The sequence below is a fragment of the Paenibacillus dendritiformis genome (assembly GCF_015845845.1).
GTDB classification, from domain to species: domain Bacteria; phylum Bacillota; class Bacilli; order Paenibacillales; family Paenibacillaceae; genus Paenibacillus_B; species Paenibacillus_B dendritiformis_C.
In genome coordinates this window covers 1-41,171 of the sequence record NZ_LDIG01000112.1, presented here as the reverse complement: position 1 = coordinate 41,171, position 41,171 = coordinate 1, and the positions used below count along the sequence as shown (strand labels likewise).

The window sequence follows — 41,171 nt, the reverse complement described above, 5'->3', positions numbered from 1 at the left end:
GGCGAAACGATGCTGGATCTGCTGCCGGGTAGGAAACTGGAGGAATTGCGTGCCTATGCCCAGGCGCATCCCGACTTCCTTCGGCTGAATCCCAAAGCAGTGGTCATGGATTTGGCCCAGGCTTACCATACCTGGATCAGCGAGTGTTTCCCGAATGCGATTCGCATCGCAGATCGCTTTCATGTCCACGGTTATGTAATCGAAAGCGTGCAAGAAGTTCGAAAAACGGTTCAGCATACCTTATCGCCGCGAGCGCGAGCGTATTTGAAAGCGAACCATCGTTTGCTGAATCCTCCAGCGGAATCGCTGAGTGAAGAAAGCAGAAAACGACTGGAAACGCTACTGAATTATTCTTCGCTTCTGCGCAGCGTGTGGGAGTGGAAAGAAGCCTTCACAACTTGGTATGACCGCTCGCCCAGCTATGCTGTTGCCCGACTCGGATTTGAGCGTTGGTGCGAGCAAGGCGATCAGATCGACCATGCAACGGTACGCAGCACGCTGGGGACGATGCGAAATTGGAAAGAGGAAATCGTGAATTATCATCAATGTCGCTGGACAAACGCGACCGTAGAAGGCCGTCATAATCGCATTAAAGCGTTTCAACGTCGCCATTACTTTATGCGAAATCCCAATCGTTATAAAGCAGGTATTCTTATCGAATGCAACCGTCACCGGTTGATATGCTGATAGTCAAGCACTGATTTTGAGATTGAGCCTTTTTTTCTCAATATTTAATTTTTGATACACTTCATCAAGGATGAATTTCTTCATATTTTCTAACTCTGACTTTATTGGGCCACAGATTGCAATTTCATTGTTCAACTCTTTACCATATATCCTCTTAAATTGGGTATTTTTCAAGTATGAATCGAGTTTTTTGTCAATCAGTTCAAAACAATCCAGTATTGTATTAGCATCACATAAATTCAACGGGAATTCTGGATTGCTTAAATCACAAAGCATTACTTCAGGATATCGTGAAACATACGTAATTTCCTGTATGCGACACCCATTCTCTATAGCATGGTGAACGTCGATAAGATTCTTAGTTTTTATGCCTCTCACTGTGCGATTACAATGAGCTTCGCTTCTCAGATTTACCACTAGCGCATCTTCCATTATATCACCACCAATCAAAGCGGGTAGGAATAACCCTAGCTTGGCATCATCGAATTCTGGTGACAGCGCTTAATTATTTCGTCAGTAATAAATTCTGCAACCTCTGACTCATTCAGCTTCTCCGACTCTACGTGAATCCAATTCTCTCCACATGCCAATTGCTTATATTGCTGGCTTACCTTTCCTTGAAACGAAATGAATCTGTCGTATGCAGAACCTGTGTAGGCATCAAATTCGCCTAATTCTGGTTTTTTGAATGAGTTTCTTCTTGACCAACAGGTTTCCGGACTTGTATCTAACCAAAATATGACATCGCCTTGTTCCAATTCCCGAAAAATATGATTGAGCAGCATTTTATTAAATTGCTCCTTAAGCAAAAACCTGGCATAGATTTTATAATACCAACCGTCCATGAGAATTACCTTGCCTTGCTTCTTAAGCGGTCGTATAATATGTTTATTTTGCAGCGTGTGCCATAAGGAATGCATGAAAAGCCAAGCCTCATCAGGTATTTCTGTCAATGGATCTCTATTATCATAGTCCCAAAAAATTTTTTTAAATTGTTTCATGAAGTTATTAATATAGTTTGAACCAGTGTGAAAATCTCTTTTGCTGAGTTTTATTGCATCGATCCCTTCTGCGTGTAGTCTGTCTACTACAGTCCCAATCGCCGTCGATTTCCCACTTGCATCAATTCCCTCTATTGGAATGAACAAACCTTGCAACTGTATCACTTCCTTAATTAATCTCGCATCAGGCACTCATGCTTTCGTTCACAATACTTGACCGACTGCTCATGTTACAGTAAATTGGTGTAAAATGATGCCTTTGATAAATCTCCAGAAGTCTTTCATTAAATGTGAAGATTTCTTGAAGCGACGGGATGGGAAGATACTGCGCTTTAGTTCCTCGTTTCGGTTGGAATATACTATAATCAGGAACCACTCCTAATTCGGCTAAATTTCTAACACCTTCAATAAGCGATTCAACGGGTTGCAGTCCTAATACAAAGTTGCTTCTTATATTACCAAAACCAAAGACACTCACTGCTTCCATGTATTTTTCAATTAGCAATGAATATTTCATTTTTCCAGGACAAATCTTTGTATAAGCTTCTTCTCCAGCAACTTCCATATTATATTGTACCCACTTGACACCAGCCTCCTGAATCTGGACAAGCTGACTAACATTATGATGAGGCGAAATATTTACATATGTATCAAATTTACGAATTGGAATTATTGCATTGATATTGAAAATAATATCCGATGTAAAATCCCATACATGTTTGTCATGTTTCATATTTCCTGCCATAAAAACTAAGTGTTTGTGAGGCGTAATCTTTTCATGCTCCAAGATGAACTGCAAAGTTTTCTTGATTCCTTCAATATAAACTTCCCTGCTGCTGTCCCACCATTTTTCCGCATCTCCCATAAAATCAGGTAAATGATTCAGAGTTGGCCTGGCTGACTGCCATTGTTCCCTTTTGGGATGTAAATCGCAAAAAGTACAAGGTTTGTGTGTGTTCCAATTCCAACAACCATCAAAAGTTAAAATTGATATTCGATCCATTCCTACTATTTCAATAAAATCACTCATTTTATAGGAATGATCCCTAATAGAAATGGTATTATCCATATATTTCAATTTCTCAACTAGTCTTATCTGAATTGGGGGTTCGAAGCCGGTCTCCTTTTCTCTCAGGAGAAAAATACCATCATCATAAATCAATTGGATTGGGGAATCCGGATTGTATCGCAACTTAACCAAGCTTACTTCTTTATCGTGCGAAATAATCACTTCTGAGGGGATTAAGCTTTTATCTTCAGAGATATCAAAAACCCTTTTCTTAATTGCAACGGGTTGAGTAATGCAGTATTTCGTTTTGAAATTAGATAAATTGGGTATATTGTTAAAAAGACTTCGCTCTGAGAAATCAACCCCATATACGATAAAGATCGCTTTCCACTTTGCTAAAAGCGGGATATCATAAAATCCTTGAAATTTACTTTTCATCATATTCCTCCCAACATTTATTAAGCAATATTAAAAAGCAGCCCATTCGGCGCTTTTCGATTCCAAAAACAACGGGTTAGACCTCTTTTATAGCATCAATTCCATGAAGAAAACATATAAAACTATTTGTATCTTTAATGGCAAGCGTTTTTTCACATTTGTATGTATCAACGATCAAATCAATGATTGAATCAACGCTCGTGCTCCCATCAAGATTTTCCCAAATAAGTACAGCAGTTTCATTCATTTTGAATGCTTTTCCATTCCCAAAGAGAACATTTTGCTTCGCAATATTTCTTAATCTGAAGTTCATATTTTGTTTATACAAGGTAACGCTCATTTTACAATCCTCCTATATTATTTCCTGCCAGTCTTATAATTCTATTTATAAAAAATATATAGTCTTCCACTAGATTGTTTAACTCGTTTTCGTTTCGTGCATTGCAGAAGAAATATATTTTATTGAATTTATTAATGATGTCTGCAGCTTCTCTGTTTTTTTCAGCGATGAATTTAAGGTTAATGTAGGCCCATTTTTCTCTATCGAGAGAATGATTGTGACTAAATACATATGCGCAAAGCGCCTTGATAAGTGTATTTTTTGCGATAATTAAAGAAGCTGCATACTCTCCCTTTTCAAAGTTTCCAATTATATCATCATATGCATTATCAACTAGATTTACGTACCACCTTGTCATCAGTCTATAGTAATTCTTCAGATTTACTTTATTCTTGTAGCTATTGTATAGATCATGGTTGTAAATCGCTGTACTCGTAATAAACCGGTGTAAAAATGATGTTATACTATTAAAATCTCCCCCTCTAACATTAAGCTGGTGTAACGATCTTTTGTTCGTATCATTAAAATCTATGGATTCCAATTGGTCCAGCAATTCTTCAACAACGTACAAAGACCAATATTCGATATCACAATCAATCCCATCAATTCGAGCAAAACTAATCATGAAGTAATTATTGTCATATTCAATACTTTGTTCACCCTTTAGAGAATCAATACTTTCAGTAACAACAAATAAATCTAAATCTGATTTATTGTTCCCTATTCCTTGTATGAGAGATCCACTGGCAAAAACAAAATCGTTATTGGTATACTTAATATTTTTTAAAATCTCATCTTTTGGAAGACTCTTTGACATTGGAATTAATTCAAGCATAGTTATAGGTGCCTCCCTTTAAAATACATCTAAAGAAGCGGACTTTCTTGCTATCCTTTCGAACAACTTCAGCGAAATATAACCAATAATTAAATAGCAAAAACCAATAAAAAACTCGATAAGAAGCAATTCAACGATTTTTGAACTTATTTGTCCGTCTATGATAAGTTTTGAGGCCTCAATTCCTCTAGTAATAGGAAGAAAATATGGAACTTCTGACAGTAAAACAGGCAAACTGGATATAGGAATTATCGCGCCAGTGAAGATCATCAGTGTAAAAAATATTGTATTCATTATAAGATTAAGATCACGAGCCACCAGACCGATACTACCCAAAAACAAGCCCATTCCCATGGACGAAAACATCGTAACTAAAATAGACAGGATTAGCATCAAAAAATTTGTATTGCTGAAGTCCAATCCAAAGAAGATGAAGCCAATTGTTAATCCGATGAGTACGGTTATTGAGGCATCAAAAACATGTATAAATGCTCTTCCGATAAAAATCAAAAAGTTATTTGTCGTAGAAGCAATGACTAGCTTTAAAGTTCCAAAATGCCGTTCGCTAACCATGACCATTCCGACACCAAACAAAGAATTATAAACACTGAGCAGAAAAGCATTACCTATAACCCAAGGTGTGACATCACTTGCATTGTAAGCAAATCTAGCCAATAAAGTAAAAAATATGAGTTGCATGATTGGGTTTACGACTTTAACCGTTAAATAAACTTTCGGATCTAAAAAACCAAAAAGCGCTTTATACGAAAGAACCGATTGTCTAAAGAATCTTACTAAAATATTATCCATCTCAATAAACTCCCAGGTTTCCTTTTATTCTGGTATTTCTATCAATTGATTTGAACAGTATTTGGACGAGTACCAAATAAAATATGGTCAGTAATAATAACATTAGCAAGTCAATCGAAAATTGTTCATAATCATTTATGCCAACCATGCTTCCTCTAAGTGTCTTGACAGCCCATGTTGGAGAAAGAAATCCAGAAAGAAATTGTACAGCTTCCGGTAACAAGGAAACAGGAAATGTGATGCCACATAAAATATAAATGGGGTACTCCATGCAGTTCATCAACATCCTGGAGTTCCTTGATAAGGTAAATAAAAGCGCCAATAGCAATGATATAGCTGTGAACGAAATTATCGTTAATAGAAATGAAACGAGAAATAGCCCTACATTATTGATGGAGACTTTTACTTGAAAAATAACATTTATACAGATGTAACTAATAAGCATTGATGATAATCCTAACACTACATTTCCAAGAACCTTTCCAAGAAAAATAACTCGAAAATCGCTGGGGGTGACATAAAGAGATTCTAATGTGCCCATAAATCGTTCTCTCTCAATATCCCCGGACGAAGAAAATATTATGGAGCTCCAAAGATTTAAAATACCTGTTCCAACAATGATGTATTCTCCAATGTTGATGGTTTCAGAATTTCGGAACATCAAGTAAAGCAAAAGAGAATAAAGCATCGGTTGCAACAATACAATGAATTTAAAGGTAGGTCGGGCAAAAGATAGTTTCATATGCACTGTTAAACTAGAAAAGATGACGCGAATAATCTTAACCATTGCTTCAACCACCTACGTATTTAACATATACATCTTCTAGAGTAGTTTCTCTTGTGATCATATTTAATATTTTATCTTCTTCGAACAACTTAATGATTTCACCCATAACTTTATATGGTTCTCTACATTGAATTTCAATTATCTCTGCCTGTTCTGAAGCTTTAGTCGTTACATGCGAGACATTAGATATGTTTTTAAGAATCTCAATTTTTTCTTTTAAAAGAATTTCCACAGTAACCTCAATAACGGCCAACGATTCCATCGTTTTTTTCAAGTTCTGCGGAGTATCCAGAGTTATGAGACGTCCTTTGTTAATAATTGCAATGCGATCGCATAATTCGTCTGCTTCATACATGTAATGTGTGGTTATCACAACTGTTTTCCCTAATCCGGCTAAATTCCGGATAATTTCTCTTAACTCCCTTGCTCCTACTGGATCTAAGCCTATAGATGGTTCATCCAAAAATAAAATATCAGGGTCATTTACTAGCCCCCTTGCAATTTGCAGCCTTTGCTTCATCCCTTTAGAATATGTTTCAACTCTTTCATCCGCCCTGTCAGATAGATTAACGAGTTCAAGCAGCGCTGGTATTCTTTTATTTCTAGTCTTTTTATCGATTTTATAAAGATCCGAAAAATATTCCAGATTTTCTCTTCCGGTAATTCTCCAATAAAGATTACGCTCCCCGCCGTATACAAAATTGATATGCGGCCTTAAAAACTTCTCTTCACCAAACGAATGAAACCCTAATACCTTGGCTTCCCCGGATGTTGGGGCCAATAAAGTCGTTAAAATCTTGATTGTTGTTGTTTTTCCAGCACCATTAGGGCCTAAAAGACCGAATATTTCACCTTTTTTTACATGAAATGAGATTGAATCCACGGCCCTTATTATTTTTTTGGATCTTTTAAGGAAGAAACCATGGGTTGAAGAAAAATCTCTTACTAAGTTTTTCACTTCAATTACTTTGTCATCCATTTAGACTTACTCCTGGTTATAATTTTGGGGTTCCAAAGAAACAATGAACAATTTTCTTATATTTTGAATGATTTGAGGAGAGTTATATGTTAAATGAGCCACTATTGATGGAATTATCGATCCTGAGAAAATAAACAATAAAGCCGATATTAGCCCAAAAAGGAGTTGTACAGCGATGTCGAAATTACTAAAACCATCGGCCCATTTTGTGCCAAGATGGGCGAGCATAAACAATAAAGAACTAAGTATGATATTTAAAATAATGATTGGGAGGAAACTCGTCTCAAACAAAGAAAGAAAAAAATACCTAAAAAACAGCTCTTCTGCTATTGCTCCTCCTACCACAGTATAAATACCCATTATGTAATAAAACTTCCCTTGACTACATGTCATAACTAAATAGTCATAAGATAACGCTATCCGCCAATTACTTATATTGGGGGCAACAAACAAAAAACCTATAATTAACCCGAGTAAAGTCCAAATTATAGTGCTGAGTGAAAATGTAAATTTTATATTTCCAATTACGGGTATTAAATAAGGGATAATATAGAGAGACCTTCTAACAATGGTACTGATGTGATGATATTTTTCGGAATAGAGCCTTTTTGCATTTCCCACACACAGCAAAGATACAATCCAATAAATCAAAAAATATAAATAACTTATATCCAGAAAGTAGCCTAATATTGCAAGAAATAATGAACTAGACCATAATGCATTTTCATTTTTACTCATGCTTTGACTCATATTTACACCTTTCCTGCAGCATAAAAAGATAGTGTGACGGAATTTAACCATCACACATATCTCCCTCTTTCTCATTCTTAATAAGGAAGTGACTCAACAGCTAAAGCAGCAGGCAACTTGATTTCAACAGCCTTTGGAGCTACATACTTCATATTAACACCTCCTCAATACATGTTCTTGAAGGCAATTTGAGTCTTTTCCAGTCCTTTTGTATAAATATCATGCCTTCACAACTTTACATTTCTCATATACTAACAATAAAATTGGACTGGACTTTTGTTTTTTTCAATTTTAGGATACAAATGCCAAGAAAAGTAGTTCTGTATTCGGCCATCCTAACATGAAATGTTCTCTGAGAAGTAAAATTCAGATGGGGTTATAAACGTGGAAGTGCTTGTTTGGCCGACCTGAGGAGTAGAAGTAAAACGTTCTTTATCGCTTCAACAAATATGAAATGTACTCAGTTCGAGGAACTTGTCAAAGCGAATGAAGATTCCGGCAATTGCTTTTTTTGCTACTAAGGTTAGAAACTCAAATTAAGTTGGTATTTTTTTCTATTTAATGTTGGTTGATGTATGTAAACTGTTTGACTTCATTATATGGAGATACATATGTAAAAGTCAACCATATATATGGATTTACTTTTTTGTTCAAACACATTTCTTGATCATTGGTGAATATTTATAAGAAGTTCGCAAAAAAATCCCCCGCAGCATCGCGCTGCGAGGGCAAAAAGCAAATTCATATCGAATAGAACCGTAACAGAAAGAATACAGAACGCTCCTGGAGCAGGAGTACTGCATGATTAAAACATGAAAACGTCACTCTTACTTCGCTACTGTATGGATCGGATGTCCAAGCACGACTTCCGCTGCTTCCATCACGATTTCGCCAAGCGTTGGGTGAGCATGGATCGTCAGCGCCAGGTCTTCCAGCGTTGCCGCCATTTCTACCGCCAAGCCCATTTCCGCGATCAGGTTGGACGCTTCCGCGCCGACGATTTGGGAACCGAGCACGACGCCGGTTTCCGCGTCAGCCACAATCTTGACGAAGCCTTCCGCGTTGCCGCCGAGGGACAGCGCGCGTCCGTTGGCCGCATAAGGGAACTTGCCGGCTTTGACGTTGTGGCCTTTTTCCTTCGCTTCCGCTTCAGACAAGCCTACGCTTGCGCACTCCGGATCGGTGAAGCATACGGCCGGGATGCACTTGTAGTCGACAACGCTAGGCATGCCCGCGATGGCTTCCGCCGCAACCTTGCCTTCGTAAGAAGCTTTATGCGCCAGAGCTGGACCGGCAACGATATCGCCAATGGCGAAGATGTGAGGAATGCTGGTGCGTCCTTGGTGATCGACTTCCACCAGGCCGCGGTCGGTCATTTTGACGCCGATCATATCGAGGCCAAGCTCGCCATCGGTGTTCGGACGGCGGCCAACCGTTACGAGCAGGTATTCTGCAGTAACTTCTTTGGTTTCGCCTTTGACCGTGAATTTGACGGTAACGTCTTTATCGGTTTGCGTAGCGCTCTCCGCTTTCGCGCCCGTGAAGATTTCCACGTTGGATTTCTTCATGTTTTTCGCGACAAGCTGCGTCATATCTTTATCGAAGCCTGGCAGCACCATGTCCGCGCCCTCGATAATCGTGACTTTCGTGCCGAACTTGGAGTACATTTGGCCGAGCTCCGCGCCGATGTAACCGCCGCCGATGACGATCATCGACTTCGGAATTTCTTGCAGCTCCAGAGCTTCCGTCGAGGACAAAATGCGTCCGCCGAACGGGAATGCCTTCAATTCGATTGGACGGGAGCCCGTTGCGATGATGCAGTTCTTGAATTTGTAGCGAGGCGCTTCTTGATCGTTGAATACGCGCGCTTCATTTTCGTTGATGAACATGCACTCGCCGTTGAATACTTGAACTTTATTAGCTTTCAGCAGCGCGCCAACCCCGCCGGTCAGCTTTTTCACGACGCCGCCCTTGAATTCTTGAACTTTTTTGAAGTCGACTTTTACATTTTCAGCCGTGATGCCGATGGCGGAAGCATGCTGAGTCACTTCATATTGATGCGCTGCGCTGATCAATGCCTTGGAAGGAATACAGCCGCGGTTCAGACATACGCCGCCGACAGCCGATTTATCTACGATAAGCACGCTTTGACCGAGCTGGGCAGCGCGAATCGCTGCCACATAACCGCCCGGGCCTGCTCCAATAACCAGAGTATCAATGTTCAAAGATGCGTCTCCTACTACCATGTCCGGTTACACCTCCATGACAAGCAGCTCTGGATTAGCAAGCAGCTGCTTGATATAGTTCATAAAGTTTTGTGCCGTTGCGCCGTCGATGAGACGGTGGTCGAAGCTGAGAGACAATGCCATTACTGGCGCTGCCACGATTTCGCCGTTCTTCACGACTGGTTTTTCCGTAATGCGGCCGGTACCCAAAATCGCAACTTCCGGGAAGTTGATGATTGGAGTGAAGAACATGCCGCCTGCGGATCCGATGTTCGTAATCGTGATCGTGCTGCCTTTCAATTCGTTCGGGCCGAGCTTGCCTTCGCGTCCGCGGGCAGCCAGATCCTTGATGCTGTCGGCGATCATCCAGATGCTGCGGCGATCCGCATCATTGATAACCGGAACGATCAGACCGTTGTCTGTGTCGGTTGCGATACCGATGTTGTAGTACTTTTTGTACACGATCTCGTTGTTCGCTTCGTCGATCATCGCGTTCATGGCCGGGAATTGACGGCAAGCCGCAACGAGCGCTTTGACGATGAACGGAAGGTAGGTTACTTTCGTGCCTTTCTTCTCCATCATCGGCTTCAAGCGGGTACGGAATGCAACCAGCTCCGTAACGTCCACTTCGTCCATGATCGTAACATGCGGCGCCGTGTAAGCCGATTTGACCATCGCATTAGAGATGGCTTTGCGGATGCCCTTGAACGGCACGCGCTCTTCTTCGGCTTCGCGGCCGGTAGCTGCTGGAGCGGCAGGCGCTGCTTTCGCTTCGGCAGCGGCTTGTGGCGCTTCTGCCTTCGCGGCAGGCGCTCCGCCGTTGGCGAATGCTTCCACATCTTCGCGCGTAACTTTGCCGTTTTTGCCGGTTGGAGGCACTTCGCCGATGTTCACGCCCAATTCGCGCGCCAGCTTGCGCACGCTTGGCGTAGCCAGCACTTCGTGGTTAGGCGCCGCAGCCGTGCCTTCCGCTTTTGGAGCTTCCGCTGCAGGTGCTGCTGCAGGTTCTTCTTTCGCCTCTTCGGCCGGCTCCGCTTGTTCCGGAATATCCCCTTCTGCGTCGATGATAGCCACGACTTCGCCCATATGGCATACTTGGCCATCCTTCGCCAGCACTTCCAGCACCGTACCGTTTACCGGACAAGGCACTTCAACGACGGCTTTATCGTTCTGTACTTCCATGATGATGTCGTCATCGGTGACTTTGTCACCCGGTTTGATGTGCATTTTAATAATTTCGCCTTCATGCAGCCCTTCCCCCAGCTCTGGGAAGCGATATTCAAATTTAGCCACAAGAACAACCTCCTTCAAATCTGTTCGGTTCTAACTTAGAAGTCCAATACTTTTTTGACGCCAGCTACGATGCGGGCCGGTGTTGGCAGCCAAGTGTCCTCGATTTGGGCAAACGGATATACCGTGTCCGGACCGGTTACGCGCAGCACTGGCGCTTCCAGATGAAGAATCGCCTTTTCATTGATTTGGGCAATGACCTCTGCAGCGACGCCGGAAGTTTTTTGCGCCTCTTGAACGACGATGGCGCGGTTCGTCTTCTTGATCGAAGCTACGATTGTATCGATATCCAACGGAATCAGCGTACGCAGGTCGATGACTTCCGCTTGAATGCCTTCCTTCTCCAGTTCAGCCGCCGCTTTCATCGCCGTATGAACCATCAAGCCGTAAGCGATGATCGTAACGTCCTTGCCTTCGCGGACAACCTTCGCTTCGCCGAGCGGAACCGTGTAATCTTCTTCAGGCACCTCTTCGCGATAAGCATGGTAGAGATTCAAGTGTTCCATGAAGAATACAGGGTCGTTGTCGCGAATCGCGGAGATAAGCAATCCTTTCGCATCATATGGATTCGAAGGAATGACCACTTTAATGCCAGGTGTTTGCACGAGCAAGCCTTCCAGCGAGTCCGTATGCAGTTCAGCCGCTTTTACCCCGCCGCCGAACGGCGTACGGAATACGATTGGCGCGTTGTAGCGTCCGCCGGAGCGGTAGCGCATGCGCGCCGCTTGAACGCAGATTTGGTCAAGAGCTTCATAGATGAAGCCGACGAACTGAATTTCCGCGATAGGGCGGAAGCCTTGGATGCCGAGACCGACAGCCATCCCGCCGATTGCGGACTCTGCCAGCGGCGTATCGAAGACACGCTCGTCGCCAAACTCTTTTTGCAGACCTTCCGTTGCACGGAACACGCCGCCGACATGGCCGACGTCTTCCCCAAATACCAACACGTTCGGATCCCGCTTCAATTCTACGCGCATTGCGTCGCGAATTGCTTCTTTCATATTCATTTGTGCCATTGCATCGTATCCTCCTTACGTTATCACACTGCCTGATTCGGTCTGGTTCGCATGGTCATGCGCTACTGACTTCTATCGATATCCGGATGTCTTGTCTGCTTATCCGGTTCAATGTCGTTCTGCTATTTATTGAAAATCGGCTTTTTGCTCTTCCAAATATTTCGGTGTCGTCTCGAACATGCTGTCGATCAGACCGGCAACCGTCATTTTTTCCGTTTTTTCCGCACGCTTGATTTCTTCGTTCACTTTCGCTTTCGCTTCGTCTTTTACGCGGGCTGTATCTTCTTCTGTCCACAGGCCCTTTTTCTCCAAATACTTGCCGAAGCGTACGATCGGATCTTTGATTGCCCATTCCGCTTCTTCGTCTTTCGTGCGGTATTTGGTTGTGTCGTCAGCCATGGAGTGAGGACGGAAGCGGTAAGTCAGCGACTCGATCAGCGTTGCGCCTTCTCCCTTGCGTCCGCGTTCTGCCGCGATTTGAACTGCCTTGATTACCGCGAGCACGTCCATGCCGTCAACCTGCATGCCGTGAATGCCTGCGGCTACCGCTTTATGAGCGATCGATTTCGCTGCCGTTTGCTTCGTGAACGGCGTCGTAATTGCATAACCGTTATTCTGTACGAAGAAAATAACCGGCAGGTTGTATGCGCCAGCGAAGTTAAGGCCTTCATAGAAGTCGCCCTCGGAAGATCCGCCGTCGCCGGTGTAAGTAATCGCTACGTTCGGTTGTTTTTTCAGCTTGAAGCCTTTTGCAATCCCCATCGCGTGCAGGATTTGCGCGCCGATGATGATTTGCGGCATCAATACGTTGACGCCTTCCGGAATTTGTCCGCCATGCTGATGTCCGCGGGAATAGAGGAATGCTTGGTACAATGGCAATCCATGCCATACGATTTGCGGCATGTCGCGGTACGCCGGCACAACGAAGTCTTCCTTCTCAAGCGGGTACACGCTGCCTACCATGGAAGCTTCCTGACCGGATACCGGCGCATAGAAGCCGAGGCGGCCTTGGCGGCCCAAGTTGATGGCACGCTCGTCCCATGTCCGCGTGAACACCATGCGGTACATGATTTCCTTCAATTGTTCGTCGGTAAGCTCCGGCATAAGATCCGGGTTCACGATTTCTCCTTCTGGAGACAAGACGGACAATGGCTGAACATCTTCCGTCTGAACTTCAAATGGATACTTGCTCATTGTTTTCACCTCAATAAAAGTTTGAAGATTTTGTTTAGCTGTTATAGAATGATTATACACCTGTTTTACTCAATTGGTCAAAAGAAAACGCGAAAAAAGTGAACATTTTGTTATGGTGTTGTTATAACAGGTCTTATTTTTCACTATAACAGACTGTTACAAAATTGTGAACTCAAGCACAAGGCGGTCCTTTGCCTTAGGGACGTGACGTCTATTTCCTCAGCGAGCGGATCGCTGTATTTCTATTCGTACATTTTGGCCAATCAGAGCTATTATTCACCAATAAAAGCTAAATTTTGCACAAGGCGGTGTTAACGATGTCCGATTCATCCATTCTCAAACGCACGATCCACAAGCATGTCATCCCAAGCAGCCTGCTGAGCGCCGATCGCCATGTTCGCGTGTACCTGCCGCCAGGCTACCAGGAGATGCTGAGCTATCCGGTCGTCTACTGTCAGGATGGCGAAGATTTCTTCAACTTCGGCCGCATCGCGACCTATGCGAACAAACTCATTATTGAAGAGGACATGGAGCCTTTCATTATCGTCGGCGTAGACGTGGACAAAAAAATACGTACATCTGAATATTCCCCGGACGGAGAACGTTTTGAATCATATACCCGTGCGTTCGTCGAAGAAATTGTTCCCTTCATCGAGCAGCATTATCCGGTACGGACCGATTGGACCGAGACCGTCTTGGCGGGCGACTCGCTGGGCGGAACGGTCTCCCTACATCTGGCGCTTCGCCATCCGGAACGCTTCCGTCAGGTCATCTCGCTGTCGGGTGCGTACTATCCCTATTCGCAGGAGTTGATTGCCCGAGAGTCGGACCTGTCCTGGCTGCATTTGTTCATGATCGTCGGATTGCAGGAGACCGCTTTCAAGACGGATCGGGGCGTGTTCGACTTTGTTGCCTTGAACCGGTCGGCGAAGCAGCTTCTGGAGGACAGAGGCGCCCATATCCAGTACAGCGAGCATGACGGCCAGCATCAGTGGGGCTTCTGGCAGCAGCATATCCCGGATGCGCTCCGCTTTTTCCTCGAATAGCCCCCTTGGCGTGTATCGTTAAAAAAGAACACCTAAAAAAGTAGTGGCATACAGAACGGTATGTCACTACTTTTGTGTCGATTGGCCATGATCCAGACCCTGCTCCTGAACGATCTTGTCCAGCAGCCGGACGCAGCCCGCCTGAATCAGCCGGTATACTTCATCAAAATTCCCGGTATAGTACGGATCAGGCACATCTTCAGCCTGTTCCTCCGGGAGCAGCGTCATAAAGCGCATCACTTGCGCCTGTCTTGCTTCGGCCCCTTCCCAAGCCAATATATTCTGTTCATTGCTTCTGTCCATGCATACAATATATGTAAACTCATTGAAATCATCAGGTCTTACTTGTCTGCCCAGCATGCCTTCATATGAAACGCGGCGCTCATCCAGTATCGCTCGCGTGCCTTGGTGAGGCGGCTGGCCGATATGCCAATCTCCCGTACCTGCGGAATCGACGGCAATCGCGTGCTCCAGACCCGCTCGCTTCACCTCATGTCGAAATAGCGCCTCTGCCATCGGTGAACGGCAAATGTTGCCGAGACAGACGAACAATACGTTCACCACTGCGGTGCACCTCCTTTCAGCTTCGGTTGGGTTAGGGCTCTTCACCTGTAAATATACCTATCTCGACAACAAATAACAAGCCCGGGTTCCAGGAAGTCCGTTAGGGATTGGTCTCACGGCGACAATCGGATATACTTAGAACGCACACATTATCTATCATTCGGGACTTTCAGCGCTGGAAAGTCTTATAAAGGAAGGATAACCATGTACATAGCTCCCCCTGTTCCCCACCCTCGGCATGTCGTTATTTGCGCCGGCGGGATCCTCTATGCCTCCCTGCTCTCCGTATGTAATGAGGCGGATGTCGTGATCGGCGCAGATCGGGGCGCATTGACTTTGGCCAATCATGGAATCTGTCCGGACGTGGCGATCGGGGATTTCGATTCCGTCACAGAGGACGAACGGGACCGGATACGAAGCTGCAGCAAACATTATCTAAATTTCGACGCAATCGACAAAGATTATACCGATACCGAACTGGCCTTCCATACGGCAATCGCGTGGAAACCCGCCCAGATTACGCTGCTGGGCGCAACCGGCACCAGACTGGATCATACGCTCGGCAATATCCATCTGCTGCGGGTCGGACTAGACCAGGGCATACCATGCCAAATTATCGATGGTCACAATATTATCCGGCTCACCAATTCCAAGTTGACTCTCCCCCGGCAGCCCTACCCTTATATATCGCTGCTCCCGCTCAGCATGACGGTCACCGGCATTACGCTCAAAGGCTTCGCTTATCCTCTAACAGATGCCACGCTGCATATCGGGCAATCGCTCGCGATAAGCAACCAATTCGCCGAGGAGGAAGGAACCATCACGATTCGGGACGGTTATCTGCTCGTCATCTGCAGCCGCGACTAAGCGGGAGCCACCCGGGTCCCGTCGTGACGTCTCTCTCTGCCAAAGGAGATAACCGTCCCTTCGCAAGCCGACACAGGGACGGCAGCCGGTCTGGAAAATCAGGCCGCTGCCTTCCCTTGCTTTTCGTTTATGGCACGCTTATAGCAATACCGCGCCGCATAAGGCCGAGACGAGCACGACCGACCAAGGCGGGAGCTTCCATGCCATCAGCAGCAGGGAGCCGATCAGAACAATGACAAAGTGGGCGGGCCCCTGCACGGAAGTCGTCCATACCGGCTGATACAGCGCAGCCAGCAGAAGCCCGACCACGGCGGCATTGATCCCGCCAAGGGCGGCTCTTATCCCGCTCCAGGTCCGCAGCCGCTCGGCGAAGGGCAGCGCCGCAGCGATAAGCAAATATCCCGGCAGGAAGATGAAGACGAGCCCCACGATGCCATAGACCGTACCTAGCCATCCCGGCGCCAGCGACGCGCCGACAAAGCCCGCGAAGGTGAACAGCGGGCCGGGAACGGCCTGCGCAGCTCCATATCCTGCCAGCAAGGCGGACTCTCCCATGATGCCTCCCCCGCTCAACTCCTCCGCCAACAGCGGAAGCATCACATGACCGCCCCCGAACACGAGCGAGCCGGTTCGGAACATCATGTCCGCCAGCTTGGTAGCCGGTCCGGGCAGCGCCCCCGCAAGCCACGGAAGCAGGACGCAGCCGGCTCCGAACAGGAGCAGCATCGCCATCGAGAAGCGAACCGGCAGCGGCGCTTCCGGCGCTGCCCCCCTTCCCGGAGGCTCCGTCTCTGAATGGGGAGGCTTGCGCAGGAGCAGCCAGCCGGCGGCCGCGGACAGCCCGATTATCGCGATCTGGACATAGGCGCCAGGTATCGTTACTGCCCCCGCGGCCGCGGCCGCCGCAATCGTCTTGCGCAGCGGATCCGGCGTAAGCTGGGCCGACATGCCGCGCAAGGCGTGAATAATGACCGGAATCGCCACCAGCTTCAGCCCCTGCAGCCAGCCGGGAACCTGCTCTGGCAGCCAGCCGATCCCGAAGGCGAATAAAATCAAGAGACAAGCCGATGGCAGCGTGAATCCGGCCCAAGCCGCAATCCCGCCCAGCCATCCGGCTCGCTTCATCCCTATCGCCATGCCCAATTGGCTGCTCGAAGGGCCGGGCAGAAGCTGGCTCAAGGCGTTCATATCCGCGAACTCCTCATCACGAACCCATCGCAGCTTAGCGACATACGTATCCCGAAAATAACCGATATGCGCGGCGGGACCTCCGAACGAGGTGAGCCCTAATTTTAAAGCCGTCCAAAATACTTCCCATAGCCGTCCGTGACTTGACATCGCTGCCTCCTGAAGATTGACATGGTAGGCTGCCGCAGGATTCGAGAAGGCGAATCCTGCGGCAGCGAGACCGATCTCTGTCTGACTCCTTATTGATATCACGCACCTTACATATATGGCAACCGATTTACAACAATTTAACATAGCGTCTTGGGGCCCTTACGGCCGGTTCCGGCATGGCCGCGGAAAGTATCCGTGCGCCGCCGCCTCCTTCTCGCTCGCGAAGGTCTCCACAATGGCATCTCCAATGGCATCTCGCTCCCCGCACCCCGCTCGGTAATAGATACGGATGCCGTCCCGAATGGCTCCATAGACGACGGGGCGCTTGACCAGGCGTCCTCCGCCGAACGCATAGCTGTTATAGCGGTGCACGCCCATCGGAAGCCCCTGAATAAATGCGATGAACCCGATGTCATCGACCGTGTTGTTCCACTCCTCCTGCCCGATCAACGGAAGAGTAAACGTATATGTAATCCCCAGCTTGCGGGCCTGCGTATTGTGCAGGTTGATATGGTAGGCCAGATCCGCCTGAAGCGCGTTTACGATAGTCGTCCGGCGCACCTGCTCGAACTGGCCGGCATCCGCGAGAAGCGGAATCCGCCGACCCGTGGCTTCATTGACCCGCTCCCGCTTGCCCTCGTACCAGCGCTTTGTCGCCGCGTCGAACGCATGGACGTAATCATCCAGGGTGAACGACACGCTGTTCCCCGACGCATCCGCATAGGCATACGGCTTTTTTGCATGCCACAGCGGCTTGGATTCCAGCTCGCCATCGCTGTTGCGAATCTCGCCGTATGCATGAATCCAATAGCCTTCATAATCCGTCACGGCGATAACGGGAATATGCCCGAGCAGCACCTGCTGCCCGACGGCATCACCGGATACATCAAAATTGGTGAACAGCGTCTCGTAGAATTGAGTTAATGCCCGTTCTTTATTGGCGCGGAAATATTTCGATGAGCCATAGCCCGATTCATATTGCGGATATTCATTCCAATGAAGCGCGAACGCCGCATCCTGCACCGCGGCATGGACGGCGCCGTCATACATTCGGGTCAGCTCCAGCGCGCCGGCCCCCTCCCCGATCCGCAAATCCTGCAGCAGCATCGCCGGAAAGAAAATGGCGACGAAAAACAGCGACAAGCCGATGAAATAACCGGAATTAATAGTCTTCATTCCGCACCATTCCTCCGTACGGGATATAAATGCGCGCCAAATCGTCAGGAAGGGAGCGTGCAAGAAAACTTCGGATAAGGGCACCATTGGTTTGATTCACATTTTTGACGACGACGCGAAACATGTCTCCCGCCTTCAAATAATATACCCGGTCCGGATCGGTAAGCGGCGCGGCTGTATTCGGGAACAGGACGCGGTTCAAATCATCCGTATAGTGAAAATCATAATACACGTCGAAGCGCGCTTGAAAGGTTCCGGCATCTGCCGGGTCCGTATGAACGGGATTGTATTTCTTGATGCCATGCTCCATCTCGATATCGAATACATGGCCGGTTCGCGCCAGTTGGCCGTTCAGTTCTTTGACCATCGCCGGCGTAATGAATCCTTTGTCGCGGACGGCATCGACAAAGCCGGTAACGGACGAATAGGCCAACATATAAGCAAGGTGCTCCTGCTGCTGATACGAAGCGCCTAGCGGATACAGGAACATCAAATAACAAGCAATGACTGCGGCGAACAATGTTATGATCCCTTTGGCCATACCGCTCTCTCCTCCCTATAGCGGATCGAAAATCACCCTCTCCAGGCTTCCGTCCGGACGCCATATCTGCTTCATGCGATACAATCCGTTCAGCCGGATTCCCGATGCGTCTATACGGTTCCTGTCCGCTTCCCGTCCATATTCTGTCGGGCCCACTTGAATATCGGCATCTATCGCGCGAATGTGGCAGAGCGATTGCAGCACGGCCGCTCCCGTGACCGTATAGGTTGGCGGAATTTGCAGCCGGGGCGCGAGATTCGGGTCGCGCTCATAGAGAATGCGATCCGATTCGTCCATCATCAGATTGCGGGCGGTTAGCGAATCATGCGAAAGCGAGAGCGCCGCCGCAAAAAGGATAAACGCCACCGAAAGGGATATCATGCGGGCGGCATTTTCCATTTCAGTCCCCCCCTATTCAGTCCTGGCGCGAATATGGCAGCCACCAAGGACCGGACGCAACTTTGAACTGCAGTTCAGGCACCCGTTTCCTGAATTTCCCGCTCACTGTTGCTCGAATACGATGCCGCGTGTCACATTGCTCTGATCCACGATAACGCGGGCTTTAAATTTGCCGCTCGGGTTGACATAGCTGTCGAGCGACTCCAGCGTAGCCAGCTCCAGGTTTTCGTTGCGCTTCGCGCTGGAGAAGGTCCCGTTGTCAAGCACATCCGACCCGTAGTAGGTTCCTTCCGGAATTCCATTCGATTTGTTTTTGCCCGTGATGACGCGGACGCCGAACTGATCCTGCTTGTAAAATTTGCGGATGGCGTTCACGACCTGAGATCCGCTTACCGTGGTATTGTCATAGACGGTAAACGATGCTTTGCTGAGCTCCGTCTGTATGGACGAGAACTCATTTTGCGCCGTCTTTGTCGCCTCCTGGGCGCTGACGAACAGCAACACGACAATGGTAATCAATGCAATGGTCAAAAAGATTCCGGCCGCTACCTTGAGCGCGGATTGAGCATTATTCACCGCGAATCACCTTCTCCTTTTCCCGATTCTTGTTCCAGGTAATTGCTTACTGGCATGCCTTGCTGCAGGCGGGCCGCATACTGGCCGCAAGCTACAGCTGGCGAATTTGTTCAAACGACGAGCGCATTTGCTCCGCGCTCATCCAGACGAGCGGGATGACCAAATATAAAAAGACGAGCGCGTACATCGGAGCGAATCCGAACCATTGTCCCCAGACCGCTTTGGCATCGATGCTCTTCTCATAATGCTGCTTTCTCATTTCCTGCTCATAAAGCCAGTCCTGCTCAACGTCATCAAAGGCTTGATGAAGCGGAATCCGATCGAAGGCCAACTCGATTTTTTCGACGAAGCGGACAAAGTCCGGATAAGGAGCATCCCGCTTCAATTGCTTCAGCGCCTCCTCGGCCCCGCTCTCCCAGTTCATGAGGCATGCGTGCAGCGGCTTCCTGAAGTAAATCGAACTGCGCCCCATCCAGCCCACGATCTGTTCAGCCGTCATGCGGTCGAAGGCTCTCAGCAGCAAGGTCAGCGACTGGAACTGACTAATCTCCGTTCTCATGTCGATATGCTTCAGTCGTATACGAATATGAAGAAAGACGACCGGGCAGGCATAGGCGGCAAGACTTGCTGCCAGGACAAGCAGGACCTCCCACCACTGAATGCGGCTCCCTTGCATCCGGTCGGAATAATCGGCCAAGTAGCCGGCTGCCTGCTTGGATTTCCGTTCGCTGCCCAACGAAGGCTGTGTAAGGAGTTGTCCCTGCCATGTCTCAAGCGCTTCCGGCGATGGGTGCCCTGCGGCGCTGCCTCCTGTGTCAGGCGGCATCTCCAGTCCTAGCGCCGCCATCTGCCGCTGCAGTTGATTCCATGCCCCGGAAGCGGCGGTCGACTGCAGCAGGAACAGCAGACTGACGCCGCAGCACAGCACGACCGCAGCCAAGGCCCAGCGCCGGGCATAGAATTGATCCACCGGCATGTCATCGTTCGCCTCTCTCAGCAGCCGCTCAATCCGGCGGATCGCTGCGGGCGGCGTACGGGCCATGAACCGGCGCATGAGGCGCTTGACGGCAGGGCCGGTCCAAAGGCGGCGCTCCCATGTCCGCCGGGCTTCGGCTTCGGTTCGGCCCGGCTGCCAATGCAGTTGAAGCAGCAGCCTGTGGCAGATAAAGACCGTAAGGAACACCGCCAGTTGAAGCAGCCAGCCGAGCTTGCTCTCATAAAATTGCTCCATTAACGGAAAATAGGCCTTCGCCCAACGGGCGAGCGGGTCAGCAAACAATACCGGGGCGACCGCTATTGCCTGGAGCCCGCTCAGCAAATATTCCAGCCGGGTGCGCATCGTCAATTCCAGATGCATCTCTCTCACGAGCATCGAGATGCCTTGAAGATAGGAGGAGCCTTGCCGCTGAGGCGGATCCCCGTATTCGGCCGCGAAGCGCGACAAGCCGGCGAACAGCTTGAAGTAACGGTTCGGAGCCGCCTCTTCATATGCAGCCAGAGCCGCTTCCGGCTCCTGTTCCTCCATCATGTCGAGCATTCGCTTCATGTGAGGCTGCAGCATCGGGTGCCCGCCGTCCGCGGCCTCGGCGATCGCCGCATCGATCATCCGGTGGCGATGATAGGCTTGCCTCACACTGGCGAAGGCCTCGGCCCCGAGCTTCAGCAGCTTGCGTTCCGCGCGCTGGACAGTCGCATCCCGGTACAGCCCTTCCGCGACGCTCAATACGAGCAGAAGCATGAGCCAAGACAGCACATCCTGATCGAACGACAGGAATACGATTGCCGCCAGCGCAGCCGTCATGGCGCTGCCTAGCAAGACGGCAGCCGTCTTCCGGCGCAGCAGCCATTCATCATATGAATAGAATGGGCTTAGCCGCTGCCGGATTGAGCGGGCCCGACCCTTCAACAGCGGCGTCTTTACAGCAATTGCATAAAAGCGCTGCAGCGCGGCATGCCATGCCGCTTGGCTATATTCCCCCCAAAACTCGCTTTGCCGCGTGAAAATATGGGCTTGCTTAGCTTCAAGCCTCCGGCTGATTCGCCAGAGGAGAATACCGATGGCTACCGAGAAGGCGGCCAGCGCCATCAGCACAGCACGAACCGGCAAGCGTCATCCCTCCTTCCTGGCTCAGCCATTCGCGGAACCGGCGCTTGTCCTGGGCTGTCATTTCCCGCTCCATCGCTTCCGCCTGCCGAGAGGAAATCGGATGAACCAAGCAGTACCTCCCTTGCCGGTATTCGACGATATTGCGGTATTCAAATGCGCGCGTGCGGCCAAGCCGACGGTGGAGCTTCTCCGAGGACAGGATGTAGCGTTCCCAGGATATCCCTGCGCTCCCGCTCTCCACCGCCTGCAGCATGTCCCCCGGCTCCGGCTCCGACAACGGAATGCACTCGGTTATCCGCTCGATATACCGTTTGCCGTCCGCATCGCGGGCCAGATGCACATCAAAATGGAGAACGCCGCTAACCTGCTGCTCCGCAATCGCTTCATTATGGAACATCCCGCTTTTAAGCAGCGAGTTGCGAAGCGCGAAAATCAGATCCGGGAACGTTTTCGCATGATGCGTAAAGATGGTGAACAAGCTTGCGACCTGCGCCATTTGAATCATCCAGGCCGCCACCGGATCGGCAGCGACTTCACCGAGTATATGCACCGTGCCGTCCGTCTTCTTCTGCACGTCCAGCCCGGCCTGACCGGAAATGCGCTCGGTCTCTCGAAGCGAGACAATATTCCGCTGCGGATACAGGCGCCGCAAATGGAGCTCGAACGCCTGCTCCTGCACGCGAAGCGGATAGAACGGATAGATGGATTGGACAAGCGCCATCAATAGCGTCGTTTTTCCCGATCCTTGCGCCCCGGTAACGGCCGTCACCCGGGCCCCTTTCATTAAAAAGGTAAGGAGGGCGATCGGCAGCTCCGCGTTCTTGTCCGTAATCAGTTGCGGAAGCGTGACCCGGCTCGTATCGAATTTGCGGATGAAGAAGCACCATGACTCCGCAAACGGCGGGCGAAGAACGACAACCCGCGAGCCGTCCTTCATATGGTTGACCCGGTAGCCGTCCGCTTCGGTCAGCGGGCCGGGCGATTGATATTTATAGATGTTGTGGCACACTCTTCGCAGCTCCGCATCGCTCCCAAAAGAAAGAAACGCGAACCGAATCGATTTCCCTTTATAAAAAACCCACACGCTGTCGCAGGCGCGGATCCCTTCCTTGTCCCCCGATTCCGGCTGCACCATATCGGCGTACGGCGAGTCGGCCAACACGTCAGGGATTCCGTTAGTGCCGCCGGATACGCCGTCAATGCGCATATCACGCATCTCATCAATGACCGAGAATCCTTTATATCGCTGATACAGCCGCTGAGCTATAATCCGAATCCGATCGCGATGCGAAAACTTCAATCTCTCCACCCGAAACGCCGCGTCGACATCCGCGCCCGTGACGACATAGGCTGACTCGTCCTCGTCAGAAGAAAGAGCTCTTAATTCATCCCACTTGTACGTCCGAATCAGCACATCCAATGCGCCGTACCCGTATCGCTGCTTGTACGCATACAGGAGCAAGTCGAACTTGTCCTGCACTGTCAGCAGATCCGGGCGGTTGAATGAGATAAGCCGGTCCAGCTCATCAGCAGCGAGCTTGATATGCTGTTCGATAATATCGATTATCCATTCTTTTATATATTCCTTGGCCGCAGGCTCGCCGCTGTTGCATGCTTTCAGCGCTTTTTTGAGCGCCAGCCTCCTCGCCGTCTCGCGCCTGAATTCCTCTTCATTCACATGCAGTTCCATCAGAATATCGGAGGTCCACGATATAAAATACTGCTTCACGGCGGCGTCCAGCTTTTCCCACGTCCAGCCCTGCCGCATGGCTGCGTTAACCGTCTCCCTTCCCCTGCCCCGCAGGTGCAGCCCCAATGCGGCAAGCATGCCCGCGGCAATAGCTGCGATGAAAATCCCGTTCCAGAACATGCGCTCACCCCGCTTTTCCCGGCCCGGAACGAGCTATCGCGCCTGACTCCGACATAATCCATTCCGCCAGCTTGTTGTGATGATCGGCGAATCCATTACGCTGATTCCGATGCGGCTTCATGAGCTGCCGAATATACCAGGCGAGCAGCATGCCATCGTCTGCGGCGTTGCGGAAGCCGGCGGAATACGGAATAATGAACACCGGCGCCATCGGCCTGTATTGGCGGCGAATCCGGACATCATTTTGCCGGATTTCGTCATCATACATGCCTAATATATAAGCGGAGGCGGGAGAGCCCTCGAGGAACGCGGCCTCCAGCGAAGACCGCTGCTGGCTGGCGACGACCAGTGCCCCATGAGCCCGCGCCCCGACAGCCTGCGCCATATCGTCATTTTCCCCGCCCGCGTCCCATAGTACGATGTCGTACCGCTTCTCCGCCAGCCTCATGATCCTCGGCAACCATTGGCACAGTCTGGCTCCTCCAGACGATCGTTCATGCTCGTCGTCGAAGCCCGGCAGCATATCGAGATTGCGCATGACGGGAACTGTGAAGGATACGAACAAATCATCCTCCGCTTGCTGGTGCTCGAGCAAGCGGAGCAAATTGCCCCAACCGTTCGGAGTTGCGCGATAATGGGTCGAAGGCGCAGCCTCCGGTTTCGGCAGAAGCGCCTCCAGCCCCCTTCCCCGCTGCTCTGCATGAATGAGCAGCACGCGCAGCCGGAAGCGCCAGGCGAGCGTAATCCCCAAGCATGCCGTCAGCGAAGTCCCTCCGCACATTCCCCGTCCCGCCGAACGTATCACCCAATGCTTGCATAGCGGCATTTTGCATTACCGTCCTTTCGTTTTGGCCTTCAGGCATCTTCTCCATTCTTTGTCCCCCAGGCGGCCCGCAATCTGCTCCGCCAGCTCGCGCCACGCACTTTTCGTTCCAGGCGCAAAGGACTGGAGACGGAGCGTTCCCGCGTGCTCCTGCCCCAACTTCGCCGACCAATCCCGTTCGTCTTCGGGAATGACTACCGAGGCTTCCGACCAGATCTGCTCGAATCCGGACTGATATAGCTCCTTTACAAATGCCAGCTCGGACTTCGGCTCCACAGAACGGAACAGCACCGGAATGAATGTGAGCGGTTCCCCTTTCTGATTGCGCTGGAAGGCAGCAAGCCACTCTTTGTTTTTTGCGATATGATAGCGCTCTGGAGTCTGGCAGAGGAAGCGGCAATCGGCTTCCGCCCATTGGGCTGGAGCAAAAAATACGGCTGAGTCTGTATCAACGAGGACGTCATCATAACTCGGCGGCGCCTCGTCTTCCCGTTCCAGTATCCGGAACGCGTCTATCAAATTCGAGCATCCGGTCAATACATCGAAACCGTTCCAGCGGATCAGATTCATGGACGGGTTCGGGCCTGCGACCCGATACGCGCCCCATTGCGCCCGGGTCCCGTCAATCAACAGCACTTTGCGCTGCATCCGGGCCAGCAATGTGCATACCGCAATGAGATGTTCGCTCTTATCCATGCTTCCGATAAATACCGCGCTGGTCAATCGTATTCCCCCCTCATCTTCACTTCGATTTGTGCCGCTAGCGTCGGTCAGGCTCGGAGAAGATCGTTTCGTGCTCCGCCGCATCTTCTTCATGGTTCCCGGCTCCCCTTGCCCCTGGCTGCGTGGCCTCCGCCGGAATGGAATGATCGTCTTCATCCGTATACATCGGCTCCGCAGGCCGTTCATCCGGCTCCTTCTTTGTTGCAGCGCCTTCGGGAACCATACCCGGCGATGGCCGCTGCTTGTCCTGGGCTAACGGTTCGCTGGACATGCCCCCCTTCGGACCGACGAACGGAGAATCCCTTACCGCCTCCGGCGCTCTTCCCGTCAGCGGAGACGCTTCGGCGGCCTGGGCGGGAGCAGGAGTACGGGAGGCCTGCGCCCCTTGCTCGCGACTCATTCTTGCCCCGCCGTGAGCATCTCCCTCGGCGGCCTTGTCGGCCCATTCCTTTTCCATCTGTTGGCGAAGACGGGACATCAGCGACGCATTGGCCTGCTTCACGATATTCGGGTTCGATTGCATCAGCTTCAGAACCTGCTCATTGGGCGGATAGTTGACTGCCGCATCCTTTTGCAGATGAGGCTCGATATACCGCAAAGCGTAAATCTGCCCTCCGTGCAAAAAAGCGTCCACGCAGGCGCTGGAGAACGACAATCGTTCCCGCTCATCCATCTGCAGCCAGACGACAGGCTCCTGAAGATCATGAATCGCCTTGCGGGACAAGATGACATAGTCTTGCCCATCAGGGAACCGGATGCGCACATCAATCGCGTCGCGCTTGCTCAGCAGCAGCGGCAGTTGAATGACCGCCGTCTCCACCCAGCGCATATCATCCGCCAGCCGCGCCTCTTCATACATCAGCGAGGCAAGGACCGGAGTCTTTGCCGGTACATCGATTTTCAGCACTTTTCCGATGGCGTCGCCGGCATTCTGCACCCGGCCGGCCGGTGCAGCCGATTCCGCGATCTCCTCCCTCTTCAGATCGGCCAGGCTGATTCGGGTTCCGGCCCGGAGCGGCCTCTCGAACACCCATATTGTCGCCAGTCGCTTCCGCTGTTCCGCAGCCAGACGCTCCAGCCGATCGATCTCCTTCTTATATTCGGCTTCCACAGATGAGCGCAGCGCTATCAATTGGCGGTCGGACCACCACAGGTAACCCCCGAACAAGATGCCTGCCGCCACCGCACCGCACAGAGCGGACCACGCCATCTGCTTCCTTCTCCGCGTCCATCGTCTCAAATTCGCATCTCTCCTTTGCCCAGTTTCTTCCCCTTCATCCATTGTCCGAGCCGCTTCAGCCATCCCCTGCCGGATCGCCCTGCCCCTACGAGTTCTTCCGTCCATCGCAGAGCGGCCTCGCTCCACTCGAACGGATTCGGCTGATAAGGCAGATTGATCACGCCTCTGCACTGGCCGTAAATCCAAGGCGGCCGCCAGGCAGGATCAGCATCCGCATGCGCAATGGCCGCCCACCAATGCGTGCATTGACTCGCCTCTAACCTTCGGGCCGCCTCGCGCAGCTCTTCCCGGCGCCAGGGAGCCGCGCTGCCGACAAGCACGGGAATCTGGGCCCGTTCGAACTCCTCGGTCCGGTATCCCGCCGCGCCCGCACTCATATCAAGCACGACGTACTCGTACCGGCCAAGCAAATACGGCAGCAGATTGCTCTGCGTCCAGCGGTAACAGGTCACACCGTGCAGCCGGGTTCCTTCTGCCGCATCTCCCGCCGTCTTCCGGCGTATTCGAACATTCGCCATCGCATCGGGCTCCTCGCCTTCATAATCCGCCTGCAAGGCACCAATAACCGCCCCGTCGGCCTCTTCACAGGCATCGACGTAGGCCGTCCTGCCCAATTTCCCGACCGTCAGGTGATACGCGCACATGAGCGCCGCATGCGTCGCTCCGATTCCGGGGGAGGTGCCGCGAAAAGCAATCACCACTCCCGCGCCTGTCCTTCCGGCAGCATAAAGAGGAGCGTTCGATTCATTCATAGAAGAGCCTGCGTCCCCCGCGGCGAACGACTTTAAGACTTCAAGCACTTCCTGCGCCGTCTGATAGCGCTGCTCGGGACGGACGGCAAGCAGCTTGACGAGAACCGGAAAGAAAGCGGCTGGAACGTCATCGGCGAGACATTGCGGCGGAAGCGGAATCTTTCCCTTCCAACGGCCCGCTGACAGCATATGGGCCAGCAAAGCGCCTATCCCATAAAGATCCGTGCGGGCATCGCTTTGCTTGCCGTCGTACTGCTCCGGCGCGGCGAACCCGACCGTGCCGAGCTTCAGCGTATCGTGTTCCTTGTCTGCATCGACATTGCGGGCGATTCCGAAATCAATCAGCTTCACCTGACCCTGCGGGGTCAGCATAATGTTCGACGGCTTCATATCGCGAAATACAATAGGCGGATGCCGGCTGTGCAAATAAGACAAGGCTTCGCAAATCGGCACCGCGTACCCGATCGCCTCGGCAAACGAAATCGGCCGCTCCCGCATTCGAACTACCAATGTCGACCCCTCGATATATTCCATGACGAGATACGCCCTTCCCGACGCGTCGGGCGGATAAAAGTCAACTATGAGAGGGAGATGCGGGTGGCGCAAAGCCGTCAACAGCCTTGCTTCATGCACGAGCCGCTCCATATCCCGGGCCGCGGGCTTGGCAACCTTAATGGCCCACAGCTTCCCGGCCAGCCTCTCGTCTTCCGCCAAATAAACGGAGCTCATCCCTCCGCTTCCAAGCAAGCGGACAATCCGGTACCTGCCGTGCAGCAGTTGTCCCGGCTGCAGGCAATATCCATTTTCCGGCAATGCAATCCCCCCAAAAAACAACGCAAAAAAAGCACCCTGAGAACGAACCATCGTTCGTAATCAGGGTGCTTCCCTATGTGCACGCTATGTTTTGATGCTAGTGTACCGAATTTGCTGCGGCTTGTCCAGCCTTATTTTCAAAAAGGCCGTGCTGCCACAAAATTAATATCATTAATATTTCATCATATAAAGCGTTATCTCGTCCCGATTGTGGAATAACTGCTTCGCCCGGATGATTTGGGCATGCTCGGCATACATCGCAGTCACATCGCGAATCGTCTGCAGCGGCTTTTTGTGCATTAGTTTTACGGTGACGAGAATCGTTCCTCCCGCAATCACCCCGTCCAGCAAGCGGATAACCATCTCCGCCGTCGCTTTGGGGCTCCAGCTCATATCGCAGACGAGCAGATCGAACTCGTTCGGCTCCACCGGAACATCCGCAGCATTCCGCTTCACATACGTCAACTGCGGGTGCCCCAACAAGCTAGGATGCATTTGGGCCGGGTCGATCGCGGTAACATGCACTCCCCGCTCCAGCAAGAGGCTTGTCCAGCCTCCCGGCGCGGCGCCGACATCCAACGCATGCCGATAAGCCGAGTAATCGAGCCCGAATGTCCGCTCCGCTTCCAGCAGCTTGAACTTGGCGCGGGAGATTTGCCCTTCCTCTCTCTGGAACCGCATCGCTCCGCCCGGCCAATCGGAGCCCGCTTCCGCGGGAGTCAGCATGCCGGCATAGATTGCCTCCTCGCCAATCACGACGGATACGATTACGTCCGGTTCGGCCCGTACCGTCTCTCCTCCAAGCCGTTCGAGAACAGAGAGGAACGCCTCCCGAATCGCCTTTTCTTCCTCTGTACGAGCGCCGCCGGATCGAACATGGACAGCGACGCGCGTACCGACGCCGGCTTGGAGACCGGAGCATGCGCTCAGCTTCTCCAGCCACGAGGCGCACATCGCCTCCAGTTGTTGCGGCAGACCGCTCGTCAGTCCCTCCGCGCGCTTGACGGCCAGGTGCACCGGCTGAATATGCCGCCCGAAAATCGGCGGGTCCTGCTGCCAGCGTTCCATCGCTTCAGCGGAACCGGCTGGAAGCTCCATCAAGGCCATTTCGCCGGGAACGAGCATCCGGCTCTTCAACTGACCGAAGCTTCTGCGCAGTTCCTCCTGCGCGTACGAGATATAACCGTGATTGGAGGTGACAATCCAATGGGATGACGGTGTATAATGTGACTCCAGAATCAATTCGTGTACGGATTCCACGTGGGCAAACCTCCAGCTTTATTGCGAATCAATCGCTATATTGAACTCATTTCAGGATATATAATTCAAAAAGACGCGGCTCACGAAACCCGTATCCATGGGCGATCATTCGTCCAGTCCACCCGGACGCCCATATCGAAGGTCTCCGAGAGCAGCTCCGGAGTCATCACCTCGCGCTTCGGCCCGGACGCGATCATCCGTCCCTCATGCAGCAGGGCGACATGCGTGAACAGGGGAATGATTTCCTCCGAATGATGTGTCACGTAGACAATTCCGAGATCGCGCCCCGAGAGCAGGGCCAAATCTTGAAGCAGCTTCTCCCGCTCATAAATATCGAGGCCCGAGCAAGGCTCGTCCATAATAAGCAGCTCGGGATCGCCCATCAGCGCGCGGGCGAGCATAATTTTCTTCCGCTCCCCTTGCGAGCAGACGGCAAGCGGCTGATCCGCCAGACGGCCGAGATGAAATTCCTCCAGCAATTGATGAGCCCGCTCTTTTACTTCGTTCGGAATCTCCTGGTAGAAGCGCAGCCAAGCGAAGGCGCCGGTCGCCACCACTTCCCACACCGGGTCGCGCAGCGTTAATTTCTCGACGAGAGATTGGCTGATATAGCCGATCCGCTGTCTGACCTCTCTCACGTCGCACTGACCGTATGTATGACCGAGCACGCGGACGGTTCCGCTTGAAGGAAATTGGTAGGCGGTTAGCAGTTCAAGCAGCGTCGTCTTCCCGGAGCCGTTCCGCCCGAGCAGCACCCAATGCTCCCCCGGGTTTACGCTCCAGTTGATGTCATTCAAAATGGTTCTTTCTTCTCTCTGGAACCTGATCTGTTCTAGCTGTATCACAGCAATCCCCCGCCTTTCAATCGTTCATACATATACGTTACCGAATGAAATGCATATATTTTCTCCGGGCGGATCTCCCGTTCCGGCGGCTCTCCTCCCCACAGCAGAAGGCAAGGGACGCTCTCGATGCGATGCGCCTGAACCAGTTCGAATGCCTCCAGCACATCGGCCGAAGCGATCGCGAGCTGCGGATATGACTGCTCCAATAATGCCAGCATCCGTTCAGCAAGCCGGCACGTCCCGCAAAAGGGGCTGTACACATAGAGGGCCTGCGGTCTTCCCGCAGCCGCGGCCGGCCGGCCTGGCATAAACGCCTGCAGTTCTTGACCGCGAACCGGCTTCACTGCTTCTCCATCCTAACCCTCTCCAGCGTCTCCCAGCCCATAGGCCCGTTATGCAGCTTCACGGAGTCCGGCTTATGCTTGTAGAGCTGCTGGTACATTCGTTGTCTCCCTTCCGGACAGGAGGTATGAAGATAGATTTCCTCCTCCGGATAGAGCCCGCGGCGCACCATTTCCAACACAAGCTCCGTTCCCGTCGGCTCGTCCGGCCCCAGATCATGATCAAGCGATAAAATACCGACCCGCTCCTCTTCCAAAAGCAGCAGACATTCTTCCATATTCCGCGCCAGCACGAATCCGTCCGGACAGCGCCGCCAGTCATCCAGGTAGACATGAATCATCGCATTCCCTCTTTCCCTTCACCCATGAAATCATTTGTTGTCGGCCCGGACTGCCTGTTTCAGTCTGTTCCATTCGGGAACATGTCCGTATTGGCCGCTTCCCGGCGTCTCCAGAATGAGCGGCTTGCCGCGGATCCCTTCGGCCATGGCCAATCGGGCCAGCTCCTCAATGCCGATATGCCCGTCTCCCAGATTGGCGTGACGATCCTGGCGCGAAGCATAAGCTTCTCTTGAATCGTTCAAATGAATGACCTGCATATGCCGCCAATAATCGAGCTGATGCCCCTTGGCGACCAATTCATCGGTCTTGGACGGGTCCCACAAGCCGCTGACGAACGCATGGCATGTATCGAAGCAATAGCCGATTTTGTCGGAATACCGGCTTAACTGTCTGATCTGGATAAGCTCTTCCAGCGTCACTCCAAGGCCGCCATGACTGCCCGCCTGATTCTCCAGCAGAAGCAGGGCTCGTCCGTTCCAGACGGCAAGCACCGTGTCGATCGTGCGAATAATGTTCGCGTAGGTGCGCAGCAAAAGCTGCTTCCCGCCGTCCTTGCCTTTGAAGATGCCAAAATGGACGACGGCTCCAATCGATCCGCAGGCTTCCGCAATCATCAAATCATTCAACAGCGATTGAACCGTCGCTTGGAAACGCTCAGGCGCCTGTTCGGCATCCACCGCCAAATTCGTCGGATACGGCGTATGAACGACCGTGCGAATCCCGTGCCGTTCACATAGTTCCCGAGCCGCCTCCGCCTCATCCTCGTAGCCTTTCTTGACGGACAAGCCTCTCGGGTTTTTGCTGAAATGTTGATAGCAGCCAAGGCCGAACGCCCCCTGCAATCGTACGGCGTCACGAGCAGCATGGCTGTAGCCGCCCCGAAGCGATAAATGACAACCGTATTGCAGCGCGAAGCTGCCCTCTCCCCTCCCCGGGAGATTAGGATTCATCCGCTAGCGGCAGCGGCTGGCACTGCGGACAGTAATACGCAGGCTTCCGTGTGATCAGCATTTCTTCAATCGGCGTGCCGCAGCGCGGGCAAGGCTCCCCTGTCTTGCCTGCAATTCCCCATTCGAGTGAAGCTCCGCTGTCGTCAGCTGCCGCTCCGCTCCCATCCTGCCGCTCGATCGCTTCCTGAAGCACATGAATCATGGATAGATACAACCGGTCAAGATCTTCTTCCTGCAGCTGATCAACCCGCACAGACGGGCGAAGCCCGGCAGCAAACGCAATGTTATCCGCATACCGGCTATCAATTCCGGCCAGCAGAGCGGGATTCATCAAGGCCGCCTTCAGAGTCGACCGCCGCTTCGCGAATCGTTGGCGGAACCGCTCTGCCGTCAAGTGGCGGGACAACGGATCAGGCCCCTGCTCCCGCTGCTGTTGATCCAGCTCCTTCGCCGACAGCAGCAAGAGCTGGAGCGATCGCGACTTGTCCACGGTCACGGCCACGCTGTCCAAACGAAGCGAAAAGGCGGGCTTGCCGGCGCTTCCGGCCGCGTTCGATTCCTCTTCCTCCGCACCGGCTTCGAGCCTCTCAATATGGAGCTCATCCTCCTGACCCAACCGAAGCACCAGGCGCTGACCATTATCCAAATGAAAAATAAGATCTGTTCCTCTTCGTTCCACAAATAAAATTTGTCGGCCAAGGGTCAACGCGTGAATACGTTCCATCTCCACGTTGAGCCCGGATTGGCGCTGCATATCCAATCTGCGGATCCGCTGGCCTACCGTATCCTGATCCAGCCGTTTCCGGTAACCTTCGATCTCGGGAATTCCCGGCATCGAGCATCTTCCTTCCTATGTCAATAAATTAATGGCGTTAATAGCGCCTATTCGTTAAATTGCGTTTGTTCCATAAACCATTGACGCAAGTCCTCCAGCGTCTCGCATATGAGATCGGGATCGACTCCCGAGCGCTTCTGATAATCCATGCGATTGGCCGCCGTCGTAATGCCTGTCAAGACAAGCGCCGTTCGGCAGCCCGCCTGCTGGCCCGCCAGCATGTCCGTCATCATATTATCGCCGATGACGATGGCTTCCTCCGCGCGGCAGCCCAGCCGTTCCAGAGCAGCGTCCATAATGATGCGGCTCGGCTTGCCGATTACGACGGGTTCAACTCCCGAGGCCGCCTGGATCGCAGCACCGATCGAGCCGGCTCCCGGAGAGAACCCGCGGTCGGAAGGAAGCATCAGATCCGGATTCGTCAGAATCGAGGGCGCCCCCTTGCGAACTGCCGCTGCGGCCGCTTCCAGCTTCGCATAGCTCAAGCTCCGATCAATTCCCTGGACGACGATATCGACCTCTTCATTCCATACGGCCTCCACATCCGCCGTCCATTGAACGCCGGCATCCGTCAACGCTTGCTCCAGACCCCTTTCCCCGATCATAAAGACGCGGCGGCCCGGATATTTCTTCAGAATATACGATGCAGCAGCTTGAGCCGACGTCAGCACATCCTGACTTTTCGCATTGATTCCGAGCCTGTTCAGCATAGCCGCGACTTCCTCCGGCGTGCGCGACGAGTTATTTGTCACGAACTGATACGGGATTTGCAGCTGCTGCAGTGTCGAGATCAGCGCATCCGCTCCTTCAATCATCGCCGATCCGTGATACATCGTTCCATCCAGATCGATGCAAGCATACCATTTCGTCTCTTTCATGATGATTCCCCATTCCTTTCTGCCGCATGCCGTAAGCAGACATGGCTAGGCCTGCCGCTCCCGGTCGGTGCGGATGACATGATCTACCCACTGCTCCACCGCATTGCCGTCCGCCAAGGTCGGAACGATATCCGGCCAGCGTTCATCTCCGGACAATCGCAAAATGAAATGATGAAGCGCCGCAAAGTGGCTGTCTTGAAATACGCCCATCGTCGCCTTTTCGTCCGGCAACAAGTACAGGCTGTCCGGTTCGGGGAGCGCGGAATGCTGTCCGTTCAATAAGTGCAGGGACGGCATCTTATCCCGTTCCAGGTCACAGGTGATGCTTCCCTTCGCACCAACGATATCTATTCGGAACGCATCAGCGCCATAAGCGATCCGGGACACTTCCACCATCCCGTGGACGCCGCTCTCTGTCTTATAGGTCATGACGGCCCAATCATCGACATGGACCGGGACGCGCTCTTCCGAGCCCGCCGTCTTCGGCCGCTCCGGCACAAACGTATGTACATGGCCATCCACGCTCGCGAAATCGCCGAACCAGTGACGGATCAGATCAAGCGCATGCACGCCGATATCCGTGATAGCTCCTCCGCCGGACAACGAGTCGCTCAGCCTCCAGCTAAAAGGCCTCGATTCGCTCAAATATCCAGAGCGCAAATAAGCGATTTTGCACTGCAGGACATCGCCGACAAGTCCCGCTTCCAGCCAGGCCCGGATGCGCATGACAGCCGGATGATAACGAAAGACAAAGGCGAGCTGCTGCGGGTGCTGTGCGGGTATCTCCTCTACCAGTTGTTTCGTCGCCTGCGCATTGTCCGTGACCGGCTTCTCGCAATAAACAGCCTGCCGGTAGGCAACGGCGGTTCTGACCTGTTCCGCGTGGAGCGCATTCGGCGTACAAATGCTTACCGCATCGGAACCCTCAATCTGAAGCGCCTCTTCCAACGAATTCGTAATATGGGCAAATCCGATTCGCCGTGCCTGGTCGCCCACTTCTTCGGGCCTTCTCGTGACCAACGCGTGGAGAGCCAGCTCCACAGGCAGCGGCTTCACAATCGGCAGCGTTCTTAGTGCGATCATATGGGTTTTGGCGATTGTGCCGAACCCGACTATAGAGAAACCAAGCTTCTGCATGGAGGATTCCACCTTTCGTTCTTCCCGGCCTTCGCTGACGACAGCTTCCAGGGAAATACTCAACTTTGATCCATTGTAAAGAACCGCCACTCCGCTTGCAAGGCCGGATATTAGAATGATCCGTCCATTTTCGACGGAACGACGCGTCGAGCGGCGTCGAAATTCCATCCCTTTCCCTCGTACCGTCTCGGAAGACGCATCCTTTGTCAACTTGTGCGCTTTCCCGGAAAATAATCGCCGGCTCAGCGGCTCTCGCCGTCCAGTGCGGAACCCCGGAGCCGATCTTCCAGAAGCTGCTGCTCCAAGCTATTGTTCCGGTTCCGTCGCCAGCGGTACAGCGAGCAGGTCGTCGGCGAGGACAGTGGAGGGGAAGATTGCCCTCGCTTCAGCCAGCAAACGGGCCAGCGTTTCCTCATCTTTATAGCGCGAGCTGAAGTGGGTGAGCACCAGCTTGCCAGCGCCGGCTTTCAGGGCGATGGCGGCCGCATCCGCGGCGGTGCTGTGTCCGTACTCATGCGCACTGCTGCGTTTGTCCTCCATGAACGTAGCTTCATGAACGAGGACATCCGCCCCTTCCGCCAACCGTACCGCGTTCTCGCATGGCCGCGTATCGCCTAATATCGCGATCGTTTTCCCCGGTATCGGTTCTCCAACGACGGTCGCTGCCGCAATGCGCCGCCCGTCAGGCATCATGACATCCTCCCCGCGCTTCAGCTTGCCGTATACCGGTCCGGGTTCGATGCCCATCCGCTCGAGCATCTCGATGCGCAGCTTGCCCGGCCGGGCAAGCTCCTGAATCCGGTATCCATAGGAAGGCACGCGGTGATCCAGCGGCTGCGCGGTGACGCGGAAGCTGTCATCGGACCAGATCTCGCCCGGCTCGATCTCCTGGATGTGCAGCTCATAGGGCAAATGAGTATCACTCACTCGAAACGCGGTCTCCATGAATTCGCACAGACCTGCCGGTCCGAACACGGTCAACGGATCAACCCCGCCTTGATACGCCCTGCTGGATAACAGCCCCGGCAGCCCGAACAAATGATCCCCATGCAAATGCGTTATAAAGATGAACTCGCACTTGCCAAGCTTCAATGGAGAACGTAGAACTTGATGCTGCGTTCCTTCGCCGCAATCGAACATCCAGAACGTTCCCCGTTCTTCTTGCAATCGCAGCACGAGGCTGCTTACATTGCGCCGCGTAGTCGGCATTCCGGCCCCGGTGCCGAGAAAATAAAGATCCATAGCCCTGTCTCCCCCTTTACTTAATGATATAAAATAATTTCAGTTACTGATAGTGCATTCGTAGTAAGCTATACCCAACTGCGCTTCGTTCGATTCTGCCCTTCCCTACAAAAATAAAACCTCCGCACCTGCCAGTATAGGAAGCGGTGCGGAGGTGCGGAGTCGTTATTTGGGACCAAGTATGCTGACAGCCTTGTTAGGCCTTATCCACATTGAAGTATGTTGCTTGCGGATGAGCGAACACCATCGCGGTGACAGAGGCTTCCGGCTCCATCATGAAGCCTTCCGTCAAGTGTACGCCAATATCCTCCGGCTGCATAAGGCGGAACAGTGGCTCCTGATCCTCCAGATTCGGACAGGCCGGGTAACCGAACGACACCCGAATGCCCTGGTATCTGGCGCCGAACCGTTCCTTCATTGTCATCTCGGCAGGATCAGGGATACCCCACACTTCCCGCATCATATGATGAATCCGCTCAGCCAGACCTTCCGCCAGTTCCAGCGCCACCGACTGCAGCGCGTGAGAACGCAAATACTCTCCCTGCTGCTTGAATTCATCCGAACGCTCGCGGACTCCCTTCCCGGCCGTCACGACCAGGAAGCCGACGTAATCCATAACCCCGCTCTCCTTCGAGCGCAGGAAATCGGCCAGACACATATAAGGCTCAACCTGCTGTCGCGGGAACGTGAAGGTATGCAGCACTTCATCCTGCCGCTCCGGATTATAGATATGAATGGAATCCCCTTCCGCCTGGGCCGGGAAGAAACGGTACATCGCGTTCGCCTGCAGCACGCCGCTCTCCGCTTCCTCATGCAAAATCCGGTCCACGGTCTCCTTTAGCTCGACCGTTTTCGGATCGCGCTCCTTCAAGCGCTGCTCGACAGACCCGCGCATGCCGAGATGATGCCCGAGCAGCATCTGCATATTGACGTACGGAATGACTTGCGGCACCGGAATGTTGCGCAGCACATGACGCTCCAGATCCGGCGGAAGATGGACCGGCGCTTCCTTGATCGCCGAGCGGACCGCGCGGGTCAGCTTCGGCAGCTTCTGCTCCACTTCCTCTTCCTTCGCCAGCCGCTCCTTATGCGCTCGCAGTTCGTCTACGAGGAGCTGCCGTTCTTCGGCATTCATCAGCTTGTTCGCCAGATCCAGCCCCTCCATCGCATCCTTCGCATAGAGAACAAGCCCGTCATATTCCGGAATGATCCGGGTTTTCGTAAATTTGCGCGTCAGCGCCGCCCCGCCGACCATAATCGGCACATCGATCCCGGCGCTCCGCAGATCTTGTGCGGTCACCACCATTTGTTGGGCCGATTTGACCAGCAGGCCCGACAACCCGATCGCATCCGGCTTTTCCTTGCGGTATGCTTCAATCAATTGTTCGGGCGGAACCTTGATCCCGAGATTAATAATTTCATAGCCGTTGTTGGACAGAATGATTTCAACCAGATTTTTCCCGATATCATGGACGTCGCCCTTGACGGTGGCAAGCAATATTTTCCCTTTGACCGCCGATTCGTTCTTCTCCATATGTGGCTCAAGGAAAGCCACGGACGCCTTCATCACCTCGGCGCTTTGCAGGACCTCGGCAACAATCAGCTCATTATTGTTGAACAGGCGGCCTACCTCTTCCATTCCCTTCATCAGCGGACCGTTAATAATGTCAAGCGGCGAATATTTCTCCAGAGCCAGTGTCAGATCCGGAATAAGTCCTTCCTTCGTGCCCTCCACTATATATGAAGCAAGCCGTTCCTCCAATGGAAGATCGTTCGTCTTCACCTTTTTCTCTACCGTACGGTTGCGGAACGCGGCCACGAACTCGGCAAGCGTCTCGTCATTCGTGTCGTAGAGAAGCGCTTCGGACAGCTTCCGCTCATGGTCCGGTATGGAGGCATATCTCTCCAGCTTCTCTGTATTGACAATCGCATAGTCAAGCCCCGCCTTGGTGCATTCATACAGAAAGACCGAGTTCAGCACTTCCCGGCCGGCTTCCGGCAAGCCGAACGATATATTGCTGATGCCGAGTATCGACTGGCAGCGCGGCAGCGCCTGTTTGATGAGGCGGATGCCTTCGATCGTTTCCTTCGCCGAGCCGATATATTGCTCATCGCCGGTTCCGACCGGGAACACCAGCGGATCGAAAATGATGTTTTCCGGCTCGATGCCGAAATCATTGACGAGAATGTCATAGGATCGCTTCGCGACCGCCAGCTTCTCCTCCCGGGCAATCGCCTGCCCGCGCTCATCGATGGTCCCGACGACGAGCGATGCGCCATAGCGGTGGACTAACGGAACGACGTTCTCGAATTTTTCCAGCCCGTCTTCCAGATTCACCGAGTTAATAATCGCCTTGCCTTGCGTATATTTTAATGCGAGCTCCAACACTTCCGAATCCGTCGTGTCAATGACGAGGGGGACTTTAACCTTCTTCACCACTTCCTGCAAAAACACGCGCATATCTTCCGCTTCATCCCGATCCGGGTCCTGAAGACATACATCGATGACATGGGCTCCGTTCTTCACTTGGGCCCGCGCTATCTCTGCCGCTTCTTCGATCTTGCCTTCCCGGATTAAGCGCTTGAATTTGCGCGAACCCAATACGTTCGTCCGTTCGCCGACCATGTACGGACGGCTCTCATTCTCGATGTAGACCGTCTCGATCCCCGATACGGCCGGCGGATGGCTTCCGGCTTGCCGTCGGGGCTCGTATTTGTCCAATTCCTCTTTCAGGACCCGAATATGCTCCGGCGTCGTCCCGCAGCAGCCGCCAGCAATATTCAGCCAGCCCTGCTCCGCGAAGGCGGCGATTTTGCAAGCGAGCGATTCCGGGGACTCATGATAATGTCCGTTCTCGTCCGGCAGGCCCGCATTCGGGTAACAGCTGATCGCCGCACGGCTAATCGCGGCGAGCGAACGCAAATGATCGCGCATGAACTCCGGCCCGGTCGCGCAGTTCAAGCCGATCGACACCGGCTTCAAATGCTCAAGGGAAATGTAGAAGGATTCAATATTTTGACCGGCCAGGGTCGTTCCCATCGGCTCGATCGTGCCCGAAATCATTAACGGCAGCTTCTGTCCCGTCGTCTCCATAGCGCGTTGAATAGCAATGGAACCTGCCTTTACGTTCAATGTGTCCTGAGACGTTTCCAGCAGAAGCGCGTCGACGCCCGCTTCGATGAGCGCCAACGCCTGCTCGTAATAGCTGTCAACCAATTGGTCGAAGGTAACCCCGCCGGTCACCGACAACGTTTTTGTCGTAGGGCCCATCGCTCCTGCCACATAGCGCGGCCATTCTGGTGTACTGAACTTCTTTGCTGCCTCTACCGCCAGCTTCGCGGCTGCGAGATTTAATTCCCGGGCCCGTTCTTGGAGATCATACTCCGCCAGCACAATGCTGGTGGCGCCGAAGGTGTTCGTCTCCAGTATGTCGGCCCCGGCTTCAAGGTATTGTTCGTGTATTCGTGAAATGATGTCGGGACGAGTCAGTACAAGCATTTCGTTGCATCCGTCCAAATGTTCGCCTCCGAAATCTTCCGGCGTTAAATCCGCCTGCTGAATCATCGTCCCCATCGCACCGTCGAGAATGAGAATGCGCTCTTGAAGTCGTTCTTCTAATGTTGGTTTCTTCATCCTTCTACCCACCCTCTGTCAAACGTTTAGAACCTAGTTTAACAGAAGTGCAACGTTTAGGAAAGACTTGCGATCTTTTCACTCGATAAGCTCTTGCCCATTCATTTCCTGTGTACTATAATACAATCACAATTATTCTGATTATGAAAGTAGGGATTGGCGTATGGCAGAGATTCGGATTCGAAACACGAATGAAAAAATCACAGGAGAAGAAAATGTTCGTAATTTCCTGGAGGGGCAAGGCGTGCTGTATGAGCATTGGAATCCGAACAAATTAGACGCCTCCCTGCAAGACAAATTTGTGCTGACGGATGACGAGAAGCAGGCGATCCTTGATACATTCGATGAGGAAATCCGTGACTTGGCCGCGCGCAGAGGGTACCGGACATGGGACATTATCGCGCTCTCCGACGCGACCCCGAATATCGAAGAGCTGTTGAAAAAATTCGAGCAGGTTCATACCCATACCGAAGATGAGGTTAGAGCGATAACGGCCGGCAATGGCATCTTCGTGATTAAAGGGTCCGATGACGTTGGCTATATGGATGTCATACTGTCGGCCGGCGATGTCATCTCCGTTCCGGAGAACAAGCCGCACTATTTTACTTTAATGGACAACCGCAAAATCGTAGCTGTTCGCTTGTTCATCGAGACCGAAGGCTGGATAGCCCATCCGTATGCGGATCCGAGTCTCCAACAAGCGTAACGGTGAATAAATACGAAAAAGCCCTGTCCTCATGACAGGGCTTCCTGCGTTATGATTTGACTTCAAATTGCTTTTTTGGCATCGAATGCATGTCACGTGCCGTTACATGGGAGATTACATTGTAGGTGCCCGCTTTGTCAAACGTATGCTCGAATTGATATGTACCATCCTGCGTGAAGGAGCCCTCGACCCGCTCGTGCTCCTCTTCCCCTTCCAGCCAATACTCGAACTCTACTGTGTCCGCATCATCCACCGCTTGGTCGTTCTGCGTAACGCGCGCGGTAATCGTGACAGGCTCATTGACTTTCACTTCCGCAGGAACCTGCAGGTCTACTTTGATCAAGTCTGGTACCACCCCATCTTGCCCATGCTCCGCGTGCCCGCCATGATCGCTGGAGCCATTGTGGCTCGCATGCTCGCCGCCATTGCTGTTGCCATTTCCGCAGCCTGCAGCGAAAATAAGCATTATGCAAAGCGACAGCGCCAACATTGCCTTCTTCATCATGCCCATTCACTCCTCGTATAGTATTTCCTCGTATAGTATTTCCTGAAGGCAGTTTTGAGTCTTTTTCCAGTCCTTTATAGGAACATGGAATGCCTTCAAAATTTCCAGTTTTCATATTGAAAATTAATATTGGGACTGGACTTTCCGGAATGTCTCCGGACAATGGAACTTAGGGTTCCATTCGGGGAAATTCGTTTCACTCCTGTAGTCCAATCTACTTTTTAAGTCTGTTTCTCCGGTACTCGCTTGCACTTCTTACCCGCTGGCTGTTCCCTTCGGCAACCCATGCCCGGCAGTAGC

At 52.1% G+C, this 41,171-nt stretch carries 40 protein-coding genes; 4 read left to right on the top strand and 36 right to left on the bottom strand.

The features are described 5' to 3' along the window. Positions 1 to 687 (top strand): transposase (locus tag ABD76_RS09590; RefSeq protein WP_197256362.1); only part of this gene is annotated, 687 nt, incomplete at its 5' end. Between the two features lie 3 nt (positions 688 to 690). Here ABD76_RS09590 and ABD76_RS09585 read toward each other — a convergent pair. The 13 genes from ABD76_RS09585 to pdhA all read right to left on the bottom strand — a co-directional run bounded on the left by ABD76_RS09585 (position 691) and on the right by pdhA (position 13,361). Continuing rightward, positions 691 to 1,119 (bottom strand): hypothetical protein, encoded by a 429-nt coding sequence (locus tag ABD76_RS09585; RefSeq protein WP_197256360.1) that lies wholly within the window; start codon positions 1,117 to 1,119, stop codon positions 691 to 693. Between the two features lie 35 nt (positions 1,120 to 1,154). Beyond that, positions 1,155 to 1,844 carry a dTMP kinase gene (locus ABD76_RS09580; protein ID WP_197256357.1) on the bottom strand — a complete coding sequence of 230 codons (690 nt, stop codon included), beginning with the start codon at positions 1,842 to 1,844 and terminating at the stop codon, positions 1,155 to 1,157. 28 nt (positions 1,845 to 1,872) lie between these two features. Beyond that, positions 1,873 to 3,135 carry a radical SAM protein gene (locus ABD76_RS09575; RefSeq protein WP_197256355.1) on the bottom strand — a complete coding sequence of 421 codons (1,263 nt, stop codon included), beginning with the start codon at positions 3,133 to 3,135 and terminating at the stop codon, positions 1,873 to 1,875. Positions 3,136 to 3,211: 76 nt separating this feature from the next. Continuing rightward, positions 3,212 to 3,475 carry a PqqD family protein gene (locus tag ABD76_RS09570; RefSeq protein ID WP_197256353.1) on the bottom strand — a complete coding sequence of 88 codons (264 nt, stop codon included), beginning with the start codon at positions 3,473 to 3,475 and terminating at the stop codon, positions 3,212 to 3,214. 1 nt (position 3,476) lies between these two features. Next, positions 3,477 to 4,310: a hypothetical protein gene (locus ABD76_RS09565; protein ID WP_197256351.1), complete on the bottom strand. Its 834-nt coding sequence runs from the start codon at positions 4,308 to 4,310 to the stop codon at positions 3,477 to 3,479. 18 nt (positions 4,311 to 4,328) lie between these two features. Then, positions 4,329 to 5,120, bottom strand: coding sequence for an ABC transporter permease (locus ABD76_RS09560; protein WP_197256349.1), 792 nt, complete (start codon positions 5,118 to 5,120; stop codon positions 4,329 to 4,331). 1 nt (position 5,121) lies between these two features. Continuing rightward, entirely contained in the window at positions 5,122 to 5,907 is a 786-nt protein-coding gene (locus ABD76_RS09555) for an ABC transporter permease (RefSeq protein WP_197256347.1), read from the bottom strand. A gap of 4 nt (positions 5,908 to 5,911) precedes the next feature. Then, complete coding sequence (locus ABD76_RS09550; RefSeq protein ID WP_197256344.1) at positions 5,912 to 6,886, bottom strand: ABC transporter ATP-binding protein; 975 nt, start codon at positions 6,884 to 6,886, stop codon at positions 5,912 to 5,914. Between the two features lie 6 nt (positions 6,887 to 6,892). After that, positions 6,893 to 7,687 carry a CPBP family intramembrane glutamic endopeptidase gene (locus ABD76_RS09545; RefSeq protein WP_197256342.1) on the bottom strand — a complete coding sequence of 265 codons (795 nt, stop codon included), beginning with the start codon at positions 7,685 to 7,687 and terminating at the stop codon, positions 6,893 to 6,895. A gap of 776 nt (positions 7,688 to 8,463) precedes the next feature. Further along, on the bottom strand, positions 8,464 to 9,882 hold the full coding sequence (lpdA, locus tag ABD76_RS09540; protein ID WP_197256340.1) for a dihydrolipoyl dehydrogenase: 1,419 nt from the start codon (positions 9,880 to 9,882) through the stop codon (positions 8,464 to 8,466). A gap of 6 nt (positions 9,883 to 9,888) precedes the next feature. Then, positions 9,889 to 11,154, bottom strand: coding sequence for a 2-oxo acid dehydrogenase subunit E2 (locus ABD76_RS09535; protein ID WP_197256338.1), 1,266 nt, complete (start codon positions 11,152 to 11,154; stop codon positions 9,889 to 9,891). A 35-nt stretch (positions 11,155 to 11,189) separates the two neighbouring features. Next, the gene (locus tag ABD76_RS09530; protein ID WP_197256336.1) at positions 11,190 to 12,167 is read right to left on the bottom strand and encodes an alpha-ketoacid dehydrogenase subunit beta; all 978 of its coding nucleotides are present in this window, start codon (positions 12,165 to 12,167) and stop codon (positions 11,190 to 11,192) included. A gap of 126 nt (positions 12,168 to 12,293) precedes the next feature. After that, positions 12,294 to 13,361 carry a pyruvate dehydrogenase (acetyl-transferring) E1 component subunit alpha gene (gene pdhA, locus ABD76_RS09525; RefSeq protein WP_168182900.1) on the bottom strand — a complete coding sequence of 356 codons (1,068 nt, stop codon included), beginning with the start codon at positions 13,359 to 13,361 and terminating at the stop codon, positions 12,294 to 12,296. 317 nt (positions 13,362 to 13,678) lie between these two features. On the opposite strand from pdhA, the gene ABD76_RS09520 reads away from it, so the two are divergent. Continuing rightward, complete coding sequence (locus ABD76_RS09520; protein WP_197256334.1) at positions 13,679 to 14,407, top strand: alpha/beta hydrolase; 729 nt, start codon at positions 13,679 to 13,681, stop codon at positions 14,405 to 14,407. A gap of 66 nt (positions 14,408 to 14,473) precedes the next feature. Here ABD76_RS09520 and ABD76_RS09515 read toward each other — a convergent pair whose 3' ends face one another. After that, positions 14,474 to 14,971, bottom strand: a complete 498-nt coding sequence (locus ABD76_RS09515; protein WP_197256332.1) for an arsenate reductase/protein-tyrosine-phosphatase family protein — start codon at positions 14,969 to 14,971, stop codon at positions 14,474 to 14,476. A gap of 204 nt (positions 14,972 to 15,175) precedes the next feature. Here ABD76_RS09515 and ABD76_RS09510 point away from each other — a divergent pair, with 204 nt between their 5' ends. Further along, a complete protein-coding gene (locus ABD76_RS09510) occupies positions 15,176 to 15,838 on the top strand; it encodes a thiamine diphosphokinase (protein ID WP_197256330.1) in 663 nt (220 codons plus the stop codon). 138 nt (positions 15,839 to 15,976) lie between these two features. On the opposite strand, the gene chrA is transcribed toward ABD76_RS09510, so the two are convergent. From chrA to metH, 21 genes are all read right to left on the bottom strand, one after another. Then, a complete protein-coding gene (chrA, locus tag ABD76_RS09505) occupies positions 15,977 to 17,176 on the bottom strand; it encodes a chromate efflux transporter (protein WP_197256328.1) in 1,200 nt (399 codons plus the stop codon). Positions 17,177 to 17,335: 159 nt separating this feature from the next. Beyond that, complete coding sequence (locus ABD76_RS09500) at positions 17,336 to 18,352, bottom strand: hypothetical protein (RefSeq protein WP_197256326.1); 1,017 nt, start codon at positions 18,350 to 18,352, stop codon at positions 17,336 to 17,338. Next, on the bottom strand, positions 18,339 to 18,893 hold the full coding sequence (locus tag ABD76_RS09495; protein WP_197256324.1) for a hypothetical protein: 555 nt from the start codon (positions 18,891 to 18,893) through the stop codon (positions 18,339 to 18,341). Before ABD76_RS09495 ends, ABD76_RS09500 begins: the two co-directional genes overlap by 14 nt. 15 nt (positions 18,894 to 18,908) lie before the next feature. Further along, positions 18,909 to 19,292 (bottom strand): enoyl-CoA hydratase, encoded by a 384-nt coding sequence (locus tag ABD76_RS09490; RefSeq protein WP_197256322.1) that lies wholly within the window; start codon positions 19,290 to 19,292, stop codon positions 18,909 to 18,911. A gap of 102 nt (positions 19,293 to 19,394) precedes the next feature. After that, entirely contained in the window at positions 19,395 to 19,868 is a 474-nt protein-coding gene (locus ABD76_RS09485) for an ABC transporter permease (protein ID WP_197256320.1), read from the bottom strand. A 91-nt stretch (positions 19,869 to 19,959) separates the two neighbouring features. Then, positions 19,960 to 21,975, bottom strand: coding sequence for a GTPase SAR1 (locus tag ABD76_RS09480; RefSeq protein WP_197256318.1), 2,016 nt, complete (start codon positions 21,973 to 21,975; stop codon positions 19,960 to 19,962). Continuing rightward, positions 21,890 to 23,845, bottom strand: a complete 1,956-nt coding sequence (locus ABD76_RS09475) for an ATPase, T2SS/T4P/T4SS family (protein ID WP_242069485.1) — start codon at positions 23,843 to 23,845, stop codon at positions 21,890 to 21,892. Before ABD76_RS09475 ends, ABD76_RS09480 begins: the two co-directional genes overlap by 86 nt. Positions 23,846 to 23,849: 4 nt before the next feature. Beyond that, positions 23,850 to 24,671, bottom strand: coding sequence for an ABC transporter permease (locus tag ABD76_RS09470; protein WP_242069484.1), 822 nt, complete (start codon positions 24,669 to 24,671; stop codon positions 23,850 to 23,852). A 6-nt stretch (positions 24,672 to 24,677) separates the two neighbouring features. Beyond that, on the bottom strand, positions 24,678 to 25,391 hold the full coding sequence (locus tag ABD76_RS09465; RefSeq protein ID WP_197256316.1) for a MinD/ParA family ATP-binding protein: 714 nt from the start codon (positions 25,389 to 25,391) through the stop codon (positions 24,678 to 24,680). 37 nt (positions 25,392 to 25,428) lie between these two features. Then, complete coding sequence (locus tag ABD76_RS09460) at positions 25,429 to 26,631, bottom strand: SAF domain-containing protein (RefSeq protein ID WP_242069483.1); 1,203 nt, start codon at positions 26,629 to 26,631, stop codon at positions 25,429 to 25,431. After that, positions 26,628 to 28,196, bottom strand: coding sequence for a serine/threonine protein kinase (locus ABD76_RS09455; protein ID WP_242069482.1), 1,569 nt, complete (start codon positions 28,194 to 28,196; stop codon positions 26,628 to 26,630). The genes ABD76_RS09460 and ABD76_RS09455 overlap by 4 nt, the downstream gene beginning before the upstream one ends. A 171-nt stretch (positions 28,197 to 28,367) precedes the next feature. Beyond that, positions 28,368 to 29,456 carry an SAM-dependent methyltransferase gene (locus ABD76_RS09450; RefSeq protein ID WP_197256312.1) on the bottom strand — a complete coding sequence of 363 codons (1,089 nt, stop codon included), beginning with the start codon at positions 29,454 to 29,456 and terminating at the stop codon, positions 28,368 to 28,370. 80 nt (positions 29,457 to 29,536) lie between these two features. Continuing rightward, complete coding sequence (locus ABD76_RS09445; protein ID WP_197256310.1) at positions 29,537 to 30,301, bottom strand: ATP-binding cassette domain-containing protein; 765 nt, start codon at positions 30,299 to 30,301, stop codon at positions 29,537 to 29,539. Further along, positions 30,298 to 30,645, bottom strand: a complete 348-nt coding sequence (locus tag ABD76_RS09440) for a thioredoxin domain-containing protein (RefSeq protein WP_197256308.1) — start codon at positions 30,643 to 30,645, stop codon at positions 30,298 to 30,300. The genes ABD76_RS09445 and ABD76_RS09440 overlap by 4 nt, the downstream gene beginning before the upstream one ends. Next, positions 30,642 to 30,983, bottom strand: coding sequence for a cyclic-phosphate processing receiver domain-containing protein (locus ABD76_RS09435; RefSeq protein WP_197256306.1), 342 nt, complete (start codon positions 30,981 to 30,983; stop codon positions 30,642 to 30,644). The genes ABD76_RS09440 and ABD76_RS09435 overlap by 4 nt, the downstream gene beginning before the upstream one ends. Positions 30,984 to 31,013: 30 nt before the next feature. Then, entirely contained in the window at positions 31,014 to 31,934 is a 921-nt protein-coding gene (locus ABD76_RS09430) for a deoxyribonuclease IV (protein WP_197256304.1), read from the bottom strand. Continuing rightward, positions 31,924 to 32,769 carry a DNA-formamidopyrimidine glycosylase family protein gene (locus ABD76_RS09425; RefSeq protein WP_197256302.1) on the bottom strand — a complete coding sequence of 282 codons (846 nt, stop codon included), beginning with the start codon at positions 32,767 to 32,769 and terminating at the stop codon, positions 31,924 to 31,926. Before ABD76_RS09425 ends, ABD76_RS09430 begins: the two co-directional genes overlap by 11 nt. A 47-nt stretch (positions 32,770 to 32,816) precedes the next feature. Continuing rightward, positions 32,817 to 33,647: a TIGR01457 family HAD-type hydrolase gene (locus ABD76_RS09420; RefSeq protein ID WP_197256300.1), complete on the bottom strand. Its 831-nt coding sequence runs from the start codon at positions 33,645 to 33,647 to the stop codon at positions 32,817 to 32,819. Between the two features lie 45 nt (positions 33,648 to 33,692). Then, complete coding sequence (locus ABD76_RS09415; protein ID WP_197256298.1) at positions 33,693 to 34,784, bottom strand: Gfo/Idh/MocA family protein; 1,092 nt, start codon at positions 34,782 to 34,784, stop codon at positions 33,693 to 33,695. A 306-nt stretch (positions 34,785 to 35,090) separates the two neighbouring features. Then, positions 35,091 to 36,026: a ribonuclease Z gene (gene rnz, locus ABD76_RS09410; protein WP_197256296.1), complete on the bottom strand. Its 936-nt coding sequence runs from the start codon at positions 36,024 to 36,026 to the stop codon at positions 35,091 to 35,093. A 196-nt stretch (positions 36,027 to 36,222) separates the two neighbouring features. Next, on the bottom strand, positions 36,223 to 39,660 hold the full coding sequence (metH, locus tag ABD76_RS09405) for a methionine synthase (RefSeq protein ID WP_197256294.1): 3,438 nt from the start codon (positions 39,658 to 39,660) through the stop codon (positions 36,223 to 36,225). A 163-nt stretch (positions 39,661 to 39,823) separates the two neighbouring features. On the opposite strand from metH, the gene ABD76_RS09400 reads away from it, so the two are divergent. Next, positions 39,824 to 40,366, top strand: coding sequence for a 1,2-dihydroxy-3-keto-5-methylthiopentene dioxygenase (locus tag ABD76_RS09400; protein ID WP_197256292.1), 543 nt, complete (start codon positions 39,824 to 39,826; stop codon positions 40,364 to 40,366). A gap of 49 nt (positions 40,367 to 40,415) precedes the next feature. Here the strand turns inward: ABD76_RS09400 and ABD76_RS09395 are convergent, their stop codons facing one another. After that, the gene (locus tag ABD76_RS09395; RefSeq protein WP_197256290.1) at positions 40,416 to 40,871 is read right to left on the bottom strand and encodes a FixH family protein; all 456 of its coding nucleotides are present in this window, start codon (positions 40,869 to 40,871) and stop codon (positions 40,416 to 40,418) included. Positions 40,872 to 41,171: the final 300 nt, after the last annotated feature.

Bases quoted from the DNA above. Each gene is read 5' to 3' on its own strand.
- ABD76_RS09395 (WP_197256290.1), bottom strand. From the start codon at position 40,871: ATGATGAAGAAGGCAATGTTGGCGCTGTCGCTTTGCATAATGCTTATT.
- ABD76_RS09555 (WP_197256347.1), bottom strand. From the start codon at position 5,907: ATGGTTAAGATTATTCGCGTCATCTTTTCTAGTTTAACAGTGCATATG.
- ABD76_RS09420 (WP_197256300.1), bottom strand. From the start codon at position 33,647: ATGAAAGAGACGAAATGGTATGCTTGCATCGATCTGGATGGAACGATG.
- ABD76_RS09415 (WP_197256298.1), bottom strand. From the start codon at position 34,784: ATGCAGAAGCTTGGTTTCTCTATAGTCGGGTTCGGCACAATCGCCAAA.
- rnz (WP_197256296.1), bottom strand. From the start codon at position 36,026: ATGGATCTTTATTTTCTCGGCACCGGGGCCGGAATGCCGACTACGCGG.
- ABD76_RS09575 (WP_197256355.1), bottom strand. From the start codon at position 3,135: ATGAAAAGTAAATTTCAAGGATTTTATGATATCCCGCTTTTAGCAAAG.
- ABD76_RS09495 (WP_197256324.1), bottom strand. From the start codon at position 18,893: ATGGCCAAAGGGATCATAACATTGTTCGCCGCAGTCATTGCTTGTTAT.
- ABD76_RS09425 (WP_197256302.1), bottom strand. From the start codon at position 32,769: ATGCCGGGAATTCCCGAGATCGAAGGTTACCGGAAACGGCTGGATCAG.
- metH (WP_197256294.1), bottom strand. From the start codon at position 39,660: ATGAAGAAACCAACATTAGAAGAACGACTTCAAGAGCGCATTCTCATT.
- pdhA (WP_168182900.1), bottom strand. From the start codon at position 13,361: ATGAGCAAGTATCCATTTGAAGTTCAGACGGAAGATGTTCAGCCATTG.
- ABD76_RS09560 (WP_197256349.1), bottom strand. From the start codon at position 5,120: ATGGATAATATTTTAGTAAGATTCTTTAGACAATCGGTTCTTTCGTAT.
- chrA (WP_197256328.1), bottom strand. From the start codon at position 17,176: ATGTCAAGTCACGGACGGCTATGGGAAGTATTTTGGACGGCTTTAAAA.
- ABD76_RS09550 (WP_197256344.1), bottom strand. From the start codon at position 6,886: ATGGATGACAAAGTAATTGAAGTGAAAAACTTAGTAAGAGATTTTTCT.
- ABD76_RS09510 (WP_197256330.1), top strand. From the start codon at position 15,176: ATGTACATAGCTCCCCCTGTTCCCCACCCTCGGCATGTCGTTATTTGC.
- ABD76_RS09470 (WP_242069484.1), bottom strand. From the start codon at position 24,671: ATGCCGCTATGCAAGCATTGGGTGATACGTTCGGCGGGACGGGGAATG.
- ABD76_RS09490 (WP_197256322.1), bottom strand. From the start codon at position 19,292: ATGGAAAATGCCGCCCGCATGATATCCCTTTCGGTGGCGTTTATCCTT.
- ABD76_RS09430 (WP_197256304.1), bottom strand. From the start codon at position 31,934: ATGAATCCTAATCTCCCGGGGAGGGGAGAGGGCAGCTTCGCGCTGCAA.
- ABD76_RS09545 (WP_197256342.1), bottom strand. From the start codon at position 7,687: ATGGTTAAATTCCGTCACACTATCTTTTTATGCTGCAGGAAAGGTGTA.
- ABD76_RS09435 (WP_197256306.1), bottom strand. From the start codon at position 30,983: ATGATTCATGTCTACCTGGATGACTGGCGGCGCTGTCCGGACGGATTC.
- ABD76_RS09570 (WP_197256353.1), bottom strand. From the start codon at position 3,475: ATGAGCGTTACCTTGTATAAACAAAATATGAACTTCAGATTAAGAAAT.
- ABD76_RS09520 (WP_197256334.1), top strand. From the start codon at position 13,679: ATGTCCGATTCATCCATTCTCAAACGCACGATCCACAAGCATGTCATC.
- ABD76_RS09530 (WP_197256336.1), bottom strand. From the start codon at position 12,167: ATGGCACAAATGAATATGAAAGAAGCAATTCGCGACGCAATGCGCGTA.
- lpdA (WP_197256340.1), bottom strand. From the start codon at position 9,882: ATGGTAGTAGGAGACGCATCTTTGAACATTGATACTCTGGTTATTGGA.
- ABD76_RS09565 (WP_197256351.1), bottom strand. From the start codon at position 4,310: ATGCTTGAATTAATTCCAATGTCAAAGAGTCTTCCAAAAGATGAGATT.
- ABD76_RS09500 (WP_197256326.1), bottom strand. From the start codon at position 18,352: ATGAAGACTATTAATTCCGGTTATTTCATCGGCTTGTCGCTGTTTTTC.
- ABD76_RS09585 (WP_197256360.1), bottom strand. From the start codon at position 1,119: ATGGAAGATGCGCTAGTGGTAAATCTGAGAAGCGAAGCTCATTGTAAT.
- ABD76_RS09475 (WP_242069485.1), bottom strand. From the start codon at position 23,845: ATGTTCTGGAACGGGATTTTCATCGCAGCTATTGCCGCGGGCATGCTT.
- ABD76_RS09400 (WP_197256292.1), top strand. From the start codon at position 39,824: ATGGCAGAGATTCGGATTCGAAACACGAATGAAAAAATCACAGGAGAA.